The following is a 56,399-nucleotide window of genomic DNA, read 5'->3' as shown; positions in this document are numbered from 1 at the left end:
CGGCCAGGCTGCGCTGAAGACGGTGACGGGTTCTCATCGGAATCCTCCCGTGGGGGTCTCGCGGGCCCTGGGGGTGGCCCGCGTGGGACCGATACTCGAGGAGGAGGCGCAGTGGAACCAAGGGTTCTAGGCTGGCGTGGCCTCGCCTGGCGAGTAGTTGCCACCTACCACCTGCCGCACGTCCACGGGGGGAGAAGGTCGATGGAGCCGTTCACTCTTGACGAGGTGTCCGTCGCGGTGTACCGCCTCTACATCATGCGTCCGGAGATCGATTCGGGGCACATATCCGTGGCCCTGGGCCTGCCGGAGGAGCGGACGAGAGAGGCCGAACGGAAGCTGCGGCTCGCCCAGCTGCTGCAGCCCACGCCGGCCGGGGGATGGGTTGCGGTCAGCCCGGAGACGGCCGCCGACACCCTGCTCGCCGAGGCCGAACAGAGCGTCCTGGAGCACCGGTCCCGCATCGCCGCCGTCCGCGTCGGGCTCGGGGCCTGGTCCGGTTCCTACAGGGAGGCCAGGAGCATGCGGTCCGTGAAGGACCGCATCGAGGTCGTCCGCGGGGTCGAGGCGATCCGCGCGGTCATCGACGACCTGGCGCGCACCTGCACCGACAGCGTCGACGCGATGGTCCCCGGCGGGGGACAGACGGACCGGGCCATCGGCGCCGCGACCCCGCTGGACCTGGCGACGCTCGAGCGCGGGGTCGCCCTGCGCACCCTCTTCCAGCACGCGGCCCGCAACCACCGCGCCACGACGGCCTACGCCGAGGTCATCCGCGCCGCCGGGGCGGAGGTGCGGAGCGCCAGCCTGCTGCCCTCCCGCATGCTCGTCTACGACGCCGCCACGGCCGTGCTGCCCCTGGACCCCGACCACACGGCCGCCGGAGCGGTCGTCGTCCGCGACCCCGCCGTGATCCGGCTGCTGACCCACCTCTTCGACTCGCACTGGGAGCGGGCCATCGCCTTCGCCGCGGCCGAACGGCACGAGGGCGGTGAGCCCTCGGACCTCGAGCTCGCCGTGCTGCGGCTCATGGCGGCCGGCAAGAAGGACGAGGTCATCGCCCGTCAGACGGGACTGTCCGCCCGCTCCACCAGCCGCCTCATCGGCGGGCTGATGGAACGGCTGGGTGCCGACAACCGCTTCCAGGCCGGTGTCCGGGCCACGGTGAAGGGATGGCTCCCGTGAGCGGACGGCGCGCGGACGGCACAGCGGACGACACAGGGGGCGGGCGCCGTACGGCGCCCGCCCCCTGCGGGGTTCACTTACGGATCACGGCTTGGCGGTGCCCGCGGTGACCGTCAGCGTGTAGGGGTTCTCCAGCAGCGGGGAGGTGCGGCGGGACTCCACCTCGAACTCCCAGACGCCGGGGACCGGGTTCTTGTACGAACGCTGGTCCGGGCGGCAGGTGTTGTCCGGGTTCGGGTAGTTCGGGTAGCAGTTGATCGTGGAGGTCTTGTCCACCGGCACGCCGTAGGGGTTGATGGCGATGAACCGGGTCTGGCTGCCGTCGGCCAGGCCGCTCATGGCCACGTCCAGCGACGTGGCGCCCTGGGGGACGGTCACGAAGTACGACGTGGTGGCGTTGCGGGTGGCCTTGCCGGACGTCTTGAAGACGTTCGAGACGAGCGGCTCGGCCACGATCACGGTGGTCATGATCTGCTTGTCGACGCCCTCGGTGCGCTCGTCGTCCAGGGCCAGGATCGCGCTGTGGACGCCGGCCGACTTGGCCTTCGCCTTGACCTTCACGGTCACCGGCTTGTTCAGCGGCAGCTTGACCTCGTCGTCACCGACGAGCTTGAAGGTGCCGTCGTTGTTGCGCCACTCCAGCTCGTGCCGCACCGGCTTGTCCGGGCCGGAGGTGCGGGTGATCGTGACGTCGTACGTACGGGTCTCGCCGGCCTTGAGGCCGCCCTCGCGGTCGTAGACGCCGGTGCCGAAGCCGGGGGTCTTGAGCCGGCCGGACAGGGCGGTGGACACGGGCGCCTTGACGGCGTACTCGTGGGCGGTGGCGCCGTCGCGCAGGGATTCCCAGGCCTCGACGATGTCGATCAGGCCGGAGCCCTGCTCGTACGCCTGGAAGCCCTTGATCTTCTTGGCGGTGCTGGTCAGCGCCGTGCGCAGGTCGGCCGGCGCCAGCTTCATGTGCTTCTGCTTGGCGGCCGAGATCAGCAGCGCCGCCGCACCCGTGGCCTGCGGGGAGGCCATCGAGGTGCCCTGCAGCATGCCGTAGCCGGGCGGCAGCTCGTAGCCCGCCTCGGCGACCGGGGCGCCGGGCTGCCAGGTCGGGATGGTGTTGACCGACGCGCCCGGGGCGGTGATCGTCGGGGCGAAGCCGCCGTCCTCGCGCGGGCCGTGGGAGGAGAAGGGCATCATCGCGTACGACGTCCTGACCTCGGAGCCGTAGTTGGCGGCCCAGGTCTCCTTGGAGACGGAGGCGCCGACGCTGACGACCTTGTCGGCCAGGGCCGGGTCGCCGATGGTGTTGAGGCCGGGGCCGCTGTTGCCCGCGGAGATCACCAGCTGGACGCCGTAGGTGTCGATGAGGCGGGTGTAGAGCTCGGCGCGGGCGTTGTTGCCGTCGTTGAGCGCGGGCAGGCCGCCGATCGACATGTTGACGATGTCGACGCCGCGGTTGACCACGAGGTCGATCATGCCCTCGGTGAGCGCGACGTTGGTGCAGCCGCCGGTCCAGGTGCAGGCGCGCGAGGAGACGATCTTCGCGCCGGGGGCCGCGCCGTTCATCCTGCCGCCGAACAGCCCGTTGGCGGCGGTGATGCCCGCGACGTGGGTGCCGTGCTCGGACTCGATGACGCCGATGTTGACGAAGTCGGCCTTCTTGCCGATCCAGTCGCCGCCCTTGGGGTCCATCGGCACGTCCTTGCGGACCTGCACGACGAAGGGGATGCGCTCGGCGATCGGGGTGTCCGGGTTGTCCTTGCCGAAGTAGCCGACCTGGAAGCCGTCCTTGTAGGGCTTCATGTCCGCGTCGTCGCCGAAGTTCCCGTCGTCGTCGAGGTCGACGCGGACGGTGCCCTTGGCCTTGTCGTAGAGGACCGCCCAGGAGTCGGTGGTGTCGCCGTCCCGGTTGAGGTCGCCCTTCATGTCGCCGCCGGTGGTCTCGCTCTCGCGGAAGAGGGCGACCTGGTACGAGCCGGAGGCGGGCGCGGTGTAGGTGCGGCCGTTGAAGGAGAAGGAGGGGCCGGACACGTCGGACGTCATCGGCAGCCAGGTGCCGTCCTCGTCCGCGAGCGGGTCGGTGGCGGTCACCCAGTCGACGATCTTGCGCTCGCCGGTGGTGGTCTTCTGCAGCGCCGGGTGCCCGAGGTCCACGCCGGAGTCCAGGATGCCGATGGTCACGCCGCGGCCGTCGGCCTTGGGGTGGTCCTCGGTGAACTCGACGGCGCCCGTCTCGAAGGCGGGCTGATAGGGGTTCTTCGCCGGGGTGTTCTTGCCCGGGGCGGGGTAGGTCCGGCCCTTGGCGAGCTTCCGCGCGGACTGCGCCGCGGCGCCGGTGTCGGCGCGCGGGGTGGGGTCCGGGAGCCGGATCTCCTGCTTGAGGTCGATGCCGTGCACGGCGTCGAGCTTCTTGGCCTCGTCGATGGCGGCGTCGGCCTTGCCGGTGGGCACGGTGACGCGGACGTAGCCGAGCTTGTCGTAGGCCTGGCCCACCGAGGCGCCCTTGATCGCGTCCAGCGCTCCGGCGACCTGGCCGGTCTTCCCCGGCTGGGTGGCGATCATCATGGTGACGGTCTTGTCGCCGTCGGCCTTGGCCTTGGCGAGCAGGTCCGCGTCCTGTGAACCGAGCTTGTCGGCGCCGGACTTGGCCGGTCCCGGGGTGGGCCGCGGGTCGTCGGCGAGCGCGGGGGCGGCGCCCGCCGCGGTGAGGGCGGCCACGAGCGAGGCCGCTATGGCTATTCGGGCCGCGGTTCCGGCGCCCGGAGGCGCGTTCCGGGGGTCGGGGGTGGTGGTCATGGGCATCCCTGACTGGAAGTGAGAAAGAGAAGAAAACGCAGACAACGGAGAGTGCACAGCGGTGGGCACTACGACCTGGCGTCCGGAATGCGGAGGCCGGTGAGCGATCACTTTGATGGAAGTGGCGGGGGTTTGGGGAGAGTTGTCGGAGAGGGAATATAAGGATGGCGTAAACCCGCCAGGCGCCACGCGGGATGAAGCGGGACGGAGGCCGTGAAGCGGTCAGCGGCGTTCTCGCAGCTCAGCGGCTGTACGACAAACGGACCAACGCACTGGCCGATGATGGCCGCCAGGGTTCCCCTCGCGAGTGAACGCTGAGTGAGCGTCAGTACGCCAGGGGACGAGTGGTGTATGTCAGTTCGCACCAGCCAAGATCCATGTGAGGTGATCGGCGGCGACCGTTGCGGTCATGTTCACGCCCAGGTCATTCGCGCTGCCGACGATCCTGACTGACCGGGGCCGCAGCCCGCCCGCACGACCGCCAGCCTTCGCGTTCGCACTCGGGGAGACCGCCATGCACCGCAGATCCCGCAGAACCGCAGACTCGCAGCTCGACCGTCGTTCCTTCCTGGCCGCCGCGGGCGCCGTCACCACGGCCGCCGGCCTGGGCCTGACCGTGGGCATGGACTCCCGCCCGGCCGCCGCCACGCCGGGAGACCCCACCCCCACGGCCGCGACGCCCGCCCAGGAGACGCCCGCCGCCGAGGCCGCGCCCACCAACGCGGGTACCACCCTGGTCTCCGTCGCCGCCCCGCGCGGCAGCGGAGGCTACCGGCGCCTGGGCGAGGGCCCCGGCTGGTCCAGGGTCGTACGCGCCGACCTGGCCGAGGGGCGGTCCGGCCGCGAGGACCGGCGTACCGCGCTCGCCTGCTTCGTACAGTTCACCGACCTGCACCTGACGGACGTACAGCACCCGCTGCGCTACGAGTTCTTCCGCTCCGCCGACGCCGGCGGCTGGCGGCCGCACGAGGCGCTCACGCTGCCCGGCGTGGTCTCCCTCGTCGAGCGCGTCAACAAGCTGCGCCGCGGGCCCGCCACCGGCAAACCGCTCGGCTTCATGGTCACCACCGGCGACAACGGCGACGAGAACGCCAGGATCGAGGTGGAGTGGTTCCTCACCGCCCTCAGCGGCGGCCGGATGAACCCCAACACCGGCGACCCCCGCCACTACGAGGGCGTGCAGAACAGCGGCCTCAAGCTCTACTGGCACCCCGACACCGCCCTGCGCGACCAGGACAAGGCCGTCGGCTACCCCCGGATCGACGGCTACCTCGCCGCCGCCTGCCGCGGCGTGACCAGCCCCGGCCTGAACATCCCCTGGTACTCCACCTTCGGCAACCACGACGGCCTCTCCGGCGGCTGCTACCCGGCCGCGGGCACCTTCATCTCCGACGTCGCCGTCGGCAACAAGAAGCTGCAGTACATCCCGCCCGCCGAGGCCAAGTACCTGATCGAGGGCGAGGTCAACGGCGCCGACCCCAAGGGCAAGCGCATCGAGGCCATGCTCAAGGCCCACAAGAAGGACATGCGCACGGTCACCCCCGACCCCCGCCGGGTGCCCCTGACCGCCCGGCAGTACGTGGCCGCCCACCTCGACCCCCGCTACACCGGCCGCGGTCCCGTCGGTCACGGCTACACCCGCGCCAACCTCGACTCCGGCAACCTCTACTACACCTTCCGCGTCTCCGACCGCGTCATCGGCATCAGCCTCGACTCGACGGACCCCGGCGGCCACTACCAGGGCTCGCTCGGCACCGCCCAGTTCAACTGGCTCGACCGGACCCTCGCCCAGCACAAGGACGAGTACGCCCTGGTCTTCAGCCACCACCCGAGCTGGAGCATGAGCAACATGACGCCGGACCCCGCCCGCCCGGGCGAGAAGCGGCACAACGGCGACGAGGTGCTCGCCCTGCTCGGCCGCCACCCCAACGTCCTGGCCTGGATCAACGGACACAGCCACCGCAACCGCATCCGGCCGCGCGGCACCTTCTGGGAGATCGCCACCGCCTCGCACGTCGACTACCCGCAGCTCGCCCGCGTCATCGAGATCACCGACAACAAGGACGGGACGATCTCCCTGTTCACCACCCTCGTCGAGTCGGCCGCGCCCTACCGCACCGACTTCCACGACCTGTCCCAGACCGGGCTCGCGGCCCTCTACCGCGAGCTGGCCTTCAACGCGCCCGGCTCGGACACCTCGCTCGCCGGCTCGCCCACCGACCGCAACACCGAGCTGCTGCTCACCAGGCGCTGACGGCCCGGCGGGCCGCCCCTCACCGGGGCAGCACGAGGAGATACGCGGCGGGCTCGCGGTCGGCCGACGCCACCAGGGCGGTACGGACGACCGCGGCCTGCTCCTCGAGCGCGTACCGGCCCCGCAGTCCCCCCGGCGTCACCCGCACGACCGTGATCCCCAGGCGCTCCAAGTGCTCGTGCCGGCACGACTGTTCGGACCACAGCGCGTCGCTCCCGTCGTGCGCGGCCCGGGTGTCCAGCTCGAGCGCCACGGCGTGGTCGGGCCAGAACGCGTCCACGCAGCCCAGGCTCGGCCCGCCCGGCAGCCGCAGGTCGACGTTCCACAGCGGGGCGGGCAGGGCCTGCTCGCGCACCATGTCGTACAGCCTGCCCTCCGCGGCCGAGCGGCTCTCGGCGAGCAGCGCGTCGACCGTCTCGGTCACCCGCGGCCGGCCCAGCAGCCGGGCCCGGGCCAGCTCCCGCACCAGCTCGGACGCCTCGCAGTGCCCGCCGCGCACGGCCTCCGTCAGCAGCCGCCGCACCTCGCCGGCGTCCGTCATATGCGTCACCGCGTCGGCCACCGCGCGGGCGGCCGGCGCCACCGGCACGCCGGTGAGCAGCGCCGGCCGGGGCAGGGTGTGCGCCCGTACGATCCGCGCGAAGCCGGTCGACCGCAGCCGCCGGGTGCGCGGCACCAGCACGTCGATGCGCTCCAGGGACAGCAGCGAGGGCACGGCCGTGAAGCGGTGCAGGGCCAGCGCCGCCGCGCCGGTGATCATCGCGTGGCCGTACGGGCCGGGGTCCGGCTCCCGCGTGGCGCCCGGGCCCGGCTGACGCGGGACCTGGGCCCGCGGAAGGGTGTACATCAGGGCGGCGTGCAGCCGCTCCTCGCCGGTGGCCGGCCCGGTGTGGAGGAGGTAGACCCCCGGCAGCAGCCGCCGCCAGGGGCCGGCGGAGCGGCAGCGCTCACCCGCCTCGGCACCCGTCACGCCGTGCTCCCGCAGCTGACGGGCGGTCATGACACGGTGCCGGACGTCGGAGAGGTGGTACAGGGGGCGTGGCGAGAGGGGGGTGTCGGGGTTCATGCCCCGGCCATTCCCGCTCCCGCCCCACCCGCTAACCGCTGTTACGTACCCGTCGGGATTTCCGGACAACCCCGCCGTCTTGTAAGGGGTTTGAAGGTTCGGTGAAGGCACGTGGCCGGGCCTACCGGGCGGCGGCCCCCGCGTCGCACTCCTGGGCCCGCAGCGCCCGCGCCAGGTCGTCCCGGGCCTCGGCCACCAGCCGCCGCAGGGCGGGGGCGGCGTCCTCGTGCCCGGCGAGCCAGGCGTCGGCTGCCTTGAGCGTGCTCACGTCGTCCTGCAGCGCCGGGAAGAGGCCGCGGACGATCGCCATCGCGATCTCGATGGACCGCTCCCGCCACACCCGCTCGATCGCCTCGAAGTAGCGCTCCGCGTACGGCGCCAGCAGATCCCGCCGGTCCGGCCGGGCCCAGCCGGTGATGGTGGCCTCGACCAGGGCGTTGGAGAGCGTGTCGGACTCCACGACCTCCGCCCACGCCGCGGCCTTGACCTCGGCGTCCGGGCGGGCCGCCAGGCAGCGCACCTGGTGCCGCCGGCCGGAGGCGGTGTTGTCGCGGGCCAGCTCGGCCGCGATCGCCGCCTCGTCGGCCGTGCCGCGGGCGGCGAGCGTGCCCAGGAACGCCCAGCGCAGCTCCTGGTCGACGTCCAGGCCGTCGATCCGGGCGGTGCCGTCCAGCAGGCCGCCGAGCAGCTGCAGGTCGGCCTCCGTGGCGGCGAGCTGGGCGAAGAAGCGGGCCCAGGCCAGCTGGTGGCCGCTGCCCGGCTCGGCCTGCCGCAGCTCGCTCAGCGCGCTGCCGGCCAGCTCCCGGCCGGCGGGCTCGCGCGAGGCGGGGGCCGCGTAGTACGTGAGCGCGCTGGTGGCCCAGGCCTGCACCATCTGGAGCACGCCGATGTCGGTCTCCGCGCCCGCGAAGCGCCGCACGAGGCCGAGGTAGTCGCGGGCGGGCAGCAGGCCGTCGCGGGTGAGGTTCCACAGGGCGGACCAGCACAGGGCGCGGGCCAGCGGGTCGGTCAGGTCGCCCAGGTGCTCGCGCAGGGTGTCCAGCGAGCCCTCGTCGAAGCGGATCTTGCAGTAGGTGAGGTCGTCGTCGTTGACCAGGATCAGCTCGGGACGCTCCGCCCCGGCCAGCTCCGCGACCACCGTGCGGGGCCCGGCGACGTCGACCTCGGCGCGGGCGTAGCGCTCGAGCGCGCCGCCGGCCTCGCGCCTGCGGTAGAGGCCCACGGCCACGCGGTGCGGGCGCAGCTCGGGATGCGCCTCGGGCGCCTCCTGGAGGACGGCCAGCTCGGTGATCCGGTCGGCCGCGTCGTAGGTCGCCAGGGGGGTGAGGGAGTTGACCCCGGCCGTCTGCAGCCAGGAGCGGGACCAGGCGGCCATGTCCCGGCCCGAGGTCTCCTCCAGCACCTCGAGCAGGTCGGCGAGGCGGGTGTTGCCGTAGGCGTGGCGCTTGAAGTAGCGGCGGGCGCCCTCGAGGAAGGCGTCGCGGCCCACGTAGGCGACGAGCTGCTTGAGCACCGAGGCGCCCTTGGCGTAGGTGATGCCGTCGAAGTTGAGCTTGGCGTCCTCCAGGTCGTGGATGTCCGCCGTGACGGGGTGGGTGGAGGGCAGCTGGTCGGCGCGGTAGGCCCAGGCCTTGCGGTTGTTGGCGAAGGTGATCCAGGCGTTGTCGAAGCGCGTCGCCTCCACCTGCGAGAAGGAGCCCATGAAGTCGGCGAAGGACTCCTTGAGCCACAGGTCGTCCCACCACTGCATGGTCACCAGGTCGCCGAACCACATGTGGGCCATCTCGTGCAGGATGACGTTGGCCCGGCGCTCGTAGGACGACCGCGTCACCTTGCCGCGGAAGACGAACTCCTCCCGGAAGGTCACACAGCCCGGGTTCTCCATCGCCCCGATGTTGTACTCCGGCACGAACGCCTGGTCGTACTTGCCGAAGGGGTAGGGGTAGTCGAAGTGGTCGTGGAAGAAGTCCAGACCCTGCTTGGTGACGGTGAAGATGTCGTCGGCGTCGAAGTGCCGGGCCAGGCCCTTGCGGCACAGCGCGCCCAGCGGGACGTCGAGGACGGTCCCGTCCTCGAGGGTGCGGCTGTAGTGGTCGCGGACGACGTGGTACGGGCCGGCCACGACGGCCGTGATGTAGGTGGAGATCGGCCGGGTGGGCACGAAGCGCCAGGTGGCCGAGGAGACGTCGGCCTTCTCGGGCTCGCCGTCCTGCTCGCCGTTGCTGAGCACCGTCCAGTCGGCGGGCGCGGTCACCGAGAAGGTGAAGGGCGCCTTGAGGTCGGGCTGCTCGAAGTTCGCGAAGACGCGGCGGGCGTCGGCGGGCTCGTACTGGGTGTAGAGGTAGACCTCGCCGTCCTCGGGGTCGACGAAGCGGTGCATGCCCTCGCCGGTGCGGCTGTAGGCGCACTCGGCGTCGACGACGAGGACGTTCTCGGCGGCGAGGCCGTCCAGGGCGATCCGCGAGCCGTCGAAGACGGCCTTCGCGTCGAGCTCGCGGCCGTTGAGCACGACCGAGGTGACGGCGGGCGCCAGCAGGTCGGCGAAGGTGGCCGCGCCCGGCTCGGCGCAGCGGAAGCGGATCGTGGTCACCGACCGGAAGGTGCGCGGCTCGGGGCCCGGGCCCGGCGCGGACCGCAGATCGAGGGCCACGTCGTAGGCGTCCACGGTCAGCAGCCTGGCCCGCTCGCGGGCCTCCTCGCGGGTCAGGTTCTCACCGGGCACGTCGCGGCTCCCTCGTTCGTCGGCTCGACTTCGTCACGTATATCGAACACCAGGAATCATGGCACGGGGTGTGCTTGTTGAATCGCTGACCGTTCAGTCCGTTCAGGACCCGTCAGAGGAGATTCGCGTGACCGCGGAGAGAGTGACCGCCGACTTCTGGTTCGACCCCGCCTGCCCCTGGGCCTGGATGACCTCGCGCTGGATGCTCGAGGTGGAGAAGGTGCGCCCGGTCGACGTGCGCTGGCACGTCATGAGCCTGGCGGTGCTCAACGAGGACAAGATCGACGAGCTGCCCGAGGAGTACCGCGCGTTCCTGGGCGACGCCTGGCGCTCGGTGCGGGTGTGCGTGGCGGCCGCGAAGGAGTTCGGCGACGAGGTGCTGGGCCGCCTCTACACCGCCCTCGGCAACCGCTTCCACCTCCAGGGCCTGCCGCAGAGCCGCGAGACGCTGGTCGCGGCGCTGGAGGAGGCCGGCCTCCCGGCCCGCCTCGCGGACGCCGCCGAGACCGACGCCTACGACGCCGACCTGCGGGTCTCCCACAAGGAGGGCATCGACAAGGTCGGCCAGGACGTCGGCACCCCGGTCATCGCCGTGCCCGGCCCGGACGGCGACGAGGTCGCCTTCTTCGGCCCGGTGGTCACCCCCGCCCCCAAGGGCGACGCGGCGGCCCGCCTGTGGGACGGCACCCTGCTGGTCGCCTCCACGCCGGGCTTCTACGAGATCAAGCGCACCCGGACGAAGGGGCCGATTTTCGACTGAGGCGGGTGGAGGGCGTGGCCGATCTTCGACTACGGCGGTCGAAGAACGTGGCCGATCTTCACTGACGGCGTTGCGGTTTCCCGTTCGGCGGGCGCCCGAGGGGATGGTCCCTTAATGTCCCGGTATGGACCAGGTCGACCTCTCCCGGCCGCTCGGCCGTGACGGCGGCTGGGCCGAGGCCGAGCCGCCCAGCGGCAACGCCGGCCACGCGGAGCTGCCCGTACGCCCGTACGACCTGCTGACGCTGGCCGGCTGCCACGCCCTGCGGGGCGTGTGGGCGCTGCTCGGGCTGCGCTCCGCCTCCGGTGCGCTGCGGCACTATCTGCGCGGTACGGGTTCCCCCTACCGGGTGGACGCCGAGGCGCTGCTGGCGCTGCCCGCCGTGCGGCACGCGGCCGAGGCGCAGCTGGAACGGTGGCGGGCGGAGGCCCTGGCGCGGTGGCGTGCCGGCACCCGGGCCGCCGCCGCGTACCCCGCCGACAGCGGCTGGCGCGACGTGCTGATCACCCGGCGGGTGAGCCCCGACTGGTGGCTGGCCCTGCGCTGTGTGGAGTTCCGCCTGACCGGCACGGTCCGGGTGGCCGCGGACGGCGCGACGGTCGTCGACTACCGCTTCGCGGTGCACAAGGCGTGGAACTTCGACCGGGGCAAGTCGGAGCTGGGGGTGCCGTTCACCCCGTTCGCCCGGCTGCACGAGACCGGGCTGGCCAGGGAGTTCCCGGTGACCGGAGAGGCGTTCGGCCATGGGTGAGGCGAGGCCCCCGGCGCGGTATCGGACCGCGCGGGGGCCCCGCCGTTACGCCTGCCGGGTGAAGGGTGAGAAGACGATCACGAGGCAGGCGGCCTGTGCGTCACGCGCGAGGCGTCACGGTCACGGCGCCAGCAGGATGCTGTTGCCCTTCGCCTTGGCGGCGGCGTAGCGCGCGGCGACGTCCTGCCAGTTGACGACCTGCCACATGGCCTCGATGAAGTCGACCTTCTGGTTCTTGTACTGCAGGTAGAAGGCGTGCTCCCAGGCGTCGAAGACCAGGATCGGGGTCGAGCCCTGGCCGACGTTGCCCTGGTGGTCGTAGACCTGCTCGACGATCAGACGGCCGCTGACCGGTTCGTAGGCCAGGACGCCCCAGCCGGAGCCCTGGGTGGTGGCGGAGGCCTTGGTCAGCTGGGCCTTGAACTTGGCGAACGAGCCGAACGACTCGGCGAGGGCGTCGGCGAGCTCGCCCACGCCGTCCTTGTCCAGCGGCTCGCCGCCGCCGTCGCCGGTCATGTTCTGCCAGTAGATGCTGTGCAGGATGTGGCCGGAGAGGTGGAACGCGAGGCTCTTCTCCAGGCCGTTGACGGCACCCCACTGGTCCTTGTCACGGGCCTCGGCCAGCTGCTCGAGCGTGTCGTTGGCGCCCTTGACGTACGCGGCGTGGTGCTTGTCGTGGTGCAGCTCGATGATCTCGGGGCTGATGACCGGGGCCAGCGCCGAGTAGTCATAGGGAAGTTCAGGAAGTGTGTAGATGGCCATGCCGAGCCCTCCGACTGCTTATTGCAATGAACTTGCAGGTAGACGCTACCAGTAAGTACTTGAAAGAAGGGGTAATGGGGGCAGGACTCGGACCAAAGACGGAGGCGGGGTAGGTCCTGAAGATCAGGACCTACCCCGCCTCAAGGGGTGGGGTGCCGCGGGCGCGTCAGGCGCGGGCCGCCGCCGCGCGCTGGCGGACGTATCCGGTCAGCGCGAGCACCAGCGTGAGACCGCCGGTGAAGTACAGCTGGATGCGGGTCTCCTCCTCGCGCAGCATCAGGGCCAGCACGCCGACGATGCCGGCCAGCGCCAGCCAGGTCAGGTACGGGAAGAGCCACATCTTGACCAGGAGCTGCTCCTTGGCGATGCGGCGCCGGCCCAAGAGCTGGGAGACCGCGATGAAGCCCCAGACCACCAGGGTGGCCGCGCCGACCATGTTGAGCAGCCACTTGAAGATGGTGTCCGGCCACCAGTAGCTCAGCAGCACCGCGAGGTAGCCGAAGGCGGCCGAGGCGACGACCGCGTAGCGCGGCACGCCTCCGCCGCTGACGCGGCCCAGCGCCTTGGGCCCCTGGCCACGGCTGACGAGGGAGAAGGCGATGCGCGAGGAGCCGTAGATGTTGGCGTTCATCGCCGACAGCAGCGCGATCAGCACGACGACGTTCATGATCTGGCCGGCGCCGGGGATGTCCAGGTGGTTCAGGACGGCGACGTACGGGCCCTTGACCACCGACGGGTCGTTCCACGGGATCAGGGTGACGACGACCAGCAGCGAGCCGACGTAGAAGAGCCCGATGCGCCACATCGCGGTGCGCACGGCCTTGGCGACGCCCTGGCGGGGGTGCTCGGACTCGGCCGCGGCGATGGTCACCGTCTCCAGGCCGCCGTAGGCGAAGACCGAGGCGAGCAGGCCGACGACCAGGCCGTTGGCGCCCATCGGGAAGAAGCCGCCCTGGCCGGTGAGGTTGGAGACGCCCGGGGAGTGGGTGCCGGGCAGCATTCCCATGACGGCGAGGATGCCCAGGATGAGGAAGACCGCGATCGCGGTGACCTTGAGGGTGGCGAACCAGAACTCGAATTCACCGAAGTTGCTCACCGCGGCCAGGTTGGACACGGTGAATATGATCATGAATAGGCCGACCCACATCCAGGAGTCGGTGCCGGGGAACCAGCCGGTCATGATGGACGCCGCGCCGATTCCCTCGGCGCCCACGGCCACGCACAGCAGGGTCCAGAACACCCAGCCGGAGGTGAAGCCGGCCCAGGGGCCGATCGCCCGGTCGGCGTGCACGGAGAAGGAGCCCGAGGCCGGGTTGGCCGCCGACATCTCGCCGAGCATGCGCATCACGAGCATCACCAGCAGCCCGGAGGCCGCATAGGCCAGCACGATCGACGGGCCGGCCGCGGCGATGCCCGCCCCGGAGCCGACGAAGAGGCCGGCGCCGATGACGCCACCGAGGGCGATCATCGAAAGGTGGCGCTGCTTGAGGCCGTGTGCCAGTGCCGGACCCGACGGTGGGATGTCCGCCGGGGCGGCTTCGGGGACGGGGGTCCCGCACGCCGCCGGCGGGGAGGGTGTACCAGTCATGATCGTGTTGCCCCGTTGGTGAGAGCGGAAAAGTTGCCTCAGTGTCGGGGCGATGTTGGCTGAGGACAATACCCCTTACACAGATATCCGATATTCGGACAGACGTATGACCGTCTGTGCCTGACATATCGGCAAAAACGAAAAACCTCAGGCGTCTCGGTGCTCGGACCGGCGCAGCCGGACCTCACGCAAACCGGCCACCACCAGCACCGCGCCGGTCGCCGCCGCCGACCACATCAGCTGCGGCCGCGCCTCCGCGTCGGTCAGCATCAGCACCAGCACCCCGCCCATGCCGGCCAGCGCCGCCCACGTCAGATAGGGGAAGCACCACATGCGCAGGGTCAGCAGCTCGGGCGTCTCGCGCTCGATCCGGCGCCGCAGCCGCAGCTCGGACACCGCGATCAGGCCCCAGACGAACAGCAGGACCGCGCCCACCGCGTTCAGCAGGTAGTGGAAGATCGAGTCCGGCCACTTCAGGTTCAGCACGACCGACGCGAAGCCGAACGCCACCGACGCCAGCACCGCCCGGCGCGGCACGCCGCCGCCGGAGACCTTCAGCAGGGTCCGCGGCGCCTCGCCCCGCTCGGCGAGCGAGAAGACCATCCGCGACGAGCCGTAGAGGTTGGCGTTCAGGGCCGACAGCAGGGCCACGAAGACCACGATGTTCATGATCTGCCCGGCCGCCGGCACGCCGATGTGGTCCAGCACGGCGACGTACGGGCTCTGCCCCGGCTTCATCGACGTCCACGGCAGCAGGGTGACGATGACGAGCATCGAGCCCACGTAGAAGAAGAGGATCCGCCACACCGCGCTGCGCACCGCGCGGGCCACGGCACGGGCGGGGTCGTCGGACTCGGCCGCGGCGATCGTGACGACCTCCAGGCCGCCGAAGGCGAAGACCACGGCGAGGACGCCGGAGATCACGCCGCTCCAGCCGTTGGGCAGGAAGCCGCCCTGCCCGGTGAGGTTGGTGAAGCCCACCGGGTCGGTGTCCGGCAGCAGGCCGAAGATGGCCAGCAGGCTCAGGCCGAGGAAGAGGACGATGGCGCCCACCTTCAGGGCCGCGAACCAGAACTCGAACTCGCCGAAGTTCTTCACGGCCGCGAGGTTCGCGGTCGTGAAGACCAGCATGAAGATCAGGACCCAGCCCCACTGGGGCACCGACGGCGCCCAGCCGTGCGCGATCTGCGCCGCGCCCGTCGCCTCGACGGCGAGCACGACCACGAGCAGGAACCAGTACAACCAGCCCACCGTGAAGCCCGCCCAGCGGCCGAGCGCGCGCTCCGCGTGGACCGAGAAGGCGCCGGAGGCGGGCATGGCCGAGGAGAGCTCGCCCAGCATCCGCATCACCAGCATCGCGAGCGCGCCCGCGATCAGATAGGAGACGATGATGCCGGGGCCGGCGACGGCGATGCCCGCGCCCGAGCCGACGAAGAGGCCGGCGCCGATGACGCCGCCCAGGCCCAGCATCGTCAGATGCCGCTGCTTGAGTCCCGGGGCCAGAGGTTCCTTCTCACCGGCGGCCGGCGGCTCGGCGACAAGCTGTGCGTCGTGCATGGGGCTCGTTCTTTCGGTTGTGCGTGGTGCCGCGCGAGGCGCGCGCGAGAAACAGGGGGCGCGCGCGAAAACGCGAGGTGCGGTTCCAGATTCCCCCGGCCGGGCGGCCGCCGCCAAGCCGCACACGGTCTCTCGTGACAAGCATCACGTTTACGCAAGCAACCACTTTTGAAGTGCGCACACACCGGACGGCGCGCTGGGAAACCCGCCAAAGCTCAGTGGTCAGCCTTTGTCGCAGAGCTCCGGTGCCCACGGCGTGACGCTCGGCTAACGTCGGGCTGTCCCTGCTCATCCCTTCCCGCGGAGTACCGATGGCCACCGCTACCGTCCCCGTCACCCGTGCCCGTTCCGGTGCGGTCCTCGCCGATCTGCTCCCGGCCTCCACCGCCGGGCGCGCCCGCGTCCGCGACGCGGCCCTGGTCCTCGGCGGCGCCGCGCTCACCGGCCTCACCGCGCAGATCGCCGTGCCCGTCCCCGGCTCCCCGGTCCCGGTCAGCGGCCAGACCTTCGCCGCCCTGCTGGTGGGCACCGCCCTCGGCGCCCGCCGCGGCTTCCTCTCCCTCGCGCTGTACGCCGTCGCCGGCGTCGCGGGCATGCCGTGGTTCGCCGAGGCCCGCTCCGGCGCCGCCTTCCCGTCCTTCGGCTACGTCCTGGGCATGCTGCTGGCCGCCACCGTCGTGGGCGCCCTCGCCCAGCGCGGCGCCGACCGCTCCGTGCTGCGCACCGCGGGCACCATGGCGCTGGGCTCCGCGATCATCTACGCGGTCGGCGTCCCCTACCTCGCGCTGGCCACCCACATGCCGATCGGCCAGGCCGTCGCGGTGGGCCTGACGCCGTTCCTCATCGGCGACGCCCTCAAGGCCGCGCTGGCCATGGGCGCCCTGCCCACCGCCTGGAAGCTGCTGGGCCGCCGCGGCTGAGCCGTCTCCTCTCCCTACGTACGGACCGGGCCCGCACCCTCCTTCGGGGGTGCGGGCCCGACTCGTGGGCGGTGCGCCGGGAGGAGCTCAGCGGCGGTCGCCCCGGCCCCGGGTCAGCCAGATGCCCGCGGCACCCCCGGCCAGCAGGAGGGCGGCGAGTACGGCCGCCACGAACAGCGGGGTGGACGAGGTGCCGGTGCGGGCCAGCTCGTCGTCGTACTCGTCGTCCTTCGACGGGGACGCGGCCGGCCGGTCCGCGCTCTTCGTCGGGGCGGGCGAGGTGCTCGTCGGGGCGGGCGAGGTGCCGCGCGGGCCGCCGGTGGTCTGGCCGGGCGGGGTGGCGGGCGCCGTGGTCCGCGGGCCGCCGGTGGTCCCGCCGGGTGTGGCGCCGGGCCCGCCGGGGGTGGCCGCGGAGCCGGAGGGCACGTTCTTGGTGCCCAGCAGCAGCGGGGTGTCCGGCGCGTCGGAGCTGGTGTCGGTGGTCCCGAAGTGCACGGGGCCCTGCTGCCACAGCAGCGTCTTTCCGTCGCCCAGGGTGACCGGAAGACAGATCTGTCCGGTCTTTCCCAGATCGAAGGTCGCCGCCACCCGATAGCCGTGGCTCCGGCCGGCCGCGAGTTTGTCGACGGTGCACACGAATCCGCTGTTGGAGTCCGACGGGAGTTGTCCGGTGGGAATGGCGGTGCAGCCCTCGACGGATGTGATCCGCATTCCCTGGAATCCCACGACCTTCAGTTTGAGACCGCTGACCTCCTTGGTCCCGCCATTGTGGACCGTCGCGGTCAGACTGGTGTTCCCCGTCTTTTTGTTCACGGTTATCCGGCCCGGCAGTTCGGTGCTGACCTGATATCCGGCCGGCGCGCTCGCCGCCGGGCTGCCGCCCTGGCTGCTCCCCGGCGTGGGCTCGTCGGCCCGCGCGCCGAACGGCAGCAGCGCCACCGCCGCCACGGCCAACGCCACCGCATGGCGCATTCGGTGACTACTTCGGAACATTTCCGCTCCCCCCTATCTCCACTCCCTGCAGAAGTATTTGAATAGGTACCACAAGATTCCAATGTCCGAAGGTGCGAAAAGGTAATTCCGCAATGGGGGCGGGCCTGGTGGGAAATTCGGGTGACGAGATGCGGGGGCGGCTCGTGGTGGGCCGCTACCGGCTGCTGGAATTGATCGGGCGCGGCGGAATGGGGCGGGTGTGGCGCGCGGCCGACGAGACGCTGGGGCGGCGGGTGGCGGCCAAGGAGATACGCATCGACGGGCTCGTCGGCGAGGAGAGCGCGGTCCAGCGCGAGCGCAGCCTGCGGGAGGCCCGGGCCACCGCCCGCATCGACCACCCCAACGTCGTGCGCGTCTACGACGTGGCGGAGGAGGACCGGCGGCTGTGGATCGTGATGGAGCTGGTGGACGGCCGCTCGCTGGAGCAGGTGCTGGTGCGGGAGGGGCCGGTGGCGCCGCCGGAGGCGGCACGGATCGGGCTGGGGCTGGTCCGGGCGCTGCGCGCGGTGCACGCGGTCGGGGTGCTGCACCGTGACATCAAGCCGGGCAACGTCCTGCTCACCGAGCGCGGCCGGATCGTCCTCACCGACTTCGGCATCGCGGCGATGCAGGACGCCGCCGCGCTGACCATGGCCGGGACGCTGGTCGGCTCGCCGGACTACATGGCCCCGGAGCGGATCGAGGGGCGGCTGCAGGGGCCGCCGTCCGACCTGTGGTCGCTCGGCGCGACCCTGTGCGCGGCGGTGGCCGGGCACTCGCCCTTCAGCCGGGCGACCACGATGGCCACCCTGCACGCCGTTCTCTACGAGCAGCCCGAGATCCCGGCGGCCTCGGGACCGCTGAGGGAGCTGCTGGCCGGGCTCCTGCTGAAGGATCCCGCCCGGCGCCCGACCCTGGACGGGACCGAGGAGACGCTGGAGCGCCTCCTCGCGCCCCCGCCGCCGGAGCCGGTCCCGCACCCGCCGACGGCCGCCGTGGCCGCACCCGCACCCGCCTCTGCGCCCCCGCCCGCTCCGGCGCCCGCGCCCGTGCCCGTGCGCGACGGCGTGCCGCCCCGGCGCTCACGGCGCAGGACGACCGCGCTCACCACCGGTGCGGTCGTGGCCGCCGCGGCCGCCGCGGCCGTGATCGTCCTCGTCGTCCAGGGGCCCGGGGAGGGGGGGCACGCCCGGGGAGACGACACGAGCCGCCCGCCCGGGACGACCGCTCCCGGAACGAGGCCGTCCGGAACGAGGCCGTCCGGAACGAGGCCGTCCGGAACGAGGCCGTCCGGAACGAGGCCGTCCGACTCCGCCGGGCCCGGCACCACCGGCCCCGGCTCCCCCCGGCAGAGCCAGGGCGCCTCGACCGCCGCCGCGCGCCGGTCCGAGGACGGCTTCAGCTGGGTGCCGCCCGCCGGCTGGAACCGCACCCAGCAGAGCCCCAGCGACGTCACGTACACCTCGAAGGACGGTGCGATCGAGGTCTCGGCCAAGCAGGGCCGTACGACGGAGGACCTGCTGACGCACTGGCAGCGGTTCGAGGAGGGCTTCCACGGCACCCCCGGCTACCGCAAGATCCGGCTGGAGCGGACGACGTTCTCCGGCGATTCCGCGGTGGTGTGGGAGTACGCCTTCCTCCAGGGCGGCGAGCCGCGGCAGGGCCGTCAGCTGGGCTTCGCGGAGGGAGGCAGGACGTACCAGGTCAGCGTCTGGTACGCCGACGCGGCCGAGAGCACCGCGCTCGGCGTCTACGAAAGCGTGAAGGGGTCGTTCCGCGCCGGCTGACGGCGTGGAACGACCCCTTCGGGCGTCCGGTGAGGCGGACTGGTACTTCTCGACTACTTCTCGACGGCCGCCGCGCGGTGGCTGCGGGCCCTGACCACGCCGATGAGAAGGACGATCACGCCCACGAGGGTCGAGAGCAGGACCTGCTCACGGTTGTCGCCGCCGTCGTAGACCATGAAGCCGAGCACGAAGGTGATCATGCCGATGGTGGCCCACGTCAGGTACGGGAACAGCCACATCTTCACGAAGTGCCGCTCCGGCATCTCGCGCTTGATGATGCCGCGGAACTTCAGCTGCGTGACGCAGATGACCAGCCACACGAAGAGGGCGATGGCACCGGAGGAGTTCAGCAGGAACTTGAAGACGGTGTCCGGCCAGACGTAGTTGAAGATCACCGACACGAAGCCGAAGACGACCGAGCCGAGGATCGCGGCCTGGGGCACGCCACGCGAGTTCGTCTTGGCGAACGCCTTGGGGGCGTCGCCGCGCTGGCCGAGGGAGAAGGCCATGCGCGAGGCGGTGTACAGACCCGAGTTCAGGCAGGACAGCACGGCGGTCAGCACGATGACGTTCATGAACTGGCCGGCGTGCGGGATGCCGATCGAGTCCAGGGCGGCGACGTAGCTGCCCTTCTCGGTGATCGTCTTCGAGTCCCACGGCAGGAGCGAGACCACGACGAGGATCGAGCCGAGGTAGAAGACGCCGATGCGCCAGATGACGCTGTTGGTGGCCTGGCGGACGGCGCGCTGCGGGTCCTCGGACTCACCGGCGGCGAGCGTGACGATCTCGCTGCCCATGAAGGAGAAGACGACCATCAGCACACCGGTGAGGATCGCGCCGGGGCCGTTGGGCAGGAAGCCGCCGTGCGAGGTGAGGTTGTCGAACCCGGCACCCGGGTTGTCCGAGCCGGGCAGGACGCCGAACATCGCCAGGCCGCCGATCACGATGAACGCGGCGATCGCGACGACCTTGATACCGGCGAACCAGAACTCGAACTCGCCGTACGAGCTCACCGAGGCCAGGTTGGTCGCGGTCAGGACGACCATGACGATCAGGGCCCAGGCCCACTGCGGGACGGCCGGTATCCAGCCGTTGAGGATGCCGGCACCCGCGGTCGCCTCGACCGCCAGCACCACGACCCAGAAGAACCAGTAGAGCCAGCCGATGGTGAAGCCGGCCCAGCGGCCCAGCGCCCGGTCCGCGTACGCGGAGAAGGAGCCGGAGGTCGGGTTGGCCGCGGCCATCTCGCCCAGCATTCGCATCACGAAGACGACCATCGCGCCCACCAGGGCGTAGGACAGCAGGATGCCGGGGCCCGCGGCGGCGATGCCGGATCCGGAGCCCACGAAGAGGCCGGCGCCGATCACACCACCAATGGCGATCATGGACAGGTGGCGGTTCTTGAGTCCGGCCTTGAGGCCGTCCCCGCCCGCCTCCGGGGCGTGGCCGGGATCGCCGGTCGTCGACCCCTTCGTCATGGTCGGCGGTGTCGCGCTCATATGCACGTTCCTTCGGGTTGTTCCTTTGGTTCTCGGGTTACGAGCCACCGCATTAGAACTTTTCGAAGGCGTCTTTAGGAAGACCTGAATCCATTTCGTTGTGTTCACTCAGCGTTACGTATCCCCTGATGACCGGCCGGAGCCTCGGGACGTGCCACACTCGTGCCCATGCGCGTGTACCTCGGCTCCGACCATGCCGGCTACGAACTGAAGAACCACCTCGTCGAGTGGCTCAAGGCCCACGGCCACGAGCCCGTTGACTGCGGTCCCCACATCTACGACGCCCAGGACGACTACCCGCCGTTCTGCCTCCGCGCCGCGGAGAGGACCGCCGCCGACGCCGACGCCCTCGGTATCGTCATCGGCGGTTCGGGCAACGGCGAGCAGATCGCCGCCAACAAGGTCAAGGGCGTCCGGGCCGCGCTGGCCTGGAGCGAGCAGACGGCCGCGCTGGGCCGCGAGCACAACAACGCCAACGTGATCAGCATCGGCGGCCGCATGCACACCCAGGAGGAGGCGACGAAGTTCGTCGAGATCTTCCTGAGCACCCCCTACTCGGGTGACGAGCGCCACACCCGCCGCATCGAGATGCTGAGCCGCTACGAGACCACCGGCGAGCTCCCGGCGATCCCGGCCCACCACCCGCAGCAGGACTGACACCGCCGGGCCCTTCCCCCTCCTGTTCGCTCTCCGATCAAGGGGCGCGCGGCCGGGAGGGGCCCGCCGTGCGGCGGCGGGCGGCTTCGCGCCGGCCCGCGGCCGGCGACGAACGAACCGTCGGAGGACCACCCCATGCCCGAAGGGCATACGATCCACCGCCTCGCGGCGGACCACACCGAGGCCTTCGCGGGCCGGACGGTGCGGGCGACCAGCCCGCAAGGCAAGTTCTCCGACAGCGCCGCGCTGATATCCGGCCAGATCCTCGAGACCGCCGAGGCCCACGGCAAGCACCTCTTCCTCGGCTTCGCCGGCCCCCACTGGGTCCATATCCACCTGGGTCTCTTCGGCAAGTACACCTGGGGCGCGGGCGCCTCGGCGCCGCCGCCCACCGAGACGGTGCGGCTGCGGCTGGCGAACCCCGGCGCGTACGCGGACCTGCGCGGGCCGACGACCTGCGCGCTGATCACGGACGCCGAGAAGCAGGCGATACACGACCGCCTCGGTCCCGACCCGCTGCGCGCGGCCGACGACCCGGACCGGGCGTGGCGGCGCGTCTCGCGCAGCCGCACCACCGTGGCCGCCCTGCTCATGGACCAGAAGATCGTCGCCGGCGTCGGCAACGTCTATCGCGCCGAGGTCCTTTTCCGGCATGGAATCGACCCATACCGCCTGGGCCGCGATCTCAGGCGCTCGGAATGGGACGCCATCTGGTCGGATCTGGTGCTTCTGATGTGCGAGGGCGTCCGTAACAACCGCATCGACACCGTGCGGCCCGAGCACACCCCCGACGCCATGGGACGCCCGCCGCGCGTGGACGACCACGGCGGCGAGGTGTACGTCTACCGCCGCACCGGACAGCCCTGCCACATCTGCGACCAGGAGATCCGCACGGCGGACCTGGCTGCCCGCAACCTCTTCTGGTGCCCCGGCTGCCAGAAGAACTGACCCACCGGCACACCGACCCCGGCGTGCGTGCGGCCCCGCGCGCGGCCGTGGACACCGGCGAGCGGGACCGCACTCCATCTGTTGCCTATGAGTCGTATGTGAACGCTGCGGCGCGCGGCCGGGAAAGAACGGCTCCGGCCGTCCTGCGTACCCGCAGCTCGGCGCGCGAAACCCGCCCTCGGCGGGGCGTTGCCGATCAAATGAGCGAATGTCGCATATGGTTGCTCTTCGGGTGGCCGCCCGGCGCCCCGAACGCGGCCGTCTCGGCGCGGCGTGAATCGACGCACCGCCGAATGGGTGGATAAGGTCCCGATGCAATGACTGGCGGTGCGGAGACCCCGGCGGCCCGGATGCGCAAAGCACTGCACCGGGCCCGAACGAGCATGCGCAAGGCCGGTGTCGACTACTTCCGGGGCGACGGTTCCGACTGGCTCGCCCTGACCGCGCTGCTGGTGTCCGTACCCGCGCTCACCTTGGGCACCATCGCCCAGCCCGAGTGGTGCGCGCCCGCCGCGCTCGTCCTGCCCATCGTGGCCGGCGGCCTGCTGCTGCGCCCCGCCAGCCTGCTCGGGCTCTACGCCGCCGCGGCGGCGGCGCTCATCACGGAGTCGGCGGTCCTGGACGACCCGTACCGCTACGGCACCGACCGGGTCAGCCCCGGCACCATCCTCGTCGTCGCGGCCGTCGGCTTCTTCGGGCTGCTCATCGCGCAGTTCCGCAGCCGGGTCGGGGTCCCCTGGCGACGTGGCGGAACGATGCTCTTCGACCTGCGCGAGCGCATCCGCGTCCAGAGCAAACTGCCCAAACTGCCCCGGGGCTGGCACCGCGAGATGGCGCTGCGCCCGGCCGGCGGCCAGTCCTTCTCCGGCGACTTCGTCGTCGCCGCCCGCACCAACAGCGGCCGCACCCTGGAGGTCGTCCTCACCGACGTCTCCGGCAAGGGCATGGACGCGGCCTCCCGGGCGCTGCTGTTGTCCGGCGCCTTCGGCGGCCTCCTGGGCTCCCTGCCGCCCCACGCCTTCCTGCCCGCCGCCAACGGCTACCTCCTGCGCCAGGACTGGGACGAGGGCTTCGCGACCTCCGTCCACCTCGTCCTCGACCTCGACACCGGCGACTACGAACTCTTCTCCGCCGGCCACCTCCCGGCCCTCCAGCTCAGCGCCGGCACCGGCCGCTGGGAGGAGAAGGCCGCCGACGGCCCGCTCCTGGGCGTCTACGACGGCGCCGGTTTCGACCCGGTGAAGGGCACGCTCCGCCGGGGAGACGTGCTGATGCTCTTCACCGACGGCCTGGTCGAGACGAACGAACGCGAGCTGACCGAAGGCATGGACCGTCTCACCGGCGAGGCCGACCGCTACGTCACCTCCGGCTTCCACGGCGCCGCCTGGCACCTGATCGAGGCGGTGGCCAAGGACGTCAACGACGACCGGGCGCTGCTGCTGATCTGCCGGGACTAGGACGTTCCGTAGCCGCCCGCGGGTAGGTTGGGCGGATGCCCACGCCGCCCATGATCCTCCTGCTGTCCGGAAGCGTACGTTCCGGCTCGTCCAACGAGGCCGCGCTGCGCACGGTGCGGGCCGTGGCCCCCGACCGCCTGCGCGTCGTCCTCCACGAAGGCCCGGCGGAGCTCCCGCACTTCAACCCCGACGACGACCACGACCCGCTGCCCCCCGCCGTGGCGAGGCTGCGGGCGGCGATCGACGAAGCGGCCGCCGTGCTGATCTGCACGCCCGAGTACGCCGGCACGCTGCCCGGAGCGTTCAAGAACCTGCTGGACTGGACCGTCGGCGGCACCGAGATCTGCGACAAGCCGACGGCCTGGATCAACGTGGCGGCCCCCGGCCGCGGCCACGGCGCCGAGGCCACGCTGCGCACCGTGCTCGGCTACACCGGCGCCCGCATCGTGGAGCCGGCCTGCGTACGGATCCCCGTCGCACCCGGCACGGCCGGCCCGGACGGCGTCCTCACGGACGTCGGCGTGCGCGAGCGACTGGCCGAGGTGCTGGACACGCTGACGGCCTGACCCGCCCGGCGACGCCGCACGACCCGTCGGGGCGTCAGGAAGCGGAGCCCGCAGCGCTGTTCGCGGCCGCCGCTGCCCCGGCGCCGCCCCCCGGAGGTAATCTCGGACGATGTCCCAGACCTCACCCGCGACCGCCGCCGACACCGTCACCGACCGCATACGCGGCGCTCTGCTCGGCGGCGCGATCGGTGACGCCCTCGGCAATCCGATCGAGTTCCTCTCCCTGGCCGCCATCCGCTCCGCCCACGGCCCCGACGGCGTCACCGGCATGGTCGCCGACGCCGACGGCGTGACCGGCCGGGTCACCGACGACACGCAGATGACGCTCTTCACGGCGGAAGGGCTCATCCGCGCCCGCGCCCGGGCGGAGGCCAGGGGCATCGGCGGAGCCCAGACCTCGATCATGCGCCACGCCTACCTGCGCTGGCTGGACACCCAGTACCACCCGGCCCCGCCGCCCGCCGACGGCCGCCTCGACGTCGTCCGCTCCGGGTGGCTGCGCCTGCAGCCCTGGCTGTACGCGCAGCGGGCGCCCGGCAACGCCTGCCTGTCGGGGCTGCGCCAGGGGTACACCCCGGACCCCCGGGCGGCCCTCGACGGCACCCGCGGCCCGGTCAACCCCGAGTCCAAGGGCTGCGGCACCGTCATGCGCTCGGCCCCCTTCGGCCTCACCGGCGTCCCCGCCCGCCGGGCCTTCGAGCTCGCCGCCCGCTGCGCCCGGATCACGCACGGCCACCCCACCGGCGCGTACGCCGCGGGCGCCTTCGCCGTGATCGTGCGCCACCTCCTGGACGGCGAGTCCCTCGCGGGGGCGGTCCGCCGCACGCTGGAGCTCCTCGCCTCCTACCCGGGCCACGACGAGACGACCGCCGCCCTCCGCGCGGCCCTCGACCTCGCCGCCGAGGGCCCCGCCACCCCGGAGCGGCTCGAGACGCTCGGCGGCGGCTGGATCGCCGAGGAAGCCCTCGCCATCGCCGTCTACGCCGCCCTCGCCCGTACGGACTCGGTCGCCGAGGCCCTGCTGCTGTCCGTCAACCACTCGGGCGACAGCGACTCCACCGGCTCCCTCTGCGGCAACCTCCTCGGCGCCCTGCACGGCGAGGCGGCCCTGCCGGCGGCCTGGCTGGCCGCCACCGAGGGCCGGGCCGTCATCGCCGAGCTCGCCGACGACTTCGCGCTGCAGTTCCACGGACCGACCCCTCCCTACGGCGAGTCGGCCCTGCCGCGCGAGCGCTACCCGCACAACTGACCCCGCGGCACGGCACGCCGCCGGTGAGGGCGATACCGGCGGTGGCCATGGGCCCGTTGTGCGTCCAGAGACAGTCGTGGGTTGCCATGCCGGCGACCGTGAGACCGGCGGTGCCGGAGAGCCCGCTCGCGATCGCGTACCCGGCGTCTGAGAGACGTAGGCGCAAGGGAGAAGGAGACCTGTGCCCGGGGCGGCGTTGTGCCGTCCCGGGCACGGCTGTTCGGCGCGGTCGATTGTCAGTGGCGGCTGGCACCGTGGTGGTGAGGGGGCTTCACGGAACGATCGGGAGTGATGTGATCTCGTAACAGATGCCACGTCAGTTCGAGAACGTCTTTGTGATCACGTAGATGATGTTGATAGACATGTTCGAGGTAAGTGGCGTATGCATGGGGGTGAGCTCGTGAAGTTCGACATGGGAAGCACGACCCTGTCCGGACTGGTGTCGAAGACGCGCGGTTCGAACGAAGACCTGGGTGGCCTGGTCCGGCAGCTGGTCGAGGCCGCGCGGCCGCTCGAGGGCAAGTTCAACGGCGCCGGCAAGCAGGCCTTCGACCTCTTCAAGCAGCACGCGGACGGTATCGCCAAGGATCTGAACGGTTCGCTGAGCGCGATTCTGGGCGGCCAGTCGGGCTTGGACTCGGCGTTCGGCACGGGTGACCAGGAGTCGGCTGACAACGCGCGCCAGCAGATGGCGGCGGCGAACTTCGATGCGGCCCGCTTCTCGGGCCGTTCGGCGTAAGGGGGAATTCCATCATGGCGGGTACGGGCGCGGGTGCCGACCGGCGGAGCTACGACGGGTCGGCCTCGACCGAGGTGCAGGGGTCGCTGGCGGGCATCATCGGACGGCTGGAAACGCTGCTGATCGAGCGTGACGCGGCGGTGAAGGCGGCGATGGCCGAGTTCAAGGCCGACGGTGTCTCCGACGAGTACCACGGCAAGGAGCAGCGCTGGAACAAGGCCGCCACCGAGGTGCGTCAGATCATCACGCTGCTGCGCTCCACCATGGAGAAGAACGACGGCACGGCGCAGTCCACGCTGGCCAAGGCCAAGGCGGCCGTCGACAACATCGGGTGATTCAGTGCCCGCCCGGGGTGCCGGGCGGGCCACCCCGGGGGACGGGGTGTCGGGGCGTCAGTTCGGCAGTGTCCGCGCTTCCGCGTGCGATGTCACGTGCGGGCAGAGGGGGGGAGTAGGTCGTCATGGACGGGTGGAACATCGATGTCGGCGGTGTGAGCAAGGTCCTTCAGGCCACCGGTGAGCTCGCGGGCAAGCTGGGCGAGGAGTTCGAGGCCTACCCGAAGTCCATGCAGAACGCGGGCAAGCACGCGGGGACGATCGCCAAGGGCGGCGTGGCACCCGAGGACGGCGGCGGTCTGGTGATGGCGGCCCTCGCGGAGTTCGCGCAGAAGAACCAGGAAGACCTCAAGTTCATCGGGGTGCGGACGAGCAAGTCGCTGACCGGGGCGGCCGAGGCCACGAAGGCCTACGGCCATGGCGACCAGGAGATGGCGGCCACCGCGCAGCGGAACTTCTCCAGTGCGCCGACGCCGGAGGAACTGGCCGGCAAGGCCAAGTGGCAGGCGCGCGGCCAGGGGCAGGATCAAGGCCAGGGCCAGGGAAAGGCTGAGGTGTAATGCTCGACCCGAGCGAGATACCGCAGTTCACCGGCAACCTGGAGGAGCTGGACAAGGACGCGGCGGCGCTGAAGAAGGGCGCGGGCCACATCCGCGACGGCGGCGCGGACATCCACGCCAAGTTCCAGGGGCTGTCGGCTCCGTACCACGCGCCCGAGGCGGAGAAGCTCTTCGCGACGACGCTGCCGGTCCGGGACAAGGCGAAGGACTTCGGTGACGACCTGGAGAAGGTCGCCTCGGCGCTGACTGCGTACGCGGGCGAGGTGAAGCCGCTGGCCGAGAAGTTGAAGAGTCTGAAAGCCGAGGCGGAACATTTCGTCGAGTCGGTCAAGGGCGACAAGGACTGGGCCTACGACAAGAAGAAGACCGACCACCAGAAGCGGATCCGCAGCGACATCGACGAGACGGTCGCCGCGTTCAACGACGCCGAGCGCGCCGCCGCCAACAAGATCACCGCCCTGGTCAAGGACGGCACCAAGTGGATAGCCGACGACGGCTCCCACAAGAAGGGCATGTACGGCTTCAAGGCCGAGGACCTCAAGCACGCCAAGGTGCCATGGGGGCAGCCGGAGGACCAGAAGCACCACTGGTACGAGGTGGGCCACTGGGTGAAGTCCTTCGTCTGGGACGGTCTGATCATCGACGGCGTCGTCGGCACGGTGAAGGGCCTGGGCACCCTGGTCGGCTTCGACGGCTGGGACGCGATGAAGAACGCCTGGAAAGGCCTGGGCATGCTGGCCGTCGGCGTGGCGGCCTACTCCATCCCGTCCGTCCGGATGATCCCGGACAGCATGCTGCCGCAGTTCGTCAAGGACTCGAAGAAGGTGGCCCGCGAGGCCGGCAAGGCGATGGTCGCCTGGGACGAGTGGGGCAAGAACCCGGCCCGCGCGGCGGGTGCGGTGACCTTCAACGTACTGACGACCATCACGGGTGCGGGCAACGTCGCGAAGGCGGGCACGGCCGCCAAGGTCGCGGGCGTGGCGGGCAAGGTCGGCAGGGTCATCGACCCGATGACGTACGTCGGCAAGGGCCTGGGCGCGGGCTTCCAGGGCGTCAAGGTCGCCGTCCCCAAGGTCGGCGAGCTGATGAGCGGCCTGCGCACCTCCCTCGGCGGCACCCACGCCATCCCGGCGAGCTTCACCACGCCGGGGGACATGCCCTCGGCCGTGGTGCCGGACACGCACGGCGTGACGGCGGCGTCGTACCACCCGACGGCGGAGGGGACGGGCGCGGTCCCGGCCTCGTTCCACGGCTCGGCGGACGTACCGGGCACGACACCGAGCACGCCGCACACGGCGAGCCCGGCGTCGTACGGCGGCGCCGCGGACACGGGCCCGGCCCCGGCCTCGCACGGTTCGGCTCCGGCTCCGGCATCGGCACCGGCACCGGCGCCGCACAGCCCGGCACCGGACGCGCCGGGCTCGTCGCCGTCCTCGCACAGCTCCGAGTCGGTGTCGCACGGCTCGGCGGCGGATGCGCCCGCCAAGGCGCCGACGCCGCACGGCGAGGCACCGAAGGCACACGACGCGCCGCCGACCGTGATGCCGGACAATTCCGTCCGCTTCTGGGACGGGACGACCCTTCACGAGAACGGCACGATGGAGACCCCGGTGGGCAAGCCCCACAAGGACCCTATCCCCGTCGAGCTCTCGGCCGCGGACCGCGCGGCGCACCAGAAGCTGGAGGCCTCGTTCCCCGCGGGCGACGGCCCGGGCGTCCCGCACGGGGGACACCCGAGCGACAGGCCGGCCGGGGACAGCACATCCGTGCCGCACGAGGACAAGCCCGTCCTCGCGAGCGTCGGGGCCGGCAGGGCCACCGCGGACGCGGCCGCGCACGCGGGACAAGTGGGCGAGAACGCCCACATCAAGCTGGACAGCGACCTCCACACTCCGCACGAGCAGCCCGTCCACGCCAACGCGGGCGGCACTCCGGCGGAGGCGACGGGCCGCACCGCCGACAACACCCCCCGCGCGAGCCACGAACCCCCGACGGGCAGTGGAACCGGCGGCGGCCACCCCCCGACGCACACCGGCGGCGGGGGCGGCGGTCACGACCTCCCGGCCACCGGCCGCGGAGGCGACACCCACACCCCGGCAAGGGGTGACGGCCACGGCACGCCCGCGCACCCGGGCCACGACACGCCGGACTCCGGCGGGAGGGGCCACAACACCGAGGGCCACGGCCGCCCCGGCGGCTCGGATCGGACTCCGCACGGCCACGACGAGCCCCGCCATGCGGACGACGCGCCGCCGCGCGATGGCAACCGTAGCGACGACGATGACACGGCTGCGGGCAACGCCCATGACGGCGACGGTACCCATGGCCACGACGCGGATGCGCCGTCAATGCACGTTGACAGCGTTGGTGGTCATGAAGCCGAATCTGCCTCCACGCACGGCAACGACAGCGATGTTCCGCATGAGAGCGGTAGCGTGCCGAGGGGCATCGAGCTGGACCCGCAACCCGATTGGCATGGGAAGAGTGCCGGCAAGATGCGGCACTACCGGTTCCCCGCCGAATCCGTTGAGCACCTGAGCCCGGCTGAGCAAGCCGTTGTCCTGGAGCGGAGAACCATCGAGCTGGCTGACGAGGCCCGGCTGGAGCCGCCGAAGGAGGAGCTGACCAAGGCGGAGAAGGACGCAAGGGCAAAGCAGCCGCAGCCCGACCCGGGGCAGAACAAGGTGATCGAGGCCTGCGCGGGAAGCCTGCTCCATGACAATGTGATCACTTCTCACACGAGCATGACCAAGATGCACGGACAGAAACTGCCCGATACGCATCCGGTACTCCAAAATCTTCTCGAAAGAATCAAAGCCGACAGTGATGCCAAACTTATACCCCCCAAGGGTTCGGGGCATGGAAAGTGTGCGGAGATCGCGCTCATCAATGACCGTATTAAAATGCTGGAAGCAAACGGCGTAACGATACAGTCGCTGGCTGATGCTCGGCGGGCACTGGAAGGTGCGAAGATCCACACGCGGAAGATCGGAGACTATGTAGCGCGGGACACGGGTGAGCTCATGCACTCGCATGGCCAGTACTTGCCACCTTGCGGTACGTGTACTCATATCCTTCCCGAGCTCGGTATAGACCCTGTGTGAGGGGGAGCGGATGATTGGTGCGAAAGGAATTTCATCGTGGTCCTGAATGGGCACACGCCCGAGGTCACTGAGTGGCTTACCCGAAATGGCTGGTCGCCTGGCCGTGACATCGGTGCGAAGGCTGACGAACTGGTTCGAATCCGCATCGAGGATGCTGCACGCCAGGGCTGGCCAATGGAAGAACTCGAGGTGGCAACCCGGTTCATTCGCTCTTATGGCGAGCTTGAACTCTCGTACCCTTGGACCGCGCCCAAACCCGCCTTGATTTTCAATCCTACGGTTGGCTATGACCGAGACGTAGAGGTATTCGACGAACTCGCCGAGGGGCTCGGCAAGAAGGTATTCCCGGTGGCGTATGAGGCTCATGAACCAGGCCTCTGGGTTATCGACCAGGCTGGTCGCTTCTTCTACCTGCACTACACCGGCGGCTACTTCCTGGGCGAGAACGAGTACGACGCTCTTGCGGGGGCGTTGCATGGAAGGCATCGTCCCGATGCGGAGGACTTCTATGTCTGACGCCATCCCGTCTGTGGCGGCTTCCTTGCTGCTGAAGGGGAAGATCACCAGCCATACGAGCTTGTTCGGTCAGGGAACTCCCGAACTACATCCGGCTGTGCAGGGGTTCTTTGACGCTCTGCCGATGGAGCAGCGCGAGCGGTTCATCGGGACCTGTGCCGAGTCCGCTCTCATTTCCGACCAGTTCCGGGCGCTGGATGCGGAGCGTGGGGACGGTCGCTTCACCACTCTCGCTGAAGCGCGCCCCCACTTCGTAGGTGCCCTCGTCCTGTCCAGGAAGATCCGGCCGAACGGTGACCCCGAGCACGGGCAGCCGACTCGCCCCTGTCGGTCCTGCACTGCTCTGTTGGAGGCGCTCGGGGTGCAGATTCACGAACCGTCCTGATTGCTGGCCTTCTGCTTCTATCGAACAGAGGCCGGCAAGCCGGGACGCTTGGCCGAGGCAAGGCTCGTCGGTTCATCGTCCGCCCGTTCCTCAGGGGCGTCGTTCGTGAGGCCGCGGCAGAACAGGCGGTCCCGTTCCGGCATGCGGGACAAGTGGGCGAGAGCGCCCACATCAAGCTGGACAGCGACCTCCACACCCCGCACGAGCAGCCGGACCACGCCAACGCGGGCGGCACTCCGGCGGAGGCGACGGGCCGCACCGCCGACAACACCCCCCGCGCGAGCCACGAACCCCCGACGGGTAGCCGAACCGGCGGCGGCCACACCCCGACGCACACCAGCGGCGGGGGCGGCGGCCACGGGCTCGGCCGAGGATCGTCGGTGAGCCATGAGCTGCCTGTCGGCCCTCCCCACGGTTCCTCTCCGTCACATGGCGACACCCCGAGTGGTGGTCACGGTGACGGCTCGGTGGGCGGGCGCGGCGATGGGCCCCTCGGCGGACGCAGTGAGAGCACGACCAGCGGCGGCCACGATGGCCTGGCCAGTGGCGATGAACACGTCCCACACGCTACTGATAGCGCCGTTCCCCCCAGCGCGGGGCACAACCCGATCGACGAGATCGAGCCGGAACGCTATAGCCGAGGTGAGGATTTGGTGGGGCCCTGCTCCGAGCCCTGCGCCCTGAGCAAGGGGCAGCCCCTCAAGAGGCGCTCAAGAGGCGCTCACGCGAGCGAAGATGGATCCGAGAGACCAAGCTTCCGTTTTCCCGTAAGGAATATCCTTGTCCACTCTGATGCGCGCCCCACGTGAATGTGGTTCATGGTTCTGGGATCTTGAGGACGTTTCCCAGCATGGCCTCGATTCGGCACTGGCCGTAGCACACAGGATGACGGAGGTCCTTGAGCGGCACGGACTCCTGACCCCCCACAGGCTCGAATACGGCTGGTATGTGCTCGACTCCGGTGGAATCGACGTCACGACGACCCTGGCATTGACCGTGCCACTGGGCGACTCGCATGTCTCGGAACGTGTTCTCCAGAGCCGTCCGTGCGGCTTTCCGGATGCCGAAGTCGACGACATTCATGTCGTGGGACCTGGCACTTGGATCGATGTGAAGGGAGAGTCTCGCCGCGAACCTCGCCTGGTGGATCTGTCTGTCTCCCCTGCTCCGGTTAGCCTCACCGCAGAGCTCGCTGTCCACCATGACATTTGGGGATGGTTCGACTTCGCCGGCAAGCCTCACCCGGATGTGTACCAGCGAAACGCGCCTCGTCTGAAAGCGGCCCTTCAGGAACTGAACTCAATGCTTGGTGTGGATGCCGAGCCGGGGGAAGCTACACACTTCGGTTTCGCCACCGACCTTGGTATCGGGACTCCCGATGCTTACGAAGACGGCTCTGGGCTCGACCTCACCTACAAGCTCTAGCCGCGCGCTTTCGCGAAGTGCGGTGTCCAGTATGTCCTTCGCACGGAGAGTGGCTTCCGTGATGGCAGGAAAAGCTGCGGCTGTGGAGATCGTGTCATCCTCGTGAACTCGGTGGGGCGGAGCTGGAGGCTTGGATCGGGGCGAGGGGCGGGCACGTGCGAGTGATTCCCCACGTGCCCCGGTGGGCCGATCGCAGGATTGAGGTCCGGCACCGGCCGGGTGAGCGCGTCGCGCCGGTGAGCCCGACGTTCTGCCGTCGACGGGAATCTATGCGGCGTGCGTGAGGTGGGGGCAGAATGGGCGGTCTCGATTCGTCAGTGCGGACCAGGGGCCGGCCGCGCGTAGCGCCACGTCAAGGGCGCGGTCCGGGTCGGCGGCCATGCCCCGTCGTACCCGCGGTGGCCGCCAGGAGTCCACCACTGGTCGAGTGCCGTGGTGCCAGCGCCGGTTGGTCCATGTCCACAGCCTTCGATTCCGCCACTCCCGTCGCTCGGCGATCCAACCGCACCCAGGCCGCACCGAAGGAATCCAATCTGTGACGGAGAGAAGCCCTGCGCAGTTGATGTCCGATCGGCTGGTGGCCATCGACTGGATGGATTACGCCGCAGCTGAGAGACACGCTCTTTCCCGTGCCCTGCTGATGCGCGAGTTCCTTCGCCGCTCGGCTCTGTGGGTCGAGTACCTGGGAGGCGGCGACCGATGGCCGTTCATCGACTTCGCCGAGCGCGTCGACCCGTCGGTGCGTGCCGGCGAGGGGCTGATGGGACGGCTGGACGCGTTCACCTCGGCGAACGTACCGGACATCCGCGCCCGCAGGATGTGCCGCGCGGTCACCCGCTGGACGGCGATTCGCGACGAAACGCAGGTCCGGCTGCCGGATCTGGAGGACCCGTACGCACCGCTGGTCATGCTCTACGAACGGGGCGGCGCGTTCTGGGTCGAGAACGGCGTCGCGGACTTCGAGCTGCGGCGCGTGCCCCTTCGCACCTGGCAGGCGAACGTCTCACCCGAGCCGGTCGTCCAGCTTGACCGGGCCGCACTCGATGTCCTGGATTCGGAAGCGGAATCCGGAGTTTGAAGCGGCAAACGCTGCCAAGGACAACGTGCCGGGTGCTTGTCCCCGTCGAGTCCCTGCCGACTGCTCCACCAACGCACCGGCGCCCGAGAGTTAGGGTCGAGAGGTGACTCGGACTTCATCACCAGGCGTCGACGACACCACACGTGACCGCATACGCGGATGCCTGCTCGGCGGAGCCGTCGGCGACGCCCTCGGGAACCCCGTCGAGTTCCTGTCGCTCCACGCCATCCGTGCCGCGTACGGGCCGGCGGGTGTCAGCGGCATGGTGCCGGATGGCGAGGGCGTGACCGGGCGCGTCACCGACGACACGCAGATGACGCTCTTCACGGCGGAGGCGCTCATCCGGGCCGACGCCCGGGCGAGCGCCAAGGGCATCGGAGGCGCCGAGACGGGCATCCTGCTCCACGCCTACCTGCGCTGGCTCGACACCCAGCAGCACCCCGGGCCGCCGCCCGCCGCCGGCCCCCGCGACGTGGTGCGGTCCGGGTGGCTGCGCGAACAGCCGTGGCTGTACGCGCGGCGCGCCCCCGGCAACGCCTGCCTCTCCGGGCTGCGGCACCGTCACGTCCCCGCCCCCTACGGCTCTCTCGACGGCACCCCGGGCCCCGTCAACCCCGACTCCAAGGGCTGCGGCACCGTCATGCGCTCCGCGCCCTTCGGCCTCACCGGCGAGTTCACCGGCTACGCCTTCGAGCTCGCCGGCCGGGCCGCGCAGATCACGCACGGCCATCCCACGGGCGGGTACGCCGCCGGCGCCTTCGCCGCGATCGTGCGGCACCTCCTGGACGGCGCGTCCCTGGAAGCGGCGGTCGCGCGAACGCTGGAGCTCCTCGCCCGCCACCCAAGGCACGAGGAGACGAGCGATGCCCTGCGGCAGGCCGTCGCCCTCGCCGCCGAGGGCTCGCCCTCCCCGGAGAAGGCCGAAAGTCTGGGCGGCGGCTGGGTCGCCGAGGAGGCCCTCGCCATCGCCGTGTACGCGGCCCTCGCCCACCCGGACCCCGGCTCCGTCGCCGACGCCCTTCTGTTGTCCGTCAACCACTCGGGCGACAGCGACTCCACCGGTTCCGTCTGCGGCAACCTGCTGGGTGTCCTGCACGGCGAGGCCGCCCTGCCAGCGTCCTGGCTCGCCGTCACCGAGGGCCGGGACGTCATCGCGCGGGTCGCCGACGACCTCGTGCTCCAGTTCCACGGACCGACGCCCCCCTACGGCGAGTCGGTCCACCCGCGCGAGCGCTACCCGCACAACTGACGCCGCGCCATCTCAGCACCTCCTCGACACCTCGACGCCTCAGCACCGACGATCCGGCCTGTACGGGGGACGACCATGGCCACTCCGCCACCACCACAGCCCTTTCCTGCGCTGCAGCCGTTCCCGCCGCAGCAGCCCGGCCCCGGCTTCCACGCCCCGCCAGGTACGCCGCTCGACCCCGGTCTGCCGATGTTCAAGCGCCCCGCCGCGCTGGGGCTGCTGATACCGGTCGCCTGGGTGCTGTTCATGGCCTTCCAGGCCGCGCGGGGGTCGTAGCCCCGTGGACCTCCACTCCCTCCTCCGCACCGGCTTCGACGGCCACCCCGCCGCCGACTTCGACGACATCCTCTACGGCGTTTACGAGGACCCCCGCCACCGCGACCGCGTCCTGCCCCTCACCGCGTTGATGAACGACGAGGCGGCGTCCGCCATGAACCGGTTCCTCGCCTGCGTCGTCCTGACGACGTGGGCGGAGCCTGCGGGTTACGAGGCGGTGCTGCGCGCCGCCGCCGATTCCCGGAACGCGCCCTGGTACGACGTCAGCGTCGACCGGAAGTTCTCGGTCGACTCCACCTTCGCGCAGCTCGCCGACGCCCTCGGCTCCGGCGAGGAGCTGGCGGAGGAGAAAGGGAACGCCCAGCTCCGGACGGAGGCGCTGCGCGCCCTCGTGCGGATCGCGGACACCGAGTACTTCGAGGAGAAGCTCGAGGGCGCGCTGCACGGGGCCGCGCTCGCCGCGCTGCTCCCGGACATCGAGGAGACCGTCCTGCGCGGGGTCCGGGCCCTCGGGCCCGGCCGCCGGATCCGTTTCGACCTGGCGACCCAGCTCGTCGACCTGGCCTGCGCGATCGCCCTCGTCGACGCGCCGAGGGCGATCGCGCTGGCCGAGCGGGTGATCGCCGCCGACCCTGACCACCGGGTGCTCGTGCACGCGACGACCGTCGTGGCCCGTGCCGAGGGCGAGGAGCGGCGGAGGTTGGCCGGGCGGCTGCTGGCCGGCGGCGACGAGGAGATCCGTAGGCTGGTCGCGGAGGCCGTACGAGCCGCGGATCACTCCGAGGTACGAGAGGGGGAGACCGGCACCGTATGACGTACATGACGCTCGCCGAGGTCGAGGCATTCGCCCGCCGCGCCCACGCCGGGCAGACCGACAAGGCCGGCCGGCCGTACGCCGAGCACCTGGCGGCCGTCGCCGAGGGCGTACGCGAGCGGGGTGGGAGCGAGGAGCAGATCGCCGCCGCGTGGCTGCACGACGCCGTCGAGGACGACGCCGTGACGGCCGACTGGCTGGCGGCGGCCGACCTCCCCCAGCCGACCAAGGACATCGTCCTCGCGGTCACCAAGCGGCCGGGCGAGCCCGCCGAGGCGTACGCCGCCCGCGTCCTCGCCACGCCCGGCGCCCTGCTCGTCAAGGCCGCCGACCTGGCGCACAACGCCGCCCCCGAGCGGCTGCGTGCCCTGCCCGACGCGGCCACCCGGGACCGGCTCCGCGCGAAGTACGCCCGCATGCGCGCGCTGCTCGGGCTGAACGACTCCGACGAATGGCCGCCGATCGCCCGCCTCGAGCGGGACGACGCCGAGGCGTGACGGGGAATGATGACGAAGGATTACGACAGCCAGCTGCTGGAGTCGGTTTCGGTACGGCGCCGGCGAATGCGCGATGCCCTGCTGCACGGTGCCCAGCGGGCCCGTCGGACGGCCGACGAGAAACTCGGCAAGGTATTCGCGGGAATAGCCGTCGCGGCCGTGCTGTGCGCCGGGTGTGTGGGGTGGTCGTTCATTCAGCACACGCTGGCGAAGCAGAAAGCCCAGCAGAAACAGCAACAGCAGCAACAGCAGCGATACGTGCCGCCCGTGGCGCCCTCGCCGACGCCCCCGCCGTCCCCGTCTCCGTCGGTCTCGCCCTCCCCTTCGCTCTCACCGTCCCCCTCCGCGTCCCCAACGCCCAGCGCGTCCCCGTCCGTTACCCCCAGTGCGCCGCCCACCAGCGCGTCCCCCACGCCGGGCACCGTCAAGCCGACGCCGCGACGGTCCGCCACCGTCAAGCCGTATCCGACACCGACCAAACCGAAAAGAACCCCCAAAACGATGGAGACGGGCCGATGATAGGTTCAGGCGAGTGGTGAACGTGGGGGCAAAGCAGCGAACGGAATTGAGCAGGGTCACTCTCGTCGCGGAACGACGAAGAGTGGATCTCGTATTGCCCGCCGACGAACCCATCGGCCGTCTTCTCCCGGACGTTCTGCGGCTGCTCGACGACCGCGTCGGCGGTCACCCGATGTCGCGTCATCTGGTGACCGCTGAAGGAACGGTTCTGCCGCAGGGCGGCACCCTCGCCGACGCGGGTGTGCCCGACGGCGCGGTGCTGCGGCTCGTCCACGCCGAGGACACCCCCTCCGCTCCCGTCGTGCACGACGTCACCGACGAGGTCGCCGAGGACCTGGACGTACGCGCCTGGCGCTGGGGCGAGCGGGCGCGGCGCGGCACCGCGGGCCTGACCACGGTCGCTCTGGCCGTCACCACCGCCCTGCTCGCCCGCGCCGCCCTCGGCCCGGCGGCCGTCGCCCTGGGCGTGCTCGCCGCGGCGGCCGTCGCGGCCGTCGGCGGAGCCGTCACCGCCAGGGCCGGCGGCCGTACCGTCGGCACCGTCCTGATGCTGACCGGCGGCGCCCTGGGCCTCCTCGGCGCCTGGACCGCCGCCGACGCGCACGCCTGGTCCGGGCCCGTACGGCTGGCCGGCGTCGCCGCGGTGGCGACCGTGACGCTGGCGCTGCTCGGGCTGTTCTCGCCCCTGGGCCGGGGCGGGCTCATCGGCGCCGGCGCGCTCGTGGCGGTCACCGCCGCGTGGGAGGCCGTCGCGCTGATCCAGCACGACGCGGCCCGCGTGGGCGCCGTCCTCGCCGTCGTCGGCGTCGTCGCCCTGGGCCTGCTGCCCCGGTTCGCCTTGACGGCGGCGGGCATGACGGCGCTGGACGACCGGCGCTCCGGCGGGGCCTCCGTCAGCCGCCACCAGGTCGAGACCGCCCTCGCCGCCACCCACCGCGGGCTGTCCCTGGCCACCGTCGTGGTCGCCGCGTCCGCCATGGCGGGCGGGCTGCTGGCGCTCACCGCGCCCCGTGTGTGGACCGTCGTGCTCGCCGCCGTCCTCGCCGTCGTCCTGCTCTCCCGCTCGCGGGCGTTTCCACTGGTCGCCGAGGTCGTGGCGCTCCTGGCGGCCGCCCTCGTCCTGCTGGTGCGCCTCGCGGTGGTGTGGATCGACCACACCGGCGGCACTCCGTACGGGCCGCTGGCGGCGCTGGGCGCGGCGGCGGTCGTACCGCTGGGCGTCCTGGCGGTCCGGCCGCCCGAGCATGTGCGCGTGCGGTTGCGCCGCGCCGTGGACTTCGTCGAGACCGTCGGCGTGATCGCGCTGTTCCCGCTGGCCGTCGGAGCGTTCGGCGTGTACGGACGCCTCCTCCACCAGTTCTGAGTTCCACCAGTTCTGAGTTCCAGCTTCTGAGTTCCAGGAGAGACGTATGCCCGAGGGCGACTGGCAGGGTGACGTACTGCGCAACCTGCGTGATCTGACGAAGGAGCTGGACGGGCTCGCGGCGGCGGCGCCCGCCCCCGCGCCGGCCGCCGCGCCCGCGACCCCGGCGCCCGCCCCGCCCACCGCACCCGCTCCCGCCCCGCCGTCCGCGCCCCGCCCGTTGCCCAGCCCTCTCACCATGGAGATCCCGCTCCCCGAGGAGCTCGTCAAGGGCAAGCCGCTCAGCGGCGACTCCGCCACCCGGCGCACCGGCCGCTCGCTGCGCCGGCTCGTCGGCTCCTCGGCCACCCGCGACGTGGCCGAGGCCACCCGCCTGGCCCAGGCTCTCCAGCAGCCGCTCACCACGGGCCGCCAGATAGCCGTCACCAGCATCCGCGGCGGCGCCGGCAAGACCACCGTGGCCGCGCTCCTCGGCCGTACGTACGCGCACTACCGCCAGGACCCCGTGCTGATCCTCGAGGCCGACGCCGCGCTCGGCACCCTCCCGGCCCGGCTCGGCGCCGCCAAGGTGAAGTGGACGGTCGCCGACCTCGCGCAGATCGTCGACCCCTCGATGCGGTTGACCGACGTCATCGGCTACCTCGTCCAGCTGCCCGACGGCGGCTGGCTGCTGCCGGGCAGTCAGGGCCGCGTCGGCAGCCGCCTGGAGCTGGCGGATTACCGCGCGGTGATGGTCGCGCTGCGCCGCTACTTCGGCATCACGGTCGTCGACGGCGAGACGCTCCCCAGCGAGCTGTCGCGTACGGCGTTGTGGGCGGCCCAGGCCCGGGTGCTGGTCGCCCCCGCCACCGTCGAGGGCGTGGTGAGCACCCGCGCGGTGCTGGAGTGGATTGCGTCGCTGGGGAGGCCCGCGATGCTGGAGGGAACTGTGGTGGTCGTCGCCGCGTCGTCCCCCCACATGACGCTCGACGTGAACGCGGCAGGCGAACACCTGGGGTTGGAGGGGGTGAAGGTGTTGATGCTTCCCTACGACCGGCATCTCGCCGCCGGTGGTCCGGTGCGCGACGAGCTGCTGGGCCAGGCCACCCGCGAGGCCGTCACCGAGCTGGCCGCGGAGGTCCTCGGCCGGGCGATGAGCAGGCGGTACGCGCGATGACGACCCGCATGGTCCACCGCCCCGCGCGCACCACCCGGCCGCAGGCCGCCCCGCCGCCCGCACCATCGAACCGCCGCCCAACCTGCCCGAGGGCAAGACCGGCGGCGCCCTGCACTCCTTGATGCCCATCGCGGGCGTGATGAGTTCCGTCGTGATGATGACGGTCGTCCGCAACAGCCAGTTCGCCGCGATCGGCGCCATGGTGCTCGTGGTCACCGTCGTCGGTTCGGTCGCCATGATGCTGTCGCAGCGCGGCAAGGCCCAGCGCACCCGCCGCCAGCAGCGTGAGCGCTACCTGGACTACCTCGAGGAGCTCCGCGAGGAGCTGGTCGCCGAGGAGCGTGGGCACCGGGCCGCGGCCCGGGTGCTGGATCCCGCCCCCGAGGCGCTGTACGACGTCGTGCGCGACCCCGCCCGGCTGTGGGAGCGCCGCCGCCTCGACGCCGACTTCCTGCGGGTGCGCGTGGGCACCGGCGAGATGCCGGTACGGCCTCTCGTCGTCGGGCGGCCCGGCGGCAGCGTCCTGACCCCGCCCGACCAGTTCATGCTCAATGAGGCCGGGGCGCTGAAGAATCGATTCACCACGGCGGTCGACCTGCCCCTGACCGTTCCCCTGGACCGCGCCGGCAACATCAGCGTCGTCGGCGACCGCGACGGCGTCCTGCGGGTCGCGCGCGCCCTGCTCACCCAGACCGCCGTCCTGCACGCCCCCGACGACGTCGGCCTCGCCCTCGCCTGCCCCGACGATCGGATGGCCGACTGGGGCTGGCTCAAGTGGCTGCCCCACACTCTCGACCCCGACGAGTTCGACGGGCCCGTCAGCGCCCGCCGCATCGCCCCCGGCATCGGCCGGCTCGCCCGCCTGATGCAGCGCGACCTGCGCGGCCGCGCCTCCTACGCCGCGGAGGTCCGGCGCGGACTGTCCGGCCGGGAGGCCCTGGACATGGCGAGCCGGCTCCTGGTCGTCAGCGACGGATACGGGCGGGACGCCCGCGACCTGCCCACCCCCGACGAGGCGGTACCCCTGCCGGACATGGGCGTCACCGTCCTGCACCTGGTGGCCGAGCGGGTCCAGGAACCCGGCCAGGTCTCCCTGCGCATCACCGTCGACGGCGACGACGTCCATGTCGAGGACCTGCGCCAGGGACAGCCCGTCACCGCCCACGGCACCGCCGACCCGGTCACCGCGGCGGGCGCCGAGGGCATCGCCCGGCTGCTCGCCCCGCTGCGGCTGTCGGCCGATTCCCTCGTCGACGCGCCCCTGTCGGGCCCCGTCGACTTCATGGAGCTCCTCGGCATCGACGACCCCGCCGCCCTCGACACCGGCCGGCTCTGGCAGCCGCGCGGCGAACGCGCCTTCCTGCGCGTGCCCATCGGTGTCGGCGACAACCGCATGCCCGTCCTGCTCGACCTCAAGGAGTCCTCCGAACTCGGCATGGGCCCGCACGGCCTGTGCGTCGGCGCCACCGGCTCCGGCAAGAGCGAACTCCTGCGCACCCTCGTCCTCGCGCTGGTGGCCACCCACCCACCCGAGGACCTGGCCATGGTCCTCGTCGACTACAAGGGCGGCGCCACCTTCGCGCCCTTCGCAGACCTGCCGCACGTCGCGGGCGTCATCACCAACCTGGAGAACCAGGCCGGGCTCGTCGAGCGCGTCCACTCCTCCCTCGCCGGCGAGGTCCAGCGCCGCCAGCAGGTCCTCAAGGACGCCGGCAACGTCGCCGACATCGGCCACTACGCCGCCCTGCGCGAGACACGCCCCGACCTCGAGCCGCTGCCCCACCTCTTCGTCGTCATCGACGAGTTCGGCGAGCTGCTCACCGCCAAGCCCGACTTCATCGACCTGTTCCTGTCCATCGGCCGCATCGGCCGGTCCATCGGCGTGCACCTGCTGCTCTCCAGCCAGCGCATCGAGGGCGGCAAGCTCAGGGGCCTGGACACCTACCTGTCCTACCGGCTCGGCCTGCGCACCTTCTCCGCCGACGAGTCCCGCACCGTCCTCGACACCGCCGACGCCTTCAACCTGCCGCCCATCCCCGGCTTCGGCTACCTCAAGGTCGACGTCAGCGCCTACGAGCGGTTCAAGGCCGGCTTCGTCTCCGGCCCCTACCGCGGCCCCGTACGGCGCGACGCCGAGGACGACGCCCCCACCGTCTGGCCGTACCCGGACTTCAACACCCTCGGCGAACCCGAGGACCAGCCCGCCCCGGGGAGCGAGGAGCCGGCCACGCGCCACCGCGACCCCGGGCCGACCACGATGTCCGTCGTCGTCGACCAGCTGCGCGCCGCCGCCGCGCCCACCCGCGCCATCTGGCTGCCGCCGCTGCCCGGGGCCATCGCGCTCGACACCGCCGCCGGGCCGCTGCGCGCCGGCGACCGGGGCATGCAGCTGGCCGTGCGCCCCGGCCCGCTGAAGGTCCCGCTCGGCGTCCTCGACGACCCCGCCCGGCAGTGGCAGGGCCAGTGGATCCTCGACCTCACCGTCTCCGGCGGCCACGCCGCCGTCGTCGGCGGACCGCAGTCCGGCAAGACCACCCTGCTGCGCACCTTCGTGCTGTCGCTCGCGATGACGCACACCCCGCGCGAGGTCGGCGTCTACGGGCTCGACCTCGTCGGCGGCGGCCTCGCCGCCCTCGCCGGGCTGCCGCATGTCGGCGGGGTCGCCGGCCGCGCCGACCGCGAGCGCGCCGCCCGCACGGTCGAGGAGGTCCGCGGCATGCTCGCCGTCCGGGAGGAGCTGTTCCGCGAGCACGGCATCGACTCCGTCGAGCGGCTGCGCGACCTGCGCGCCGAAGGCCGGCTGCCCGAGCTCGCCTCCACCGAGATCGTCCTCGTCATCGACGGCTTCGGCGCCCTGCGGGACGACTTCGCGGAGCTCGAGGACGCCGTCACCGACCTCCTGCGGCGCGGCGGCGGCTACGGCATCCACGTCGTGGCGTCCATGCTGCGCTGGAACGACGTCCGTATCGCCACCCAGGCCACCTTCGGCACTCGCGTCGAGCTGCGCCTGAACGACCCGGGCGACAGCAGCGTCGACCGCAAGCTCGCCGAGACCCTCGGTCCGGACGAGCAGGGCCGGGCGCTGACCGACGCCAAGCTCTTCGCGCAGACCGCGCTGCCCCGCATCGACGCCCTCGCCACCACCGCCGGGCTGGGCCCCGCCGTCGAACAGGCGGTCGCGGTCATCGCCTCGGCCTGGTCCGGCGAGGGCGCCCAGCCCGTCCGCGTGCTGCCCGCCCGGATCCCGGTGGCCGCGCTGCCGTCGGCGACCGCCGAGCCCCACCGGGTGCCCGTCGCCCTGGACCAGACGGCGCTCGCGCCCGTACTGCTGGACCTCTTCCGGCGCGACCAGCACCTGCTCGTCCTCGGCGACAGCGAGTGCGGCAAGAGCAACCTGCTGCGGGTCGTCGCCCGGGGACTGATGGAGCGCTACTCCGACGAGGAACTCGTCTTCGCCGTCATGGACCCGCGCCGCGGCCTGCGCACCCTGGTGCCCGAGGAGTACCGCGGCGGCTACGCGCACAACGCCCGGCTCTGTGGCGCCCTGGCCACCGGCATCGCCACCGAGCTCGAGAAACGCATGCCCGACGACCTGGCCGCCCAGGACGCCCTCGCGTCCGGCACCTGGTTCACCGGCCCGCGCATCGTGATCCTCATCGACGACTACGACGTCCTCACCACCGCCGGGCAGCAACCGCTCGCGCCCTTCCTGCCGTTCATCCCCTCCGCCCAGGACATCGGCCTGCACTTCGTGGTCACCCGCCGCGTGGCGGGCGCCTCGCGGGCGCTGTACGAGCCGTTCCTGATGACTCTGAGGGAGAGCGGCACGACGGCGGTCGTCATGGCCGGGGACCGGCAGGAGGGCCAGCTCTTCCCCGGCGTCTACGCCGCCGCCCAGCCGCCCGGCCGGGGCACGCTCGTCCGTCGCGGCGAGCTGGTCCGGCTCATCCAGACGGCGCTGGCCGCCGACTACGACACCGACACCACGGGGACCCACAGATGACCAAGGACGTGATCGCCCTCACCGAGCGGATGCCGGACGCCTGGAGCGTCCTGGCCGGACTGCTCTCCGGCGGTCCGGACCTGCGGGTCCGCACGGCCTCGGACGATGCCGTGATACAGCTCTGCGACGAGGAGGGCCGGCCGCTGCTGTCGGTCGAGGCGCCGCTGCTGCTGCGGGTGCCCGGCGAGGCGGCGCGCCTGCTGGGCGTCGACGAGAAGAGCCTGGGGGAGGGGCCGCTGTGGTGGGTCGAGGCACGCGCCTCGACGGCCGTGCCGGCGGCCGAGCCGCTCGCCGGCACGTTCGCGGCCCGCCTGGCCCACCTGCTCGGCGGCCGCGTCTGGCCGCCCGGCGCACCCGGCACGGACACCCCGGGCACCCCCGTCGACACCTCCGGCATCACGGCCGTGCCCGCGCCCGCCGCGGCGCAGCCCGCCGTCGACGTCCTCACCGACCGCACCGCCGTCGTCCTCCAGGACCGCCCGGTCGTCGCCATGACCAGCTGGCTGTCGGAGGTCGTGCGGGCCGCGGCGGAGAGCGAGCGCGGCCTGCAGATCGTCACCCCCGGCCACAGCCGCCTCTCCTTGGCCACCCGCACCCTGCTCACCGCCCCGCCCTCCCGGTGGGTCGTCCAGGACGATCGCATCGGCTACTACGACGGACTGTCCGGGGCGGTGCTGCGCTGGCAGGAGGGCGCCTTCGCCCCCGCCCGGGACGAGAACGGCGAGACGCCGGTCGCCCCCGCCTTCGGTGACGTGGAGCGCACCGACGACCGGCAGCTCCTGCTGTCCTTCCGCACCCGCCACCCGGCCGACGACCAGCTGGTCCTCGGCGGCGCCCTGGAGACCGCCTGGCAGGCCCTGACAGGCACCCTCCCCGCGGGCTGGGGCACCGCCGAACCGGCGAACCTGCCCTGGTCCCGGCGGCAGCTGACCGCGCTGGCGCACGAGCGCGCCCCCGAGCCCACCTGGACCGTCGTCGTGGGGACCCCCGACCGGCCGGCCCAGGCCACCCTGCGCGTCGTGCGCACCTCGGAGGGCGTCGAGGAGGACGTCACCCTCGCCGTGGGCCACGGCCCCGGCGAGCCGGTGCCCGTGGCGGGGCTGCGGGAGCTCGCCGACGAGCTGGTGACCCGGCACGGGGTGCGGTCCATGCTGTGCCAGTTGCGCGAGGCGCGGCGCGACCTGAGCGTTCCGCCCCGCTTCGAGCGGCCGCCCGTGCCGCTCGCCTTCGTCCTGGGCCCGGACGAGGTCCTCGAGGTGGGCCGGGACCACGCGGGCGCGCCGCCGCTGGAGGACACCCCGCTGCCGCTGGGCCCGATCGCCCGGCCGGGCTACTACTACCCGCTGGGGGACGGCACCACCGCGGCCGGCTGGACGGCCTTCGAGCGGCTCGTGCGTCATCTGCGCTCGTCCGATGCCGAGAGGAGCTGACGGACCCGTCGTGAGGGCGACGCCGGGAGAGCCCGCCGGTACGCGAAGGGGCCCGGCGTCGAGCTGACGCCGGGCCCCTTGGCTCTGCTTGCCTCTACGTTCGTGCCCGGAGCCGCTACTGCTTGCGGAACGCCCAGTCCATCCGCGGTTCCATCACGCAGCGGAACACCCGCCGCACCGGCGCGGTGCACAGCACGGTCATCATCGCGATCGCGAGGAGGGTCACCACGACCTCGCCCACCGGCTTGCGGATCCAGTCGGCGGCGTCGTACCACTCCCACCACCGGGAGAGCTTGATCAGGAAGCCGTGCAGCAGGAACCCGTAGAGGGTGCCGCCGCCCAGCGCGGTGAACCACATCGTCCGGCGCGGCACCCAGGCGAGGAAGCAGACGATGAGCACGGCGGCGCAGGCGAAGAGGGCGAGGAGGACGACCGGGGCGGTCCAGACCGGCTCGTGCAGGCCCTGGGCGCTGTCGTTGTGGAAGAACCACTCGGTGTTCAACTGCGGCGGCTGCCAGTAGGCCACCGCGATCGCCGCGGCGAAGACCGGCACGGCGGCGATCCGCACCCAGCGCCGCCGCACCAGGTCGAAGTGGGAGCGCTTGAGGTGCAGGCCGATCACGAAGAAGGGCAGGAACTGCAGCACCCGCTGCAGGTCGAAGTCGCTGCCGACGTCGGGGGAGACCGCGGCCAGGAGGGCGATCGCGAACGAGATCGGAATCGGCCAGCGGATCACCTTCCAGATCGGCGTGGTCAGCCGCCAGATGAACAGCGCCGCCAGGAACCAGTTCAGGTACCAGGGGTTGGTCAGCGAGATGTTCTCCGGCGGCGCGTCCTCCGCCCAGTGCTGGAAGTAGGTGTAGGCGATCTCGAAGACCACGTACGGCACGACCACGCCGGTGATCAGGCGTTTGACCTTGGCCGGGCTGAGGTCGAAGCTCCGCGAGAAATAGCCGGATATGAGGATGAAGGCCGGCATGTGGAAGGCGTAGACCGTGTAGTACAGCGCCGACGCCGCGTGACTGGTGTAGGTGAGCGGCTGCCAGGCATGACCCAGGGCGACCAGGACGATCGCCAGGTACTTCGCGTTGTCGAAGAACGGGTCGCGCCCCGCCGGGGCGCCGGCCGCCGCGACGGGCGGCTCGGGAGCGGGGGCCACCGTGGCAGGAGTGGCGGTGGGGGACATTCGAGGCACCCTAGCCGTCGATGGGGGGCCGGTAAAACCCTTGCCGGCGCCCCTCCGGAGAGACTCTGAATATGGTCGGATCTTTACTCCGTCCGCATGGATTCCGACCGTACCCGCCCTCCGGCACCCCTGATAATCCCCCGATGCGGCATCAGGGCATCCCCCGGGCCGGGAAGTTGGTGGCACCATGGTTCGGCAGAGTGGGGGCGTGCGGGGCGGCATGGCTCCCGGGCCCGGCCAGGCTTCCGACCGAAGGTGTGATCAGTTGTGGCCATTTCACTGTCCGTGGTGCTGCTCCTGGCGATCATCCTGGTGGTGATGATCCGCAGCAACAACATCAAGGCGGGGCCCGCGATCGTCGCCGTGCTCTTCGGCTTCTTCCTCGCCTCCACGGGCATGGCGCCGTCGATCCACAGGTTTCTGGACTCGATCGCCCGGACCATAAGCGGCATCAACATCTGAAGGTCCCGGAAAGACAAATGCCTCCGGCCGGGGCCGGAGGCATCGTGGAGCGGGCGACGGGAATCGAACCCGCGTAGCCAGTTTGGAAGACTGGGGCTCTACCATTGAGCTACGCCCGCGTGAGCCGCACAACGCCAGAGCGGAGCGGCACGCAGTGCATCGTAGCGGGTCGACGCGGTGCGCCGCACGCCACCCCCTCACGACCCCTGTCCGCGGTCCGGCCAAGCGGCGTCCGACACCCCCGGGGGCATGTACCCTACGTCTCGCACCGACGGGGTGTGGCGCAGCTTGGTAGCGCGTCCGCTTTGGGAGCGGAAGGTCGTCGGTTCGAATCCGGCCACCCCGACCAGCAAGATCACATTGTGGGGCCCATCCTGCTTGCGGTTACTATGCAAGCTGCGCGTCCGTGTGTCCTTCTACCGGGCGCGGTCCGCTGACCATCACTATCCGATGAGCAGCAAAACCCAGCAGTCAGCCCCAAGGAGACCGAACCGTGAAGAGCGCCGTGGAGACCCTGAACCCGACTCGGGTTCGGCTCACTGTCGAGGTGCCCTTCGAGGAGCTCAAGGCCAGCCTCGACGCGGCGTACAAGAAGATCAACCAGCAGGTCACGGTGAAGGGCTTCCGCTCGGGCAAGATCCCGGCGCGCGTCATCGACCAGCGCTTCGGCCGTGGTGCCGTGCTGGAGGAGGCCGTCAACGACGCGCTTCCGAAGTTCTACACCGAGGCGGTCAACGAGGCCGACCTGAACCCGCTGGGTCAGCCCGAGGTCGACATCACCGAGCTGAAGGACGGCGAGCTGCTGGCCTTCACCGCCGAGGTCGACGTCCGTCCGACCCTGGAGATCCCGGACTACTCCGGTATCGAGGTCACCGTCGACCCGGTCGAGGTCACCGACGAGGACGTCGAGAAGTCGGTCGAGCAGCTGCGTGAGCGCTTCGCCACCACCTCCCCGGTCGAGCGCGCCGCCGCCGAGGGCGACATCGTCACCGTGGACCTCGAGGCCAAGGTCGACGGCGAGGTCCTGGAGGACGGCGTCGCGTCCGACGTCGACTACACCATCGGTTCCGGCCAGCTGCTGGACGGCATCGACGAGGCCGTGAAGGGTCTCGAGGCCGGTGCCTCCGCCACCTTCACCTCGCAGCTCAAGGGCGGCAGCGCCGAGGGCAAGGACGCCGAGATCAAGGTCGACGTCAAGTCCGTCAAGGCCCGCGAACTGCCCGAGCTGGACGACGACTTCGCCCAGCTGGCGAGCGAGTTCGACACCCTCGACGAGCTCAAGGCCGACAGCCGCAAGCGCCTCGAGCGCATGAAGAAGTTCGACCAGGCCACCCAGGCCCAGGAGAAGGTCCTCGACGAGCTCATCAAGCTGGTCGAGGTCCCGATGCCCGAGAAGCTGCTCGAGGACGAGGTCAACACTCGTAAGCACAACCTCGAGCACCACCAGCTCGGCCAGATCGGCATGGACCTGGACAAGTACCTGGAGATGCAGGGCAAGTCCGCCGAGGAGTTCGAGGCCGAGCTCAAGGAGCAGGCCGAGAAGGGCATCAAGACCCAGTTCATCCTCGACGAGATCGTCAACAAGGAGAAGGTCTCGGTCGGCCAGGACGAGCTCACCGAGCACCTGGTCCGCCGTGCCCAGTCCTCCGGCATGAGCCCCGACCAGTTCGCCCAGGCCGTCGTCGAGCAGGGCCAGGTCCCGATGCTCGTCGGTGAGGTCGCCCGCGGCAAGGCCCTCGCGACCGTCGTCGAGGCCGCCACGGTCAAGGACACCAACGGCGAGGTCGTCGACCTCGAGGACGAGGACGAGACCGCCGAGGCCGGCGAGACCGTCGAGGCCGCGGACGAGACCACCGAGGCCTGAGCCTCGCCTCGCCGCTCACCTGAGCGGCCACGGCACCCCCGGGCGGTGTGAGGGATTCCTCGCGCCGCCCGTGCGGAGCCCGGCCGCTCGCGGGGAGCCTCTCCGCCGCGTACGGAGCCCTTACGGACGGGCCCGGCCGTGACCCCCAGCCGCTTGCGCGCAGGGGGCCGCGACCGGGCCCTCCGTGCTCTCCGGCACCCGCCCGGAGGGGGCCGGGAGAGTGGCGGCCGCCGCGGCCCCGCAGGGACCCGGGAGAGGCCCCGAACCTGCGCTCAGAGCGAACAGTTCCTGATGCGGGATGGCGCCTGCCGACCAGCGCGTTAGGGTCCGTAGATACGAGGGCAGGGGAGACATGGCAGCGCGCCGGCGCCCGTACCGGCCACGCCACCCCCCGGTCCCCAGAGAAGACGCGGAGACGGCCCGTTGCCGTCAGAGACGAGCAGGTGGATACGTGACGAATCTGATGCCTTCCGCCGCCGGTGAGATCGCCATCGGTGGTGGCCTCGGCGACCAGGTCTACAACCGGCTGCTCGGGGAGCGGATCATCTTCCTCGGCCAGCAGGTCGACGACGACATCGCGAACAAGATCACCGCGCAGATGCTCCTCCTGGCCGCGGACCCGACCAAGGACATCTTCCTCTACATCAACAGCCCCGGCGGCTCGGTGACGGCCGGCATGGCGGTCTACGACACCATGCAGTACATCCCCAACGACGTGGTCACCATCGGCATGGGCCTCGCGGCCTCCATGGGCCAGTTCCTGCTGACCGGCGGCACCGCGGGCAAGCGCTTCGCGCTGCCCAACACCGACATCCTCATGCACCAGGGCTCCGCGGGCCTCGGCGGCACCGCCTCGGACATCAAGATCCAGGCCGAGCAGCTGCTGCGCACCAAGAAGCGCATGGCCGAGATCACCGCCGCGCACACCGGTCAGAGCGTTGAGACGATCATCCGTGACGGTGACCGTGACCGTTGGTTCACCGCTGAGGAGGCCAAGGAGTACGGGATCATCGACGAGATCATCACCCACGCCTCCGGCGTTCCGGGCGGCGGCGGCACCGGGGCCTGACGCCCCGGCCGGCCGGGCCCCGCGCCCGGTCGTACCGCCGAACAGCCGTATCTCAGCCCACAGACCGCCACCAGGATGGTGAACACCCGCATGAACATCTCGTCCCCCAGCGGCCTCTACACCGGCCCGCAGGCCGAGGCCCGTTACGTCGTCCCGCGCTTCGTCGAGCGCACCTCGCAGGGCGTGCGCGAGTACGACCCGTACGCGAAGCTCTTCGAGGAGCGCGTGATCTTCCTCGGCGTCCAGATCGACGACGCCTCCGCCAACGACGTCATGGCGCAGCTGCTGTGCCTGGAGTCGATGGACCCCGACCGTGACATCTCGATCTACATCAACAGCCCGGGTGGTTCCTTCACCGCGCTGACGGCGATCTACGACACGATGCAGTTCGTGAAGCCGGACATCCAGACCGTCTGCATGGGTCAGGCCGCCTCCGCCGCCGCGATCCTGCTGGCCGCCGGTACCCCCGGCAAGCGGATGGCCCTGCCGAACGCCCGCGTGCTCATCCACCAGCCGTCCAGTCAGACGGGCCGGGAGCAGCTCTCCGACCTGGAGATCGCCGCTCAGGAGATCATGCGCATGCGCACCCAGCTGGAGGAGATGCTGGCCAAGCACTCCACCCAGCCGATCGAGAAGATCCGCGACGACATCGAGCGCGACAAGATCCTCACGGCTGAGGACGCGCTGGCGTACGGTCTCGTCGACCAGATCGTCTCGACGCGCAAGTCGTCCGTCGCGGTCTGATCGGAACCGATCGGTCCGTACGGGCCGGCGCCGTTCCGTCCGGTCTCACCCACCGGCCGGTCCGGTCTCGGCCACCGTGCCGCCGATGACGGGCCCTCCCTTGGCCGAGTAGGGGCAAGGGGGGCCCGCACGGGGGGCCCGGCAAGGTACCGTCGATAGGCAAGCACCCGGGTTCGCAGAGCAAGGCGGATCCCAGGCGAAGGGGAAGCACCTCGTGGCACGCATCGGTGACGGCGGCGACCTGCTCAAGTGCTCGTTCTGCGGCAAGAGCCAGAAGCAGGTGAAGAAGCTCATCGCGGGTCCTGGTGTGTACATCTGCGACGAGTGCATCGACCTCTGCAACGAGATCATCGAGGAAGAGCTCGCGGAGACCTCCGAGGTCCGCTGGGAGGAGCTTCCCAAGCCGCGCGAGATCTACGAGTTCCTCGAGGGCTATGTGGTGGGCCAGGAGGCGGCCAAGAAGGCCCTGTCCGTGGCCGTCTACAACCACTACAAGCGCGTCCAGGCCGGCGAGAACGGCGGCCACAACCGCGACGACGGCATCGAGCTCGCCAAGTCCAACATCCTGCTGCTCGGCCCCACGGGCTCCGGCAAGACGCTGCTCGCGCAAACGCTGGCCCGCATGCTGAACGTCCCCTTCGCGATCGCCGACGCCACGGCCCTGACGGAGGCCGGCTACGTCGGCGAGGACGTCGAGAACATCCTCCTGAAGCTGATCCAGGCCGCCGACTACGACGTCAAGAAGGCCGAGACCGGCATCATCTACATCGATGAGATCGACAAGGTCGCCCGAAAGAGCGAAAATCCGTCGATCACACGGGACGTGTCGGGCGAGGGCGTCCAGCAGGCCCTGCTCAAGATCCTCGAGGGCACCACGGCCTCCGTGCCGCCGCAGGGCGGGCGCAAGCACCCGCATCAGGAATTCATCCAGATCGACACGACGAACGTCCTGTTCATCGTGGGCGGCGCCTTCTCCGGCCTGGAGAAGATCATCGAGTCGCGCGCGGGCGCCAAGGGCATCGGTTTCGGCGCCACGATCCGCTCCAAGCGCGAGATCGAGGCCAGCGACCAGTTCCAGGAGGTCATGCCGGAGGACCTGGTGAAGTTCGGGATGATCCCCGAGTTCATCGGCCGTCTCCCCGTGATCACCAGCGTCCACAACCTCGACCGCGAGGCCCTGCTGCAGATCCTGGTCGAGCCGCGTAACGCCCTGGTGAAGCAGTACCAGCGCCTCTTCGAACTCGATGGTGTGGAGCTCGACTTCGACCGCCCGGCCCTCGAGGCCATCGCCGACCAGGCGATCCTGCGCGGCACCGGCGCGCGAGGCCTGCGCGCCATCATGGAAGAGGTCCTGATGTCGGTGATGTACGAGGTCCCGTCCCGCAAGGACGTCGCCCGCGTCGTGATCACCGCGGACGTCGTGCAGTCGAACGTCAACCCGACGCTGGTGCCGCGCACGCGCGGCAACGAGCCGGGGGAGCGGCACGAGAAGAGCGCGTAGCGCGCGCCAGTACGTACGGAGGAGGGGGCGCCCGGCCGGATGGCGGGGCGCCCCCTCAGCGGTTTGTCGTGAGGACTCAGTCGCCGTGGACGAAGATCTCTTCGGCAGTGGACACGGTGACAGCCGCCTCCAGCCAATACCCCAAGGTGTCCATGAAGGTGCAGGTCATGATGCGCTCATGGACTGCGGGTGACACGGGGATGCCCCGGCTTTCCAGGACGCGCAGCACCGATTCCGCACTTTGCTTCAGTCGGCCCTCAGCCTCGGCTTCCAGCCACGTCTGCTCGATGAGGGTGCCACGGCCGGGGAAGAAGGTACGCGGCATGAGTTTCCTCCAGATCTCTCGCGCCGGGGTGTTCCCCAGGCCGATTTCCAGCAGTTCCGAGTAGTAGGCGTTGGACTCCGGGTCAGCGGACGCCAGGGCGCTTGCCAGTGCCTCCAGTATGGCCGGAGCCGCTTGCTCGCGAGCGTGAGTCATGGCGGAGAACGCCGTCAGAGCCAGGTTCCGGGCGGCGCGGTCCGGACTGGTGATGACGGGAACGTTCGCGGGCCCGAGGACCAGCGGGTGCACGGACAGCGCGGTCCAGCCCTCGGGGCCGAGCCGGAACGGGCCGGCCGCCCAATCGGCCGTCGCCGTGTCGTGGCAGACCACGAGCAGCAGCGCGGGGCACGCGTACTTCGCCTTCAGAAACGACAGGTAGTACGCCCAGCTGACTGCCTTGTCCGGGTCGCGGCGCCCCTGTGCCTCGATGGCGAGGAGGAAGCCGCTGCTGTCGTCGGGCGGCTTGATGCGCAGCACGCTGTCCACGCGCCGCTCCAGCGGCCTGATCTCCGTGACATCCGCCGAGAGCACCTCGACGGATGCCTTCTCCGGTAACGGCACGTCCAGGATTCGGAACACTGGCGCGAGCAGCTCCGGACGGTCCTGAAAGATCCGGTGAGCCGCCTCGTGGTGTGAAGTGACCACGGCCTGACGGTAGGACCGCGATCTGAGCGGCTTCCTGTCTTTGGCGAGCGTTCACCCGTTCGAGTAGTGCTCCTCGATGTGCCGCAAGGTGGCCTCGAGCGCGTCGCCCGCCGCCGTCGGGATGTCCGGGACGACACCGACGCCCTCCCAGTTGGTCCCGGTGACGGTGCTGATGGTGCGGGCGGCGGGCACGGTGACGGTGATGTGCTCGGTGACGGGGTAACGGGCGGTGGGGTGGGCGCCGCCGCGGGTCGTCTCGCCGACGAGCGTGGCGCGGCCGTGCGCCTGGAGGGTGTAGGCGATGTCCTCGCCCGCCGAGAACGTCGCGGCGCTGGTGAGCACGTAGACCGGACGGCCGAGGTAGCGGGGCGCGGGCAGGTGCCCGGCGGTCCAGTACTGCCGGGTGGTGTCGGTGGCGCGCTCGTAGATGTCGTTGAGGTGCACCTGGTCGTCGGCGAAGAAGTAGCTGCACCACATGGCGGCCCCCTCGGGCACGCCGCCGCTGCACGCGCGCAGGTCGAGGACGAGCGCGCGGGTGCCCGCCGCCATCTCCATGGCCGCGCCGATCGTACGGGCCCCCTCGTCCGGGAAGGCGACGCGCCGGACGTCGATGTGGCCGACCCCGCCCTCCAGGAACTCGAAGCGCCGGACGCCCTGGTTCTCCTTCCGCAGCAACGCGAGGAAGGCCGCCTGCCCGGTCTCCTTGTCCTTGTCCGCCGTATCCATGGACTGCGGCTCGTCCTGCCACAGCAGCCGCAGGTGCCGGTCCGGACAGGCCTCCTGCAGGTGAGCGGTCACGGCCTCGCAGAACGCGGGGCCGGTGAGTCCCTCGTACTCCCCGGAGGCGAGCCGGCCGCGCAGCGCGGCGTCTATGGCCGCGACCCGTTCGGGGAAGACGTAGCCGGCGGTTATGCGCTCGAGGGCGCGGTCGATGACGAGGGCGGCGTCGGCGGCGGTGAGCGCGAGATCATTGGTAGGCATGAGTGCGGAGCGTACGGGGCGGCGCGAGGCGTGGGTAGGGATTTTGTTCGGGCGGCTCTACCCGCCCAAGCTTCCCTGACCGAGGGCCCCGAGGGCCCCGAGGGGTTCGGGAGGTGCGAGGGTCTGGGGAGGCCTGAGTAGCAATCTGAGTAGGAGCGCTCAGGGCGGGCTTCGGCCGGGGCGCGATGCTGGAGGCATGACGACGCCCGCTCCCGCCTGCCCGCCCACGTACCCGCCGCACCCCGGCTACGCACCGCCGTTCCGCCCCCGTTCCCGCCCGCCCCTCCGGTGGCGCCACGGCGGACGCGCGGGGCCGTGGTGGCCGGGGTCGTGGCGTTGATCGTGCTGGCGGTCGGGGGTGGCACCGCCTGGTGGCTGACGCGTGGTGAGGACGGTGCGCTGGCCGGCCGGCCGCGGGTGACGGACGCGGCGGCCGGGATCTCCTATGCGATACCCGAGGGCTGGAAGCACGACGAGGGGAAGGAGCTCATCAACGCCTTCACCTCGTCGATCACCGGGAAGCGCACCGAGGGCGGCAGCCGGGGCGCGGGCCAGGACAAGGGCGGGAGCGTCGTCCTCGCCGGCCGGTCCCGTGGCGTACCGGAAGCCGATCTGCAGCGGCAGGTGGAGCGGGCGGCCCGGTCGAACGCCGAGTTCTTCTACCCCGACGGCAGCTCCACGCGGGAGGAGTCCCGCCCTACGGCGGTCAGCGGCCGCCCCGCGCACACCGTGGTGCTGAAGGTGAACGACGGCAAGGGCGGGGAGGCCCACCTCCGTATGACCCTCATCGCGGTGGACACCAGCCGCTCGGCCTTCCTCCTCGGCCTCACCCAGCCGGCCGACCCGTCCGCGAACAAGCTGGTCGACGCGGTGCTGGAGAGCGCCACCGTGAGCGGGCCCGAGCGGGGGACCGGCGGTCGTATCCCGGCTTGAACCTGACGCGGCGTGAGGATGCATCGTTGTCCCATGACCGCATCCGCAAGCTGGAAGGTGGGCCCGCTGGCCGAGGCCAGCGGGCTGACCGTGCGCACACTGCACCACTGGGACGCCATCGGCCTCCTCAGCCCCTCACAGCGCAGCCAGGGGGGACACCGGGAGTACACCGAAGGAGACCTCGTCCGCCTCTACCACGTGCTGGCGCTGCGCAGCCTGGGGCTCGGCCTGGACACCATCGCCGCCTGCCTCGACGCCGGAGTCGACCCGACGCGGCTGGTCCGTGACCACACGGCCGGCGTCGAGGCCTCCCTCGCCGCGCTCGAAACCCTGCGGGAGCGGCTCGTACGGCTCGGCGACGCGCTGGCGGCCGGCCGGGCCCCCTCGGCCGACGCCCTGCTCGACGCGCTGAAGGCGATCGGCGGCACCGGCCCGGAGGCCGAACACACGCTGCGCCGCCACCTGGACGCCGACCAGATCCAGGCCCTGCGGACCCGTGCCGCCGCCCTGGGGCCCGCGATGCACTACCTGCTCGAGGTCGAGTGGCCGGAGCTGTACCGCAGAGCCGACCGGCTCCGCGCGGCCGGTACTCCGCCCACCGATCGCAAGGTCCGCCGGCTGGTGGCCCGCATGGACGAGCTGAGCGTGTTGTTCACCGGCGGCGACGCCGGCATTTCGGCGGGCGTACGGGACGCCTGGCACGACGACCCCGCCGCCATGGCCGCGGACCCCGGCGCTCCGGCCGACGACTGGCGCGAGCTGGCCGACTACCTGAGCCGCGCCCGCCAGAGCCCCGCCTGACCGGCCGTCCGTGCCGTCCCCCTTGTCGATCCCTGACTTCCGAAGGAGCCCGGCCATGAGCCGCCGAACCCGTCTGCGTATCGCCCTGACCTCAATGTTCCCCACGCTCCTGGCCGTTCCGGCCTGCTGCCTCCTGGCCGCGGCCGGCATGGTGCCGTGGAGCCTCCTCCTCGCCCTGCCGGTCGCGCTCGCGGTGCACGCCGCCGTCACGTTCCGCCGCCTGAACCGAAGCCTGCCGGACGCTACTTCCGGCCGTCCTGGTGCAGCGGCCCCTTGCCCGTGAGGACGTAGCCGCCCTCGACGACCTTCGCGTCGGGCGCCGGGGCCATGCACTTGGTCAGCAGGGGCTCGCCCTTCTTCGTGGCCCCGGACAGCCCGATCCGGCTGGGGCCGCCGTCCTTGCCGGCGACGTGGAAGCTGACGCCCATGCGGGTGTGCGGGTCCAGCTCCTTCCGCCAGGGGTGGCCGGGGCTGGTACGGACGAGCCTGCCCGTCACGGTCGCGTTGGGGCCGCCGGTGGTGAGGCAGTCGACCGTGAAATCCCCCCAGAAGACCAGCGGCTTCTTGCCGTTCGGCTGATCGATCTTGTGAGAGATGCGGAAGGTGCCCGAGGACTTCGTGGGGAAGACCGGGCTCTTCGAGGTGTACGTGCCGTAGGCGTCGACGGTGACCCGGATGTCATTGCCGGGGGCGGGGAAGTCCATACGGGCCGAGCCCTTGAGCGAGGCGGTGGTCGTGGCGAGCGGCGCCTCCACGGCCGAGGCGCCAGGGGCCATGGCCGTGGTCCCGGTCGCGGCGGCCAGCACGGCGAGGAGGACGCCGGCGCGAAGAACGGTCTTTCTCATGACGGTTCCCGATCTGTGGGCAGGTGCTGTGATCACCCCCGATCCTGGCCGCCTGCCGCCCACCGCCCATCCGTCGCCCGGACGACATGCGCCGCAGCCGGTCCGCCGCATGG

At 71.3% G+C, this 56,399-nt stretch carries 45 protein-coding genes, 2 tRNA genes and 3 pseudogenes; 36 read left to right on the top strand and 14 right to left on the bottom strand.

Translation table 11 applies throughout. The features are described 5' to 3' along the window. The first annotated feature begins 201 nt into the window (after window positions 1–201). Window positions 202–1,182: a helix-turn-helix domain-containing protein gene (locus J1792_RS31220; protein WP_086566579.1), complete on the top strand. Its 981-nt coding sequence runs from the start codon at window positions 202–204 to the stop codon at window positions 1,180–1,182. Between the two features lie 108 nt (window positions 1,183–1,290). Here the strand turns inward: J1792_RS31220 and J1792_RS31215 are convergent. Next, window positions 1,291–3,969, bottom strand: a pseudogene (locus J1792_RS31215) (S8 family serine peptidase); the annotation flags it as partial. Window positions 3,970–4,483: 514 nt separating this feature from the next. Here J1792_RS31215 and J1792_RS31210 point away from each other — a divergent pair. Beyond that, window positions 4,484–6,223: a TIGR03767 family metallophosphoesterase gene (locus J1792_RS31210; protein WP_207248682.1), complete on the top strand. Its 1,740-nt coding sequence runs from the start codon at window positions 4,484–4,486 to the stop codon at window positions 6,221–6,223. 19 nt (window positions 6,224–6,242) lie between these two features. Here J1792_RS31210 and J1792_RS31205 read toward each other — a convergent pair whose 3' ends face one another. After that, complete coding sequence (locus J1792_RS31205; RefSeq protein WP_207248681.1) at window positions 6,243–7,289, bottom strand: hypothetical protein; 1,047 nt, start codon at window positions 7,287–7,289, stop codon at window positions 6,243–6,245. Between the two features lie 121 nt (window positions 7,290–7,410). Beyond that, complete coding sequence (gene pepN / locus J1792_RS31200; RefSeq protein WP_086566575.1) at window positions 7,411–10,011, bottom strand: aminopeptidase N; 2,601 nt, start codon at window positions 10,009–10,011, stop codon at window positions 7,411–7,413. 127 nt (window positions 10,012–10,138) lie between these two features. On the opposite strand from pepN, the gene J1792_RS31195 reads away from it, so the two are divergent. Then, a complete protein-coding gene (locus J1792_RS31195) occupies window positions 10,139–10,771 on the top strand; it encodes a mycothiol-dependent nitroreductase Rv2466c family protein (RefSeq protein ID WP_086566573.1) in 633 nt (210 codons plus the stop codon). A gap of 124 nt (window positions 10,772–10,895) precedes the next feature. Beyond that, window positions 10,896–11,522, top strand: coding sequence for a hypothetical protein (locus tag J1792_RS31190; RefSeq protein WP_086566572.1), 627 nt, complete (start codon window positions 10,896–10,898; stop codon window positions 11,520–11,522). Between the two features lie 120 nt (window positions 11,523–11,642). Here J1792_RS31190 and J1792_RS31185 read toward each other — a convergent pair whose 3' ends face one another. From J1792_RS31185 to J1792_RS31175, 3 genes are all read right to left on the bottom strand, one after another. Beyond that, entirely contained in the window at window positions 11,643–12,284 is a 642-nt protein-coding gene (locus J1792_RS31185; RefSeq protein WP_086566569.1) for a superoxide dismutase, read from the bottom strand. Window positions 12,285–12,450: 166 nt separating this feature from the next. Then, the gene (locus J1792_RS31180; RefSeq protein ID WP_086566568.1) at window positions 12,451–13,872 is read right to left on the bottom strand and encodes an amino acid permease; all 1,422 of its coding nucleotides are present in this window, start codon (window positions 13,870–13,872) and stop codon (window positions 12,451–12,453) included. A gap of 147 nt (window positions 13,873–14,019) precedes the next feature. Further along, the gene (locus J1792_RS31175; protein WP_086566566.1) at window positions 14,020–15,429 is read right to left on the bottom strand and encodes an amino acid permease; all 1,410 of its coding nucleotides are present in this window, start codon (window positions 15,427–15,429) and stop codon (window positions 14,020–14,022) included. A gap of 311 nt (window positions 15,430–15,740) precedes the next feature. Here J1792_RS31175 and J1792_RS31170 point away from each other — a divergent pair, with 311 nt between their 5' ends. Continuing rightward, window positions 15,741–16,349 carry a biotin transporter BioY gene (locus tag J1792_RS31170; protein WP_086566565.1) on the top strand — a complete coding sequence of 203 codons (609 nt, stop codon included), beginning with the start codon at window positions 15,741–15,743 and terminating at the stop codon, window positions 16,347–16,349. 87 nt (window positions 16,350–16,436) lie between these two features. On the opposite strand, the gene J1792_RS31165 is transcribed toward J1792_RS31170, so the two are convergent. Further along, on the bottom strand, window positions 16,437–17,321 hold the full coding sequence (locus tag J1792_RS31165) for a hypothetical protein (RefSeq protein ID WP_086566563.1): 885 nt from the start codon (window positions 17,319–17,321) through the stop codon (window positions 16,437–16,439). Window positions 17,322–17,449: 128 nt separating this feature from the next. On the opposite strand from J1792_RS31165, the gene J1792_RS31160 reads away from it, so the two are divergent. Further along, the gene (locus tag J1792_RS31160) at window positions 17,450–19,108 is read left to right on the top strand and encodes a serine/threonine-protein kinase (protein WP_307843133.1); all 1,659 of its coding nucleotides are present in this window, start codon (window positions 17,450–17,452) and stop codon (window positions 19,106–19,108) included. 53 nt (window positions 19,109–19,161) lie between these two features. On the opposite strand, the gene J1792_RS31155 is transcribed toward J1792_RS31160, so the two are convergent. Continuing rightward, complete coding sequence (locus tag J1792_RS31155; RefSeq protein WP_242646952.1) at window positions 19,162–20,586, bottom strand: amino acid permease; 1,425 nt, start codon at window positions 20,584–20,586, stop codon at window positions 19,162–19,164. Window positions 20,587–20,775: 189 nt separating this feature from the next. Here J1792_RS31155 and J1792_RS31150 point away from each other — a divergent pair, with 189 nt between their 5' ends. The 11 genes from J1792_RS31150 to J1792_RS31100 all read left to right on the top strand — a co-directional run bounded on the left by J1792_RS31150 (window position 20,776) and on the right by J1792_RS31100 (window position 31,123). Further along, the gene (locus tag J1792_RS31150) at window positions 20,776–21,264 is read left to right on the top strand and encodes a ribose-5-phosphate isomerase (protein WP_207248680.1); all 489 of its coding nucleotides are present in this window, start codon (window positions 20,776–20,778) and stop codon (window positions 21,262–21,264) included. A gap of 135 nt (window positions 21,265–21,399) precedes the next feature. Beyond that, window positions 21,400–22,212, top strand: a complete 813-nt coding sequence (locus tag J1792_RS31145; protein ID WP_207248679.1) for an Fpg/Nei family DNA glycosylase — start codon at window positions 21,400–21,402, stop codon at window positions 22,210–22,212. A 317-nt stretch (window positions 22,213–22,529) separates the two neighbouring features. Next, on the top strand, window positions 22,530–23,669 hold the full coding sequence (locus J1792_RS31140) for a PP2C family protein-serine/threonine phosphatase (RefSeq protein ID WP_207248678.1): 1,140 nt from the start codon (window positions 22,530–22,532) through the stop codon (window positions 23,667–23,669). 35 nt (window positions 23,670–23,704) lie between these two features. Further along, complete coding sequence (locus J1792_RS31135) at window positions 23,705–24,235, top strand: NADPH-dependent FMN reductase (RefSeq protein ID WP_207248677.1); 531 nt, start codon at window positions 23,705–23,707, stop codon at window positions 24,233–24,235. A gap of 109 nt (window positions 24,236–24,344) precedes the next feature. Continuing rightward, complete coding sequence (locus J1792_RS31130) at window positions 24,345–25,484, top strand: ADP-ribosylglycohydrolase family protein (RefSeq protein ID WP_207248676.1); 1,140 nt, start codon at window positions 24,345–24,347, stop codon at window positions 25,482–25,484. A gap of 400 nt (window positions 25,485–25,884) precedes the next feature. Beyond that, window positions 25,885–26,223 (top strand): hypothetical protein, encoded by a 339-nt coding sequence (locus J1792_RS31125; RefSeq protein ID WP_207248675.1) that lies wholly within the window; start codon window positions 25,885–25,887, stop codon window positions 26,221–26,223. 14 nt (window positions 26,224–26,237) lie between these two features. Continuing rightward, a complete protein-coding gene (locus tag J1792_RS31120; protein ID WP_207248674.1) occupies window positions 26,238–26,558 on the top strand; it encodes a pore-forming ESAT-6 family protein in 321 nt (106 codons plus the stop codon). A 125-nt stretch (window positions 26,559–26,683) separates the two neighbouring features. Further along, window positions 26,684–27,118 (top strand): DUF6507 family protein, encoded by a 435-nt coding sequence (locus J1792_RS31115; protein WP_207248673.1) that lies wholly within the window; start codon window positions 26,684–26,686, stop codon window positions 27,116–27,118. Then, complete coding sequence (locus J1792_RS31110; RefSeq protein WP_207248672.1) at window positions 27,118–30,222, top strand: YwqJ-related putative deaminase; 3,105 nt, start codon at window positions 27,118–27,120, stop codon at window positions 30,220–30,222. Before J1792_RS31115 ends, J1792_RS31110 begins: the two co-directional genes overlap by 1 nt. A gap of 36 nt (window positions 30,223–30,258) precedes the next feature. After that, a complete protein-coding gene (locus J1792_RS31105) occupies window positions 30,259–30,738 on the top strand; it encodes an SUKH-3 domain-containing protein (RefSeq protein WP_307843132.1) in 480 nt (159 codons plus the stop codon). Then, complete coding sequence (locus J1792_RS31100; RefSeq protein ID WP_207248671.1) at window positions 30,731–31,123, top strand: YwqJ-related putative deaminase; 393 nt, start codon at window positions 30,731–30,733, stop codon at window positions 31,121–31,123. Before J1792_RS31105 ends, J1792_RS31100 begins: the two co-directional genes overlap by 8 nt. Before the next feature lie 425 nt (window positions 31,124–31,548). Here J1792_RS31100 and J1792_RS35205 read toward each other — a convergent pair whose 3' ends face one another. Next, window positions 31,549–31,680 carry a hypothetical protein gene (locus J1792_RS35205; protein ID WP_278186456.1) on the bottom strand — a complete coding sequence of 44 codons (132 nt, stop codon included), beginning with the start codon at window positions 31,678–31,680 and terminating at the stop codon, window positions 31,549–31,551. Between the two features lie 223 nt (window positions 31,681–31,903). Here J1792_RS35205 and J1792_RS31095 point away from each other — a divergent pair, with 223 nt between their 5' ends. The 11 genes and pseudogenes from J1792_RS31095 (at window position 31,904) to J1792_RS31050 (ending at window position 44,933) form a co-directional block, all read left to right on the top strand. Then, window positions 31,904–32,548, top strand: coding sequence for a hypothetical protein (locus tag J1792_RS31095; protein ID WP_242646829.1), 645 nt, complete (start codon window positions 31,904–31,906; stop codon window positions 32,546–32,548). 577 nt (window positions 32,549–33,125) lie between these two features. Continuing rightward, window positions 33,126–33,626 carry a hypothetical protein gene (locus tag J1792_RS31090; RefSeq protein WP_207248670.1) on the top strand — a complete coding sequence of 167 codons (501 nt, stop codon included), beginning with the start codon at window positions 33,126–33,128 and terminating at the stop codon, window positions 33,624–33,626. Between the two features lie 103 nt (window positions 33,627–33,729). Then, window positions 33,730–34,875, top strand: a complete 1,146-nt coding sequence (locus J1792_RS31085; RefSeq protein WP_307843131.1) for an ADP-ribosylglycohydrolase family protein — start codon at window positions 33,730–33,732, stop codon at window positions 34,873–34,875. Window positions 34,876–34,950: 75 nt separating this feature from the next. Further along, window positions 34,951–35,151, top strand: a complete 201-nt coding sequence (locus J1792_RS31080) for a hypothetical protein (protein WP_207248669.1) — start codon at window positions 34,951–34,953, stop codon at window positions 35,149–35,151. Window positions 35,152–35,155: 4 nt separating this feature from the next. Further along, the gene (locus tag J1792_RS31075) at window positions 35,156–35,965 is read left to right on the top strand and encodes a hypothetical protein (RefSeq protein ID WP_207248668.1); all 810 of its coding nucleotides are present in this window, start codon (window positions 35,156–35,158) and stop codon (window positions 35,963–35,965) included. 5 nt (window positions 35,966–35,970) lie between these two features. Further along, entirely contained in the window at window positions 35,971–36,462 is a 492-nt protein-coding gene (locus tag J1792_RS31070; RefSeq protein ID WP_372446207.1) for an HD domain-containing protein, read from the top strand. 9 nt (window positions 36,463–36,471) lie between these two features. After that, window positions 36,472–36,741 (top strand): annotated as a pseudogene (locus J1792_RS34730) (hypothetical protein); the annotation flags it as partial. A gap of 253 nt (window positions 36,742–36,994) precedes the next feature. Next, complete coding sequence (gene eccD, locus J1792_RS31065; protein ID WP_372446203.1) at window positions 36,995–38,344, top strand: type VII secretion integral membrane protein EccD; 1,350 nt, start codon at window positions 36,995–36,997, stop codon at window positions 38,342–38,344. Window positions 38,345–38,390: 46 nt separating this feature from the next. Then, a complete protein-coding gene (locus J1792_RS31060) occupies window positions 38,391–39,500 on the top strand; it encodes a hypothetical protein (RefSeq protein ID WP_207248666.1) in 1,110 nt (369 codons plus the stop codon). Then, window positions 39,497–43,503, top strand: a pseudogene (eccCa, locus tag J1792_RS31055) (type VII secretion protein EccCa). The gene J1792_RS31060 and the pseudogene eccCa overlap by 4 nt, the downstream one beginning before the upstream one ends. Continuing rightward, complete coding sequence (locus tag J1792_RS31050) at window positions 43,500–44,933, top strand: DUF6177 family protein (RefSeq protein ID WP_207248665.1); 1,434 nt, start codon at window positions 43,500–43,502, stop codon at window positions 44,931–44,933. Before eccCa ends, J1792_RS31050 begins: the two are co-directional and overlap by 4 nt. A 115-nt stretch (window positions 44,934–45,048) precedes the next feature. Here the strand turns inward: J1792_RS31050 and J1792_RS31045 are convergent, their stop codons facing one another. Further along, window positions 45,049–46,119 carry an acyltransferase family protein gene (locus J1792_RS31045; protein WP_207248664.1) on the bottom strand — a complete coding sequence of 357 codons (1,071 nt, stop codon included), beginning with the start codon at window positions 46,117–46,119 and terminating at the stop codon, window positions 45,049–45,051. Between the two features lie 267 nt (window positions 46,120–46,386). Here J1792_RS31045 and J1792_RS31040 point away from each other — a divergent pair, with 267 nt between their 5' ends. Further along, window positions 46,387–46,581, top strand: coding sequence for a hypothetical protein (locus tag J1792_RS31040; protein WP_086566549.1), 195 nt, complete (start codon window positions 46,387–46,389; stop codon window positions 46,579–46,581). 45 nt (window positions 46,582–46,626) lie between these two features. Here the strand turns inward: J1792_RS31040 and J1792_RS31035 are convergent. Further along, window positions 46,627–46,700: transfer RNA gene (locus J1792_RS31035), tRNA-Gly, on the bottom strand. Window positions 46,701–46,853: 153 nt separating this feature from the next. On the opposite strand from J1792_RS31035, the gene J1792_RS31030 reads away from it, so the two are divergent. The 5 genes from J1792_RS31030 to clpX all read left to right on the top strand — a co-directional run bounded on the left by J1792_RS31030 (window position 46,854) and on the right by clpX (window position 51,759). After that, window positions 46,854–46,930 (top strand) — tRNA-Pro (locus J1792_RS31030). Between the two features lie 144 nt (window positions 46,931–47,074). Beyond that, window positions 47,075–48,445: a trigger factor gene (gene tig, locus J1792_RS31025; protein WP_086566547.1), complete on the top strand. Its 1,371-nt coding sequence runs from the start codon at window positions 47,075–47,077 to the stop codon at window positions 48,443–48,445. A 463-nt stretch (window positions 48,446–48,908) separates the two neighbouring features. After that, entirely contained in the window at window positions 48,909–49,514 is a 606-nt protein-coding gene (locus tag J1792_RS31020) for an ATP-dependent Clp protease proteolytic subunit (protein WP_086566546.1), read from the top strand. 75 nt (window positions 49,515–49,589) lie between these two features. Continuing rightward, window positions 49,590–50,258, top strand: coding sequence for an ATP-dependent Clp protease proteolytic subunit (locus J1792_RS31015; RefSeq protein WP_179198752.1), 669 nt, complete (start codon window positions 49,590–49,592; stop codon window positions 50,256–50,258). A gap of 214 nt (window positions 50,259–50,472) precedes the next feature. Beyond that, window positions 50,473–51,759: an ATP-dependent Clp protease ATP-binding subunit ClpX gene (gene clpX, locus J1792_RS31010; protein ID WP_086566545.1), complete on the top strand. Its 1,287-nt coding sequence runs from the start codon at window positions 50,473–50,475 to the stop codon at window positions 51,757–51,759. A 76-nt stretch (window positions 51,760–51,835) separates the two neighbouring features. Here clpX and J1792_RS31005 read toward each other — a convergent pair whose 3' ends face one another. Further along, window positions 51,836–52,726 (bottom strand): hypothetical protein, encoded by an 891-nt coding sequence (locus J1792_RS31005; RefSeq protein ID WP_207248663.1) that lies wholly within the window; start codon window positions 52,724–52,726, stop codon window positions 51,836–51,838. A gap of 51 nt (window positions 52,727–52,777) precedes the next feature. Continuing rightward, complete coding sequence (locus J1792_RS31000) at window positions 52,778–53,707, bottom strand: S41 family peptidase (RefSeq protein WP_207248662.1); 930 nt, start codon at window positions 53,705–53,707, stop codon at window positions 52,778–52,780. Between the two features lie 330 nt (window positions 53,708–54,037). On the opposite strand from J1792_RS31000, the gene J1792_RS30995 reads away from it, so the two are divergent. Together J1792_RS30995 and J1792_RS30990 are read left to right on the top strand one after the other, a co-directional pair. After that, the gene (locus J1792_RS30995; RefSeq protein ID WP_207248661.1) at window positions 54,038–54,640 is read left to right on the top strand and encodes a hypothetical protein; all 603 of its coding nucleotides are present in this window, start codon (window positions 54,038–54,040) and stop codon (window positions 54,638–54,640) included. Between the two features lie 33 nt (window positions 54,641–54,673). After that, window positions 54,674–55,441 (top strand): MerR family transcriptional regulator, encoded by a 768-nt coding sequence (locus J1792_RS30990; RefSeq protein WP_242646827.1) that lies wholly within the window; start codon window positions 54,674–54,676, stop codon window positions 55,439–55,441. 242 nt (window positions 55,442–55,683) lie between these two features. Here the strand turns inward: J1792_RS30990 and J1792_RS30985 are convergent, their stop codons facing one another. Beyond that, window positions 55,684–56,286 (bottom strand): hypothetical protein, encoded by a 603-nt coding sequence (locus tag J1792_RS30985; RefSeq protein WP_207248660.1) that lies wholly within the window; start codon window positions 56,284–56,286, stop codon window positions 55,684–55,686. Window positions 56,287–56,399: the final 113 nt, after the last annotated feature.

Source organism: Streptomyces triculaminicus, assembly GCF_017349075.1.
Taxonomy (GTDB): domain Bacteria; phylum Actinomycetota; class Actinomycetes; order Streptomycetales; family Streptomycetaceae; genus Streptomyces; species Streptomyces triculaminicus.
This window is presented reverse-complemented; position numbering and strand designations above follow the sequence as displayed.

What these genes read in the sequence shown, in the direction of transcription:
- J1792_RS31110 (WP_207248672.1), top strand. Translation starts at nt 27,118, where the DNA reads ATGCTCGACCCGAGCGAGATACCGCAGTTCACCGGCAACCTGGAGGAG.
- J1792_RS31020 (WP_086566546.1), top strand. Translation starts at nt 48,909, where the DNA reads ATGCCTTCCGCCGCCGGTGAGATCGCCATCGGTGGTGGCCTCGGCGAC.
- J1792_RS31100 (WP_207248671.1), top strand. Translation starts at nt 30,731, where the DNA reads ATGTCTGACGCCATCCCGTCTGTGGCGGCTTCCTTGCTGCTGAAGGGG.
- J1792_RS31170 (WP_086566565.1), top strand. Translation starts at nt 15,741, where the DNA reads ATGGCCACCGCTACCGTCCCCGTCACCCGTGCCCGTTCCGGTGCGGTC.
- J1792_RS31165 (WP_086566563.1), bottom strand. Translation starts at nt 17,321, where the DNA reads ATGCGCCATGCGGTGGCGTTGGCCGTGGCGGCGGTGGCGCTGCTGCCG.
- J1792_RS30985 (WP_207248660.1), bottom strand. Translation starts at nt 56,286, where the DNA reads ATGAGAAAGACCGTTCTTCGCGCCGGCGTCCTCCTCGCCGTGCTGGCC.
- J1792_RS31210 (WP_207248682.1), top strand. Translation starts at nt 4,484, where the DNA reads ATGCACCGCAGATCCCGCAGAACCGCAGACTCGCAGCTCGACCGTCGT.
- J1792_RS31175 (WP_086566566.1), bottom strand. Translation starts at nt 15,429, where the DNA reads ATGCACGACGCACAGCTTGTCGCCGAGCCGCCGGCCGCCGGTGAGAAG.
- J1792_RS31045 (WP_207248664.1), bottom strand. Translation starts at nt 46,119, where the DNA reads ATGTCCCCCACCGCCACTCCTGCCACGGTGGCCCCCGCTCCCGAGCCG.
- J1792_RS30990 (WP_242646827.1), top strand. Translation starts at nt 54,674, where the DNA reads ATGACCGCATCCGCAAGCTGGAAGGTGGGCCCGCTGGCCGAGGCCAGC.
- J1792_RS31190 (WP_086566572.1), top strand. Translation starts at nt 10,896, where the DNA reads ATGGACCAGGTCGACCTCTCCCGGCCGCTCGGCCGTGACGGCGGCTGG.
- J1792_RS31205 (WP_207248681.1), bottom strand. Translation starts at nt 7,289, where the DNA reads ATGAACCCCGACACCCCCCTCTCGCCACGCCCCCTGTACCACCTCTCC.
- J1792_RS31185 (WP_086566569.1), bottom strand. Translation starts at nt 12,284, where the DNA reads ATGGCCATCTACACACTTCCTGAACTTCCCTATGACTACTCGGCGCTG.
- J1792_RS31145 (WP_207248679.1), top strand. Translation starts at nt 21,400, where the DNA reads ATGCCCGAAGGGCATACGATCCACCGCCTCGCGGCGGACCACACCGAG.
- J1792_RS31130 (WP_207248676.1), top strand. Translation starts at nt 24,345, where the DNA reads ATGTCCCAGACCTCACCCGCGACCGCCGCCGACACCGTCACCGACCGC.
- J1792_RS31180 (WP_086566568.1), bottom strand. Translation starts at nt 13,872, where the DNA reads ATGACTGGTACACCCTCCCCGCCGGCGGCGTGCGGGACCCCCGTCCCC.
- J1792_RS31000 (WP_207248662.1), bottom strand. Translation starts at nt 53,707, where the DNA reads ATGCCTACCAATGATCTCGCGCTCACCGCCGCCGACGCCGCCCTCGTC.
- J1792_RS31070 (WP_372446207.1), top strand. Translation starts at nt 35,971, where the DNA reads ATGACGCTCGCCGAGGTCGAGGCATTCGCCCGCCGCGCCCACGCCGGG.
- J1792_RS31080 (WP_207248669.1), top strand. Translation starts at nt 34,951, where the DNA reads ATGGCCACTCCGCCACCACCACAGCCCTTTCCTGCGCTGCAGCCGTTC.
- J1792_RS31015 (WP_179198752.1), top strand. Translation starts at nt 49,590, where the DNA reads ATGGTGAACACCCGCATGAACATCTCGTCCCCCAGCGGCCTCTACACC.
- J1792_RS31115 (WP_207248673.1), top strand. Translation starts at nt 26,684, where the DNA reads ATGGACGGGTGGAACATCGATGTCGGCGGTGTGAGCAAGGTCCTTCAG.
- J1792_RS31050 (WP_207248665.1), top strand. Translation starts at nt 43,500, where the DNA reads ATGACCAAGGACGTGATCGCCCTCACCGAGCGGATGCCGGACGCCTGG.
- J1792_RS31155 (WP_242646952.1), bottom strand. Translation starts at nt 20,586, where the DNA reads ATGACGAAGGGGTCGACGACCGGCGATCCCGGCCACGCCCCGGAGGCG.
- J1792_RS31220 (WP_086566579.1), top strand. Translation starts at nt 202, where the DNA reads ATGGAGCCGTTCACTCTTGACGAGGTGTCCGTCGCGGTGTACCGCCTC.
- J1792_RS31120 (WP_207248674.1), top strand. Translation starts at nt 26,238, where the DNA reads ATGGCGGGTACGGGCGCGGGTGCCGACCGGCGGAGCTACGACGGGTCG.
- J1792_RS31060 (WP_207248666.1), top strand. Translation starts at nt 38,391, where the DNA reads ATGCCCGAGGGCGACTGGCAGGGTGACGTACTGCGCAACCTGCGTGAT.
- J1792_RS31140 (WP_207248678.1), top strand. Translation starts at nt 22,530, where the DNA reads ATGACTGGCGGTGCGGAGACCCCGGCGGCCCGGATGCGCAAAGCACTG.
- J1792_RS31135 (WP_207248677.1), top strand. Translation starts at nt 23,705, where the DNA reads ATGCCCACGCCGCCCATGATCCTCCTGCTGTCCGGAAGCGTACGTTCC.
- J1792_RS31150 (WP_207248680.1), top strand. Translation starts at nt 20,776, where the DNA reads ATGCGCGTGTACCTCGGCTCCGACCATGCCGGCTACGAACTGAAGAAC.